Genomic DNA, 57671 nt, shown 5'->3' with positions numbered 1-57671 from the left:
AGCGCTTGGGGCTCGTCCTCCAACATGGCCGGCAGCAGGGCACGGATCACCGCGTCGGCGTCGAATTCGTTGAAGGCGGAATCGATTTCCAGCACCGGCACCGGCATCCCGACGGCGGCGAATTGTTCCAGCGCGCTGTTGGCGGTGTGTTGCTGGCGGCGCAGGTCACCCGACAGGCAGCGATCGAAGCTGACACCGAGTTCGGCCAGGTGCTGGCCGAGGAGTTCTGCCTGGCGAATTCCGGTCGGCGACAGGACGTCATAGTCGTCTGCACCAAAGGAGGCCTGGCCATGTCGAATCAAGTAGATGCTGCCCACGTCCGCGTCATCCCGGTACGTTGAAGGTTTGGCGAGGTTATGAGGATGGCGGTGAGCTGTCAATGAAAAAACATACGCTTGTTTGAAATGCCCGTTACAGGCCCGTTGCCAGAGGTTTCACGGCTGGCCGTCAGGCCGGCGGATGGGTATGCTGGAGGTATCCCGCGCGTGTTTACCCCGCGCATTGATTGAAGGAGTCCCTGTGGAGCTTTTGTTCGAGTACGCCATTTTTCTGGCCAAGGCCGTGACTCTGGTGATCGCCATTCTGGTGGTCCTGGCCAGTTTTGCGGCGTTGCGCAGCAAAGGTCGGCGCAAGTCGGCCGGGCAGTTGCAAGTCAACAAACTCAATGATTTCTACAAAGGGCTGCGCGAACGCCTGGAGCAAACCTTGCTCGACAAGGATCAGCTCAAGGCCCTGCGTAAGTCCCAAGCTAAAACCGAGAAAAAACAAAAGAAGACACCCGAGGCCAAACCGCGGGTGTTCGTGTTGGATTTCGACGGTGACATCAAGGCGTCGGCCACTGAGAGCCTGCGCCACGAAATTACCGCACTGCTGACCCTCGCCACGCCGAAGGATGAAGTGGTGCTGCGCCTTGAAAGCGGCGGCGGCATGGTTCACAGCTATGGCCTGGCGTCTTCGCAACTGGCGCGGATTCGTGAAGCCGGCGTGCCGTTGACCGTGTGCATCGACAAGGTCGCGGCCAGCGGCGGCTACATGATGGCGTGCATCGGCGAGAAAATTATCAGTGCGCCGTTCGCGATCCTCGGCTCGATCGGCGTGGTGGCGCAGTTGCCCAACGTCAATCGCCTGTTGAAAAAACACGACATCGACTTTGAAGTACTGACGGCCGGCGAGTACAAGCGCACCCTGACAGTGTTTGGCGAAAACACCGAGAAGGGCCGGGAGAAATTCCAGGAAGACCTGGACATCACCCATCAGCTGTTCAAGAACTTCGTTTCCCGCTATCGCCCGCAATTGGCCATCGACGAAGTGGCCACCGGAGAAATCTGGCTGGGCATTGCGGCGCTCGACAAGCAACTGGTAGATGAACTCAAGACCAGCGATGAATACCTTGCCGAACGCGCCAAGCAGTCCGAGCTCTACCATTTGCATTACGCCGAACGAAAAAGCCTGCAGGAGCGCATCGGCATCGCGGCCAGCGGTTCGATCGATCGTGTATTGCTGAGCTGGTGGAGCCGCTTGACCCAGCAACGCTTCTGGTAAGCACCGTCGCGTAATCGTTTATGCCGGACACAAAAAAGCCCTGAACCGGATTTCCGATTCAGGGCTTTTTGTTGTACGCGTACTTAGCGGCGACGGAACAGCGGCAGCGGTTCGTCGGTAGCAGCCTGATAGGTCACCGAGAAGTCCTTGAGACCTTCCAGGGCTTCATACGGGTCTTTATCGGCGCGGATCGCAAAGGCGTCGAAACCGCAGCGGTGCAGGTAGAACAGCTGGTCGCGCAGCACATCGCCAATCGCCCGCAGTTCGCCTTTGAACCCATAACGGTCACGCAGCAGGCGGGCGTTGGAGTAGTTGCGCCCATCGGTGAAGGCCGGGAAATTCAGGGCGATGACCTGGAAATTTTCCACGTCGTCACCGATTTCTTCCGCTTCTTCATCGGCGTCCAGCCACACACCCAGGCCACCATCGCGGGCCTTGAGCATGCGGCTGTGTTCGCGCCACAGCTGCAACGGGACGATCAGGTCGTCGCAATTGCTGATCTCGTCGATGTTGAAGTCCTTCGGCAACAGGTGCCAGGTTTCGTCGACGACTTCGTTGTTCTTAATTATTCGCTGCATAGACGCGCTCCTTGAAGAGGTCGATGCCGATACGCTGATAGGTGTCGATAAAGCGTTCGTCTTCGGTACGTTGTTCGATGTACACGTCGATCAGCTTCTCGATCACGTCAGGCATGGCTTCCTGTGCGAAAGACGGGCCGAGGATCTTGCCCAGGCTCGCATCGCGACTGGCGCTGCCACCCAGGGACACCTGGTAGAACTCTTCGCCTTTCTTGTCCACCCCGAGGATGCCGATGTGGCCGACGTGGTGGTGACCACAGGCGTTCATGCAGCCGGAGATATTCAGGTCCAGCTCGCCAATGTCGAACAGGTAGTCCAGGTCTTCGAAACGACGCTGGATCGATTCGGCGATCGGGATCGATTTGGCGTTGGCCAGGGAGCAGAAGTCGCCGCCCGGGCAGCAGATGATGTCGGTCAGCAAACCGATGTTCGGTGTGGCGAAACCTTGCTCGCGCAACTCGCCCCACAGGGCGAACAATTGGCTCTGCTCGACATCGGCCAGAATGATGTTCTGCTCGTGGGAGGTGCGCAGCTGGCCGAAGCTGTAGCGGTCGGCGAGGTCGGCAACGGCATCGAGCTGCTTGTCGGTGATGTCGCCTGGCGCAACGCCTGTCGGCTTCAGAGACAGCGTCACGGCTACGTAACCCGGTTTCTTGTGGGGCAGGGTGTTGCGGGTGCGCCAGCGGGCGAAGCCTGGGTGCTGTTTGTCGAGTTCGGTCAGTTCGGCAGTCTGGTTGTCCAGAGCCTGGTATTCCGGATCGACGAAGTGTTTGGCCACGCGATGCACTTCGGCCTCGGTCAGCGTGGTCTGGCCACCGCGAAGGTGTTCCATTTCCGCGTCGACTTTCTGCGCGAACACTTCAGGTGTCAGGGCCTTGACCAGAATCTTGATCCGCGCCTTGTACTTGTTGTCGCGACGGCCGTAGCGGTTGTAAACCCGCAGGATGGCGTCGAGGTAGCTCAACAGGTCCTGCCATGGCAGGAACTCGTTGATGAACGCGCCCACCACCGGCGTACGGCCCAGGCCGCCACCGACCAGCACACGGAAACCCAGTTCGCCCGCGGCGTTGTGCACCGGCTCAAGGCCGATGTCATGGACTTCGATGGCCGCACGGTCGGACGTCGAACCGTTGATGGCGATTTTGAACTTGCGCGGTAAATAAGCGAATTCCGGGTGGAAAGTAGTCCATTGGCGCACGATTTCGCACCACGGACGCGGGTCAATCAACTCGTCGGCCGCGACACCGGCGAACTGGTCGGTGGTGACGTTGCGCAGGCAGTTGCCGCTGGTCTGGATCGCATGCATCTGCACGGTCGCCAATTCAGCCAGGATGTCCGGGATGTCTTCCAGAGCCGGCCAGTTGAACTGCACGTTCTGCCGGGTACTGATGTGGGCGTAGCCCTTGTCATAGTCGCGGGCAATCTTGGCCATCATTCGCGTCTGGCGCGAAGTCAGTTGGCCATAAGGCACCGCCACCCGCAGCATCGGCGCGAAGCGCTGGATATAAAGGCCATTTTGCAGGCGCAGGGGGCGGAATTCTTCTTCGCTCAGCTCGCCTGCCAGATAGCGTCGGGTCTGATCTCGGAACTGCTTGACGCGGTCCTCGATGATCCGCTGATCGTACTCGTCGTATACGTACATATAAGTCCTGTTCTCAGGCTTGGGCCGGTCGGATCCAGTTGCGTTTTTCGCTTGCTGAAGTTTCCGATACTGCCTCGGCAATTCTGCGCGCACGGCCGCGCACTCCCAACGGAGCGGAGGCAAGATACCAGTTTGCAGTTATGCGCAAAAGTGATGTTTGAGTATATGTAAAGAACCAAAACGACTAATGAAACTCATAGGAGCAAAACCCACATTTGTGGTGCGGGCAATCATCGTCTTAACTGTGCTCGAGTCTTTATGCAATCACCGATAAAACCGACAAGAGGCGATGCAATGAGCAACCCAACCAAAGCAGGGAAAAGCGATAGCACGGTAGATGCTTGGGCGATTTTGTTCCTGATCATCCTGGTCGTGGGCACAGCGGTGTTCTGGGTCAGCCATCAATAAACGACCCCGTCCGGGCCCGGCGCCGACGATTGTCGGACAGACGCCGGAATAAGCGCCGTTCCAGGGACTTCGCTGGCTATAATGCGCAGCGGATTTTCGGGGGCTCGGACGTTTAATGTTGAAGTTCTTCTGTGGTGTAGTGCTGGCGCTTGGTACGGTCTTGGGGCCGTGTGCCCAGGCGGCGTCCGTATTGTTCCTCAATCCGGGAACCACCCAAGAGGTGTTCTGGGTCAGTTACTCGCAGTTCATGCAGGCCGCGGCCAAGAATCTGGGCATGGATTTGCGCATCCAGTATTCCGAGCGAAACGCTGAAACCACTCTCAAGCAGGCCCGCGAAGCCCTGCAAGGGCCGAATCGACCGGACTATCTGGTGTTCGTCAACGAACTGTACGTCGCGCCCGAAATCCTGCGCCTGGCTCAAGGCAGCGGTGTGAAGCTGTTTCTGGTCAACAACGGCCTGACCGCAGACCAGATGCGCCTGCTCGGTGCCCAGCCGGACAAGTATCCCGACTGGTTGGGCAGCCTGGTGCCCAACAATGAGGAGGGCGGCTACTTGATGCTCAAGGAGCTGATTCGCCTGCATCGTCCGGTCGCGCCCGGTCAGGTCATTGATCTCGTGGCCTTCTCTGGCCTGAAGATCACGCCAGCCGCGCAACAGCGTGAGAAGGGCATGATGCGGGCATTGGCCGAACACCCTGAAGTGCGGTTGCGTCAGTTGGTCTACGGCGGCTGGACCCGCGAGCGCGCCTATGAGCAGGCCAGGTTATTGTTCAAGCGTTATCCGCACACGTCGCTGGTCTGGTCGGCCAACGATGAAATGGCCTTTGGCGCCATGCAGGCCTTCGCCGAAACGGGCGGCCAACCCGGCAAGGACGCGCTGTTCAGCGCCGTCAACAATTCACCGACTGCGTTACAGGCGCTGTTGGAAGGGAGGTTGAGTGTGCTGTTGGGCGGGCACTTCACTCTGGGTGGTTGGGCCTTGGTGCAACTGCATGACTACGATATGGGGGTGGATGTCAGCCAGTACGGTGGGCGCGACCGGCAGATTCCGTTGTTGCAGCTGATCAATCACGCACAAGCCAAGCGGTTGCTGGCGTTGAGTGCTACTCAGGATTATGGCGTGGATTTTCAGAAACTCTCCGCCAAGGGGCGACCGACGTCGTATCGCTACCCGTTCAGCTTGCAAGCCCTGATGCACTGAGCCGGTTCAGATACCCGCCAGGTACACCACCAGTTTGACGATGCCAAACAGCGTCAACGCGAACACTGCCGTGAACAGAATCCCCAACATCACGAAATGACTCGGCTTGCCGTGGCTGAAATCCCGAGCCCGATTCTTCCCGCTCTGCACCCCGAAAGCCGCCGCCATGACGCTGTGCAGCATCTGCCAGAAGGTCGGCGGTTTGTTGTTGTCGACTGGATCGTCCATAAATCCCCCGTCATCAATGTATGAGAGGTAAGCATAGACAATACACCCGAAACCTGTGGGAGCGACCTGTGGCGAGGGGGCTTGCCCCCGTTTGAGTGCGTAGCACTCACAAGATCTTTGATACATCAGAGATTTTGGGGGTTGCTTCGCAGCCCAACGGGGGCAAGCCCCCTCGCCACAGGTCGCTCCCACAGGGGATGGGGATTAGTTGTCGTAACCCAGGTTAGGCGCCAGCCAGCGCTCGGTCACGCTCAACTCCTGACCTTTGCGCGAGGTGTAGCTCTGCACCTGATCCTTGTCGATCTTGCCCACGGCGAAATACTGCGCCTGCGGGTGAGCGAAGTACCAGCCGCTGACTGCTGCCGCCGGGAACATGGCGTAGTGCTCGGTGAGGAACACGCCGCTGCGGCCGGCCTTGAGTTCTTCCGCTTCCGGGTCAAGCAGCTTGAACAGCGTGGCTTTCTCGGTGTGATCCGGGCACGCCGGGTAGCCCGGAGCAGGGCGGATGCCGGTGTATTGCTCTTTGATCAACGCCTCGTTGTCCAGTGTCTCGTCCTTGGCATAGCCCCAGTAGTCTTTACGCACCTGTTGGTGCAGCCACTCGGCACAGGCCTCGGCCAAGCGGTCGGCCAGGGCCTTGACCATGATCGAGTTGTAGTCGTCGCCCGCATCCTGATAGGCCTTGGCCACTTCTTCGGCGCCGATCCCGGCGGTGGTGATAAAACCACCCACGTAGTCGGTCACGCCGCTGTCTTTGGGCGCGACGAAGTCGGCCAGGGAGAAGTTCGGTTTGCCGTCGGTCTTGATGATCTGCTGGCGCAAGTGGTGCAGCTTGGCCAATGGCTTGCCGTCATCGCCGTAGACTTCGATGTCATCGTCACGCACCTGATTGGCCGGCCAGAAGCCGAACACCGCACGGGCGCTGATGAGTTTTTCGTCGATCAGCTTGGCGAGCATTTCCTGGGCATCGGCGTACAGCGCGGTGGCGGCTTCACCGACCACTTCGTCCTTGAGGATGCGCGGAAACTTGCCGGCCAGGTCCCAGGAGATGAAGAACGGTGTCCAGTCGATGTATTCGGCCAGCACCTTCAGGTCGATGTTATCCAGCACCTTGGCGCCGGTGAACGTCGGTTTGACTGGTTCGTAGCTGCCCCAGTCGAACTGCGGCTTCTTGGCGATGGCCACCGGGTAGCTCAGGCGTTCGGTACGGGCGCTGCGGTTGGCGGTGCGCTCGCGAACGTCGATGTATTCCAGGCGAGTCTTCTCGACGAAACCGGCCTTCAGCTCCTTGGACAGCAACTGCGTCGCCACGCCTACAGCGCGGGAGGCGTCGGTGACGTAGATCACCGCGTCGTTGCTGTACTTGGGCTCGATCTTCACCGCTGTGTGCGCCTTGGAGGTGGTCGCGCCACCGATCATCAATGGCAGATGGAAGTCCTGACGCTGCATCTCGCGGGCCACGTGAACCATTTCGTCCAGCGAAGGAGTGATCAAACCGGACAGGCCGATGATGTCGCATTTCTGTTCTTTGGCGACTTGCAGGATCTTCTCCGCCGGCACCATCACGCCGAGGTCGACGATGTCATAGCCGTTGCAGCCCAGCACCACGCCAACAATGTTTTTGCCGATGTCGTGTACGTCACCCTTGACCGTGGCCATGAGGATCTTGCCCTTGGCTTCCGGCTTGTCGCCTTTTTCCAGTTCGATGAACGGGATCAAGTGGGCCACGGCCTGTTTCATCACGCGGGCGGATTTCACCACCTGCGGCAGGAACATTTTACCGGCGCCGAACAGGTCGCCGACGATGTTCATGCCGGACATCAGCGGGCCTTCGATCACTTCGATCGGGCGAGCAAAGGAGAGGCGCGACTCTTCGGTGTCTTCCACGATGTGGGTGGTGATGCCCTTGACCAGCGCATGTTCCAGACGCTTGTTGACGTCCCAGTTGCGCCACTCTTCGGTCTCGGCTTCCTTGACACTGCCGTCGCCCTTGTACTTGTCGGCAATGGCGAGGAGAGCGTCGGTGCCTTCCGGGGTGCGATTGAGGATCACGTCTTCGACGGCGTCGCGCAGTTCGGCCGGAATCTGGTCGTAGATCTCCAGCTGACCGGCGTTGACGATACCCATGGTCAGGCCATTACGAATCGCATACAGCAGGAACACCGAGTGAATCGCCTCTCGCACCGGGTTGTTGCCACGGAACGAGAACGACACGTTCGATACGCCGCCAGAGGTCAGGGCGTACGGCAGTTCATCGCGGATGTAGGCACAGGCGTTGATGAAGTCCACAGCGTAGTTGTTGTGTTCTTCGATACCGGTGGCCACGGCGAAGATGTTCGGGTCGAAGATGATGTCTTCCGGCGGGAAGCCGACGTCGTTGACCAGAATGTCGTAGGAGCGTTTGCAGATTTCTTTCTTGCGTGCTTCGGTGTCGGCCTGACCGGCTTCGTCGAAGGCCATCACCACCACGGCGGCGCCGTAGCGTTTGCACAGTTTGGCGTGATGAATGAACTGCTCGACGCCTTCTTTCATGCTGATCGAGTTGACGATGCCCTTGCCCTGGATGCATTTGAGGCCGGCTTCGATCACTTCCCACTTGGAGGAGTCGATCATGATCGGGACGCGGGAGATGTCCGGTTCACCGGCAATCAGATTGAGGAAGGTCACCATGGCCTTCTTCGAATCGAGCATCCCTTCGTCCATGTTGATGTCGATCACCTGGGCGCCGGCTTCGACCTGCTGCAGGGCGACTTCCAGGGCTTCGGTGTAGTTGTCTTCACGGATCAGACGGGCGAACTTGGCGGAACCGGTGATGTTGGTCCGCTCGCCGACGTTGACGAACAACGAGCTGCGATCGATGGTGAACGGCTCCAGGCCCGAAAGGCGGCAAGCCTTGGGAATGTCCGGAATCTCACGCGGCGCATAACCGGCCACTGCTTTGGCGATGGCTTCGATGTGGCCCGGTGTGGTGCCGCAGCAGCCGCCGACGATGTTCAGGAAGCCGCTTTGGGCGAATTCTTCGATGACCTTGGCGGTTTCCGATGGCAGTTCGTCGTACTCGCCGAATTCGTTCGGCAGGCCGGCGTTCGGGTGCGCCGACACGTAGGTGCTGGCCTTGTTCGACAGTTCTTCCAGGTACGGGCGCAGTTCACTGGCGCCCAGGGCGCAGTTCAGGCCGACGGAGATCGGCTTGGCGTGGGCCACGGAGTTCCAGAACGCTTCGGTGGTCTGGCCGGAGAGGGTGCGGCCAGAGGCGTCGGTGATGGTGCCGGAAATCATGATCGGCAACTCGACGCCCAACTCTTCGTAAACACCCTGCACAGCGAAGATCGCAGCCTTGGCGTTGAGGGTGTCGAAGATGGTTTCGATCAGGATCAGGTCGGCGCCGCCTTCGATCAGGCCTTTGGTGGCCTCGGTGTAGTTTTCCACCAGTTCATCGAAGGTCACGTTGCGGTAGCCGGGGTTGTTCACGTCAGGCGACAGCGAGCAGGTGCGGCTGGTAGGGCCAAGTACGCCGGCGACGAAACGCGGCTTGTCCGGGGTTTCCAGGGTCTTGGCGTCCGCCACCTTGCGCGCCAGGCGTGCGCCTTCTACGTTGAGTTCGTACGCCAGGCCCTGCATGCCGTAGTCGGCCTGGGACACTTGGGTGGCGTTGAAGGTGTTGGTTTCCAGAATGTCGGCGCCGGCATCCAGGTAGGCTTTTTCAATAGCGCCAATCACGTCCGGGCGCGTCAGCACCAACAGGTCGTTGTTGCCTTTTACATCGCTCGGCCAGTCGGCGAAGCGTTTGCCACGGTAATCCTGCTCCTCGAGCTTGTAGCTCTGGATCATCGTACCCATGCCGCCATCGAGAATCAGGATGCGCTCTTTGAGGGCGTGCTTGAGAGCTTGAAGGCGAACGCTGCGATCGGACATTTGGACTACTCGGTAAGGCCATGACGAAGGGGCGGGATAATAACAAACCTGTGCGCTTTTGGAGCATGTGCGGGTTTTGCATGAATATCGTTCATGTTGGTGCGCGGGCCACACCGGTAGAATCGCGGCGTTTTCTCATGATCAGGACCAGGGATATGTCGTATCGCGTCGTCACCAGCCTATTGATGCTGTTTTTAAGCGGGGGCGCCGCTGCACAAGGTCCGGATATTTCCTACGTTCGCGACATTCAACCGATCTTCACCGAAAAGTGCGTCGCCTGCCATGCCTGCTACGATTCCGCCTGTCAGCTCAATCTGGGCAGTGGCGAAGGGGTGGCCCGAGGCGCGACGAAGGCGCCGGTCTATGACGGTGAGCGCCGCCAGGCCGCAGCGCCGACCCGGCTGTTTTATGACGCCTTTGGCAAACGTGCCTGGCAGCAAAAAGGCTTTTATTCGGTGCTCGACGCCCAAGGCAGCCAAGCGGCGCTGATGGCGCGGATGCTCGAACTGGGCCACAAAACCCCGTTGCAACCTAACGCCAAATTGCCGGAAGACATCGTCCTGGGCCTGAACCGGGAAAACATGTGCGCCATGCCGGCGGAGTTCGACGGCTACGCCAGCGTCCACCCTAAAGAAGGCATGCCGTTGGCGGTCACCGGCCTGACCGATCAGCAATACCAGACGTTGCAACGCTGGCTAGCCTCCGGCGCGCCAATTGATGAGCAGGGCCTGGTGCCCAGCGCCAAGGAAGCCTTGCAGGTGGTGCAATGGGAAAACCTGCTCAACGCGCCGGGCGCCCGGGAGAGCCTGGTCGGGCGCTGGTTGTTCGAGCACTGGTTCCTGGCGCACATCTATTTCAAGGACGGCGAGCCGGGGCATTTCTTTCAGTGGGTACGTTCGCGCACGCCGACGGGGCAGCCGATCGATCTGATTAACACTCGCCGCCCGAATGACGATCCGGGCACTCAGGTCTACTACCGTTTGTGGCCGGTGCAAGGCGTGATCGTGCACAAGACCCACATCACCTATCCGCTGAGCGCGGCGAAGATGGCGCGGATCAAAAGCCTGTTTTACAGCGGCAATTGGCAGGTCAACGCACTACCGGGTTATGGGCCGGAGCGACGGGCCAATCCGTTCACGACCTTTGAGGGCATCCCGGCTCAGGCGCGTTACCAGTTCATGCTCGATAACGCCGAATACTTCGTGCGCACATTTATTCGTGGCCCTGTCTGCCGCGGCCAGATCGCCACCGACGTGATTCGCGACAACTTCTGGGCGCTGTTCCAGGCCCCGGAGCATGACCTTTACATCACCGACCCGAATTATCGCGGCCAGGCCACGCCGTTGCTGGCGATGCCGGGGCAGAACGATGACGTCGGCAGTGTCCTGAGCCTGTGGCATGACTACCGCGACAAACGCAACGAGTACGAAGCCTTGCGCCGCGACAGCTACGCCGACCTGCCGGCACCGAGTTGGTCGACCCTGTGGGCCGGCAATGACAACGCTTTGCTGAGTATTTTCCGGCATTTCGACAGCGCCTCGGTGAACAAAGGCCTGATCGGTGACGTCCCGCAAACCATTTGGCTGTTCGATTACCCGTTGCTGGAGCGCACGTATTACCAGTTGGCGGTCAACTTCGATGTGTTCGGCAACGTTTCCCATCAAGCCCAGACCCGGTTGTACTTCGACCTGATTCGCAACGGTGCCGAGCAGAATTTCCTGCGTCTGATGCCGGCCGACTCACGGGACGGCTACCTCGACGATTGGTATCAGAACGGCGGCAAGTTCAAGATGTGGCTGGATTATGAGTACATCGATAATGACAAACCAACGGCGCTGACGCTGGACGAAAAGGACCCGAAACGCGATTTCGCCCTGCAATTGCTGGCCCGGTACGGCGACCTCAATGCCAAGCCCGACCCGATCAACCGCTGCGACGGCGCTTATTGCTCGCGGCCGAACATCGACCTGGCGTTGCAGAACGCCGAGCAGGCCTTGAGCCGCCTGACTTCACGTCCGGCTGCGGGGCTGAAGGTCATCGATCAGTTGCCGGAAGCCACGATGTTGCGCATCGAGACCCAAAGCGGCAAGCGCGAGGTTTATAGCCTGCTGCGCAACCGCGCCCACAGCAACGTGGCGTTCCTGCTCGGTGAGTCGCTGCGCTATCAGCCGGGGCTCGATACGTTGACGATTTATCCGGGTGTGCTCAGCAGCTACCCGAACTTCATGTTCAACATCCCGGCCGGCCAAGTGCCCGCGTTCGTCGATGCGATGGAAAATGCCAAGGACGCTGCCAGTTTCGAGAAAATCGTCGAACGCTGGGGCATTCGCCGCAGCCATCCGCAGTTTTGGCAGTATTTCCATGATCTGAGCCGCTACATCCACGACACCGACCCGGTGGAAGAGGGCGTGCTGGACATGAATCGCTACGAGAATCTTTGATGCACGGAATTTAGAAGTGCCTGCGACCCAGTGTGGGAGCGACCTGTGGCGAGGGGGCTTGCCCCCGTTTGAGTGCGCAGCACTCACAAGATCTTCGGTATGTCAGAAATTTTGGGGCTGCTTCGCAACCCAACGGGGGCAAGCCCCCTCGCCACAGGTCGCTCCCACAGTGATCAGTGCATCTTTCCCGACAAAAATACTAGGACTTTGTCCGGCGCGATGATTGGCGTAAACTGCGTCCAAGCCTGCGAGGAGTTTCCATGACCGCTATTACCATTACCGACGCCGCCCACGATTACCTGGCTGATCTGCTCTCCAAGCAGAACACCCCGGGCATCGGCATCCGCGTCTTTATCACCCAGCCTGGCACCCAGTACGCCGAAACCTGCATTGCCTACTGCAAGCCGGGGGAAGAAAAACCTGAAGACACGGCGCTGGGGCTCAAAAGCTTCACCGCTTACATCGACTCGTTCAGCGAAGCATTCCTGGACGATGCGGTAGTCGACTACGCCACCGACCGTATGGGCGGCCAACTGACCATCAAGGCGCCAAACGCCAAAGTACCGATGGTCAACGCCGACAGCCCGGTCAACGAGCGCATCAACTACTACCTGCAAACCGAAATCAACCCGGGGCTGGCCAGCCACGGCGGTCAGGTCAGCCTGATCGATGTGGTCGAAGACGGCATCGCCGTGTTGAAATTCGGCGGCGGCTGCCAGGGCTGCGGCCAGGCAGACGTCACCCTGCGCGAAGGCATCGAGCGCACCTTGCTCGAGCGTATTCCTGAGCTCAAGGGCGTTCGTGACGTGACCGACCACACGCAGAAAGAAAACGCCTACTACTAAGGTGTTCGCTGCAAAAACGAAAAAACGGTGCCCGTGAGCGCCGTTTTTTTATGGGTGATCGATAACCTGTGGCGAGGGGGCTTGCCCCCGTTGGGTCGCGAAGCGGCCCTCTACATTTTTCCGATGCACCGAGTTGTCTGGTTTACGACTGCTGCGCAGCCGAACGGGGGCAAGCCCCCTCGCCACAGGGAGTGGTTGGCTCAAGGGGGGGGTGGCTCAAGGGCGATACAAATGCGCATGCCCCGCGCGATACAACGACGATTCACTGAAATGATCGCTGCCCAACACCCGGCCCACCAGAATCAGCGCCGTGCGGCGAAATCCCTTGGCTTCAACCTTCCCGGCAATATCCGCCAGCGTCCCCACCACCCAATCCTGATCCGGCCAGGTTGCCCGATGAATCACCGCTATCGGGCAATCGGCGCCGTAGTGCGGGAGCAATTCGACGAGGATCTTCTCCAGATGATTGACCCCCAAGTGGATCGCCATGGTCGCCCCATGCTGCGCCAGACTGCCCAGCTCTTCACCGGCCGGCATCGCGGTCTTGTCGGCGTAGCGGGTCAGAATCACGCTTTGTGACACGTCCGGCAAGGTCAGTTCAGCACCTAAAAGCGCTGCGCAGGCTGCGGTGGCGGTGACGCCGGGAATGATTTCGAAAGGGATCTCGAGTTCACGCAAGTAGCGAATCTGCTCGCCAATCGCGCCGTACAGGCTCGGATCGCCGGAATGCACCCGGGCCACGTCCTGGCCGTTGGCATGGGCGGTCTTGATCAGCTCGATGATCTGTTCCAGGTGCAATTCGGCGCTGTTGACCACCTGTTCGGCCCGGTGGCCCTCCAGCACGGCGGCGGGCACCAGGGAGCCTGCATAGATGATGACCGGGCAGCTACGAATTAGCCGCTGGCCTTTGACGGTGATCAGTTCCGGGTCGCCGGGGCCTGCGCCAATGAAGTAGACGGTCATCGTCGTTTCCTGTCAGAAAAAGGGTATGGGCACGCTTCAGATGAAGATTGCTCATGATCGAAGGCGGGGATTATCGGGGATTTTACGCGGCGCTGGCCAATGCAAGGGTGGCCTGGGCGTATTTTTGTCGTGGAATCAGCAACTTTGCCGGTGCCTGAGCCAACTGTTCGGCCAATGCCAGTGCGGCACTTTCCGCTACGCCGTAACAGCCGGTGCGTTCGAACGCGATGTCCGAGTGGTGGCTGAGTTGCGGTTCATAACCGGCCAATTGTTCGCTGCTGAAATACATCAACGGCAATGCCAGTTGTTCGGCCAGTTCGATCAGGGCGGGCTCTTCGCGCTTGAGATCGATACTGGCCAAGGCCTTGATCTCACGAAGCTCGATTTGATGGGCCTGTAACGCCTGATCAAGCAGCGCCCGCAGCGTGCTGACGGGGCAGCCGCGCTGGCAGCCCAGGCCGACCACCAGGGTCGGCGCTGCGCTGACGTCAGTCATGCGGAGTATTGGCCATCGCTTTTGCGGCGGAACAACCAGGCGCTGATCAGGCCCAGGGCCAGCCAGAACGCCATGTTGGTCAGCTGCGAAGCGATTTTGAACTGCGCTTCCAGGGCTTCCGGAGCCAGCATGGAATGCACTTCCGGTTGTGGCGCGCCAATGACGTGCGGAACGGCGAGAATCGCTACGCCGAGGATCTTCATCAGCCAGTGGCGGCTGAACACGATCAGCGCGATGCCTACAGCAGTGGATGCGGCAGTGCCAATCCACCAGATCTGCCGTTGCGCCAGATCCGCAGCAGCGGTGCCCGGCAGCTCAGGTGGCAGGCCGAGGGTGGGCGCCAGCACGAATGTCGCATAACCGGCCAGACCCCAGAGCAGGCCCTGAGAGGTACGGCGTGGGGCGCGCAAGGTGTAGAGGCCCGCGAGCATCAAAGCGAAACCGACCGCTACCACCAGATTGCCGCCGGTGGTCGACAGCACGCGCTGCCAGCCGTCTTCCGGCTCCCAGGCTTCGGCATCGTGAGTGTGAGCGGTGACAGCACCCGCGGCGTGCTCGTGAATTTCAACAGCGGCTGGCTCGGATTTTTCGTAGGTCTCGGCCTGCAAAATCAGCGGGGCCACCCAGAAACTTTGCAGCAGGGTCAACAGCAGGGCGGCCAGCAGCCCTGTGAAGCCTGCGGTTTGCGCAATACGCTTGATCATGTCAGCAGGTCTCAATGGCACGGAAAGGCAGAACTGTGACGGGTATCGTGCGCGGCGTTATGCACCGCTTCGATGTGCGAGAAACCGGCGAAATACACAAGGCACGCGCCAAGGATCGACGCACAAAAAGCGGCGGTCAGGCGTTGGCTCAGGGTAGTGGTGGTGCTGATCGTGATCTTTTTATCGGTGTTGCTGCCGGTGCTGCTGATGATCGACATGGCGCTTCCCTCTGGTCTGTCAGCGGGTGAATAGAGCGCATGAAAACCTCCGCACGCCGGGGCACGCAGAGATTTCGAACAGCGCCCGCCCACCGCGGGTTTGTTATTCAGTGAACGTAAAAGTCACTTTGTGTTGCGGGCCGGTCTCCGGGCTCGCGAGGGGCAGGGCTTGCGCCGAAACCTGCAAGCATCACCTTCCCATGCCGTATGACGGGCACAGTGGATCTGACGCTTCACTCGCTTACCGTTGCGGGGGCAGCACCGGACTGACATGGCTTTAGAGTAAAGCACATGATTCACCGGTTTCCCGTTTCACCCTGTGAAGGGCACCCGTAACAAGGCGTGTAGGAGAGCATGGGCGGGGGTTGGGCGTCAATTGGCATGGGTTCTCAACTCGGAACCCAGTCGCCTGCATCGCGGGCAAGCCACGCTCCCACAAGGGAATGCGATCAACTGTGGGAGCGGGCTTGCCCGCGATGGCGTCATCCCAGCCTCCACAGAACGCGGCATGAACATTGACCCGCCCCCACACGATGCGTAGCCTTGCGCTTTCGAGGTTCTTCGGCGTCTGCCGAAGCTAAGAAGGGAACGCGGTCGATGCCGCGGCTGCCCCCGCAACTGTGAACGGTGATGTTCGCTGCCACGCCACTGCAAACCCTGATCCATCAGGTTCGCGGGAAGGCGCAGCAAGCGCCAGTCGAACGATTGGCACACCGTCAGCCAGGAGACCTGCCTCGACACAGATTCTCACTACAACCGGGCGGGGTGATCCGGTGGCGGAACTCTTGCGCGCGTGCACCTGCCGCTGCGATTGTCGTCCCGTATGCCCGCCACCTTGCCAAAGGGCATCCGATGAAAACACTGGCCAAACTCCCCGTCACCATCGTTACCGGCTTCCTCGGCTCGGGCAAAACCACCTTGCTGCGCCACATGCTCGACAACGCCCAGGGCCGTCGCATCGCGGTGATCGTCAACGAGTTTGGCGAGCTGGGCATCGACGGCGAAATCCTCAAGCAGTGCTCGATCGGTTGCACCGAAGAAGAAGCCAACGGTCGCGTCTACGAACTGGCCAACGGCTGCCTGTGCTGCACGGTTCAGGAAGAATTCTTCCCGGTGATGCGCGAACTGGTCGCTCGTCGCGGCGACCTCGACCACATCCTCATCGAAACTTCGGGCCTGGCCCTGCCAAAACCTTTGGTTCAAGCCTTCCAGTGGCCAGAAATCCGCAGCGCCTGTACGGTTGACGCGGTGATCACCGTGGTCGACAGCCCGGCCGTGGCTGCTGGCACCTTCGCTGCCTTCCCGGATCAGGTCGATGCCCAGCGCAAACTCGACCCGAACCTGGACCACGAATCGCCGCTGCATGAGCTGTTCGCCGACCAACTGGCCAGCGCCGACCTGGTGATCCTCAACAAGGCCGACCTGATCAGCGCTGAAGACCTGGCCCGCGTGCGCCTGGAAGTCGCCGAAGAACTGCCGCCAGCGGTGAAAGTCATCGAAGCCAGCAGCGGTCGTCTGCCATTGGACGTGCTGATCGGCCTGGGCGCCGGTTCCGAAGAACACATCGACAGCCGTCACAGCCATCACGATCATCACCATGAAGGTGAAGACGACCACGACCATGACGCGTTTGATTCCATCTCGATCGAGCTGCCACAAGCCGACGAAAGCCTGCTGATGGATGCGCTGACTCAATTGGTGGTCCAGCACGGCATCCTTCGGGTCAAAGGTTTTGCAGCAGTGCCGAACAAGCCGATGCGTCTGCTGATCCAGGGCGTGGGCACGCGCTTCGACAAGCACTTCGACCGTCAGTGGGGCGCTGAAGAAGCGCGCACCACCCGTCTGGTGTTAATCGGTCAGGACCTGGACGCCGCTGCGCTCGAAGCGCAATTGCGCGCAGCGCTCAGCGTTTAAACCATGCACCTGCTCAGGACCCAGCCCGGCGGTTTCGTGTCGGATGACAACATTGCCGACCTTGGACAAACCCCCGCCGAGCTGGTGATCCTGTGCAGCGGCGATTCCAGCCTGGCGTTGCTCGCCGAAGCGGCGCAACAGTTGCCCGACGATTACCCGAGCGTGCGCCTGGCCAACCCGATGCAGGTGCAGAATCACGCCTCGGTCGATCTCTACGTCGACGAAGTGCTGCGCCACGCCAAGGTGATTCTGATCTCGCTGCACGGCGGCATCGCCTATTGGCGTTATGGCATCGAGCGTCTGGTGGAATTGTCCGAGCGCGGCGTGCAGCTGATTCTGGTGCCGGGGGATGATCGCCCGGACCCGGAACTCAGTGACCTGAGCACCGTCACCGCGCAAGACCGCGACCGGCTCTGGCACTTCCTGCGTCAGGGCGGCATGGCCAATGCGCTCGACCTGTTTCGCTGCCTCGCCAGTCGCTGGCTGGGCCGTGACTACCCATGGTCCGAGCCGCAAACCCTGCCACGCACCGCGATTTACCACCCGCAAAAAAGCCCCGCAGAACTGAAGGATTGGCAAGCCGACTGGCAAGCTGATCAGCCGGTGGCGGCGGTGCTGTTTTACCGCTCGCATTTGCAGGCGGCGAACACCGATTTCATCGATATTTTCTGCCAGCGTTTGCAAGCGGCGGGGTTGAATCCGTTGCCGATTGCGCTGGCCAGTCTGAAAGAGCCCGGCTGCCTGACGGTGGTTGAGGACTTGCTGGATGAAGTCGAGGCGGGGGTGATTCTCAACACCACCGGTTTCGCCCAGTCCAGTCCCGAAGCGCCGCACTTGCGACCGTTTCGCCGCAATATCCCGGTTATCCAGGCGATCTGCGCCCAGGACAATGAACCCGGTTGGCGCGCCAGCGAGCAGGGCCTTGGTCCTCGCGATCTGGCGATGCACATCGCGCTGCCGGAACTGGACGGCCGGATCATCAGCCGGCCGATCAGTTTCAAGGATCTGGCCTGGCGCAGTGAGCGCAGTCAATCCGACGTGGTCTGCTACCGGCCTGCACCTGAGCGCATGGATTTTGTCGCCGAACTGGCGCGGCGCTGGATCGATCTGGCGCGAGTGCCCAATGGCGAAAAACGCATCGCCCTGATCCTCGCCAACTACCCGACTCGCGATGGGCGTATCGGCAATGGTGTCGGCCTCGACACTCCCGCCGCGGCGCTGAATATTCTGCGTGCGCTTCATAAAGAAGGTTATCCGCTGCCGGCCGAGTTGCCGGACAGCGGTACCGCGCTGATCCAGCAATTGCTCGGCGGCGTCAGCAACGACCTCGACACCCTCGACCAGCGTCCCTGCCATCAAAGCCTCGGGCTGGACGACTACAACCTGATGTTCAACGCGCTGCCCGAGGCCAATCGCCAAGCCGTACTGGAACGTTGGGGCACACCCGAAAACGATCCAATGTTCCGTGGCGGACGAATGATGATTGCCGGTCTGCGCTTCGGCCTGACCTTCGTCGGCATTCAACCGGCCCGGGGTTATCAAGTCGATCCAAGTGCTGTCTATCACGACCCGGACCTGGTGCCGCCCCACGGCTATCTCGCTTTCTACTTCTGGTTGCGCAACACCTACGGCGCTCACGGCGTGATTCACGTCGGCAAACACGGCAACCTCGAATGGCTACCGGGCAAGGGCGTCGGGCTGTCGGAAAATTGCTGGCCGGACGCATTGCTCGGACCGCTGCCGAACATCTATCCATTTATCGTCAACGACCCGGGCGAGGGCGCCCAGGCCAAGCGCCGCACCCAGGCGGTGATCATCGATCACCTGATGCCGCCGCTGACCCGCGCTGAAACCTACGGTCCGCTGCGCAATCTCGAATTGTTGGCCGACGAATATTACGAAGCGCAATTGCTCGATCCACGCCGCGCCCGAGAGTTGCAGCGCGACATCCTGCAACTGGTGCGCGACACGCACATCGACCGCGAACTGCAACTGGACGAAAAGCTCGACAGTGACGCCGATGCGGCGATCTGGTTGCCGCGTCTGGACACGTATCTGTGCGATTTGAAGGAGTCGCAGATCCGCGATGGCCTGCACGTGTTTGGCGAGTCGCCGGTCGGTCGGTTGCGCATCGACACCTTGTTGGCCTTGCTGCGTATTCCTCGTGGCGATGGTCGTGGGGCGCAATCGAGCTTGTTGCGGGCGCTGGCCAAGGCGTTCGCGTTGGGGTTTGATCCATTGGATTGTGCGTTGGCTGAGCCTTGGGTCGGGCTGCGTCCGGATGCCCTGTTGTCGGTCAGCGATGAGCTATGGCGCACAGCGGGCGATACCCGCGAGCGACTGGAGCTATTTGCCGCTGAACTGATCTTGCTGACACTGAACCCATCTCAAGCCCACCGCGCCCCCTGTGGGAGCGGGCTTGCCCGCGAAGGCGGCGTGTCAGTCGACATTGATTTATCTGACCCACCGCTATCGCGGGCAAGCCCGCTCCCACAGGGTCTTGCGTGGGCTGACGTCAGCGCCATCCTTGAGAGCCTGCGCGAAGTGGTTGCCCCACGCCTGGACGCCTGCGGCCCAGCGGAAATCCGCGGTCTGCTCGACGCTCTCAGCGGCCGATTCGTCCCGGCCGGCCCGAGCGGTGCGCCGAGTCGCGGCCGGCTGGACGTGCTGCCCACCGGGCGCAATTTCTATTCGGTGGACGTGCGCAACCTGCCGACCACCACCGCGTGGCGCATCGGCTTCCAATCCGCGAACCTGATTCTTGAGCGGCACTTACAGGACCACGGCGATCACCTGCGGCAGCTCGGCCTGTCGGTCTGGGGCACCGCAACCATGCGCACCGGCGGCGACGACATCGCCCAGGCCATGGCGCTGATGGGCGTGCGACCGGTCTGGGCGACCGGAAGCCAGCGCGTCGATGACTTCGAAATTCTGCCGTTGAGTTTGCTGGACCGCCCGCGGGTGGATGTGACCTTGCGCGTCTCCGGATTTTTCCGCGATGCCTTTGCCAACCTGATCCGCCTGTTCGATGCCGCCGTGCAAGCGGTCGCCGCGCTGGATGAGCCAGACGATCTCAACCCGTTGGCGGCCAAGGTCCGCGCCGAGCGGCAAGCGCTGTTGGAATCCGGTCTGGATGAAGACGCGGCGCGGCGACAGGCCGGCTGGCGCATCTTCGGGGCCAAACCGGGTGCTTACGGAGCGGGCGTGCAGGGCGCCATCGACGGTCGCTTGTGGCAAAGCCGCGAAGACCTGGCCGAGGTTTACCTGAACTGGGGCGGCTACGCTTACGGCGGCTCCGATGAAGGCACCGCCGCCCGCGAACAGTTCGCTCAGCGTCTGAGCCAGGTGCAGGCAGTGCTGCAAAACCAGGACAACCGCGAACACGACTTGCTCGATTCCAACGACTATTACCAGTTCCAGGGTGGCATGCTGGCGGCTGTCGAAAGCCTCAGCGGTGAAGCGGCGGCCAGTTATCACGGCGACCACAGTCAGCCGGACTTGCCGAAGATCCGCACCTTGAAGGAAGAGCTTAACCGGGTGATCCGTTCCCGGGCGGCCAATCCGAAATGGATCGACGGGGTCAAGCGTCATGGCTATAAAGGCGCGTTCGAACTGGCGGCGACGGTCGATAACCTGTTTGCGTTCGACGCCACCACGCAGTTGATCGACGATCACCAATATGCGTTGCTGGCGGACGCCTATTTGCTCGATCCGGCGACCCGGGAGTTTGTCCGCGAACACAATCCCCATGCCCTGCGCGACATGACCGAGCGCATGCTGGAAGCGCAGCAGCGAGGGATGTGGAAAGAGCCGGGCGAGTACCGCGAGGCGCTGGAGAATTTGTTGCTGGATATAGAAGAAGACGGATAACTCTGTGACACCTTGTACCTGTGGGAGCGTGGCTTGCCCGCGAAGAGGTCCTAACAATCAACATTGATTTCGACTGAGCGGGCGCCTTCGCGGGCAAGCCACGCTCCCACAGGTACAAGGTGTGCCTGCCACCGACCATGACTGAGATTTGAAAATGACCGACACCCCCCATTTCCCGCTTTCCGCCGTGGTCGGCGCCGATGACTTGAAGCTCGCGCTGTGCCTGACCGCCATCGACCCGAAAATCGGTGGCGTGCTGATCGAGGGCCCGCGCGGCATGGCCAAATCCACCCTGGCCCGAGGCCTGGCGGACCTGTTGGCCAGCGGTCAATTCGTCACTTTGCCTCTGGGCGCCACCGAAGAACGGCTGGTGGGCACCCTCGACCTCGACGCGGCCTTGAGCGAAGGTCGCGCACAGTTTTCCCCCGGTGTACTGGCCAAGGCCGACGGCGGCGTGTTGTATGTCGATGAAGTCAATCTGCTGCCCGATCACCTCGTGGACTTACTGCTCGACGTGGCCGCCAGCGGCACCAACCTGATCGAGCGCGACGGGATTTCCCATCGGCATTCGGCGAAGTTTGTGCTGATCGGCACCATGAATCCGGAAGAGGGCGAATTGCGCCCGCAATTGCTCGACCGCTTTGGCCTGAACGTCGCCCTCAGTGGCCACACCGCACCGGCCGAGCGCGGTCAGATCATCCGTCGCCGACTGGATTTCGACAGCGACCCGCAAGGGTTCTGCGCCGAATGGGAAAGCCAGCAACACGCACTGCGCGAGCGTTGCCAAAAGGCGCGCTCGGCACTCGCGAGCATTCCCCTCGACGATGCCGCGCTGGCGCAGATCACCGAGCGTTGTTTTGCTGCCGGCGTCGATGGCCTGCGAGCCGATCTGGTCTGGTTGCGCGCGGCACGGGCCCACGCGGCATGGCGGGGCGCGACCGCGATCAGTGAGGACGATATCGACGCGGTCGCTGAATTTGCCTTGCGCCATCGTCGTCGCGAACACTCGCCACCGATGCCGCACCAATCACCCGCAGCACCGCCGCCTTCCAATCAGAACGCCAACCCGAGCGAAGGTCAGGGCCAGTGGGGCGAAATACCTGCCCAGGCGCTGCCGGTCGGCGCTCGACGTGAAGTGCCGAGCTGGCCAAAAAAGCCCTAGGCATTCGCCCTCGATCAGACGCGGGGGCGAATGCCAGACCCCGCGCAGGACGGCTGGATCACGGTAAACAGGGCAAGCGTCACGCAGCCCTGAGCGGATCGATCAATTGGCCCGGCACCTTGCTCAATGGCCGACCGCGTCAACGCGACGATGTGCTGTTTCATCTGCGCACCCGCAGTCCTCATGAATTATGGCTGGTGATCGTCGACGCCTCGGCCTCGACCCGTCGTCATCAAGCGTTGAGCGATGCCAAGGGCTTGCTGGCGCAACTGTTCGACGATGCCTATCGACAGCGTGCGCGCTTGGCTTTGCTGACCGCCAGCGGCCATGTACCGAAGTGGCAGGTGCAAGGTTTGAAAGCTTCCGCTGGCTTGCGCGACTGGCTCGAAGGGCTTGGTGCCGGTGGCGGAACGCCGATGCTGGCGGCGCTGAGTGAAGCAGGGCACTGGCTAGCGGCACGGCAAAAGCGTTTTCCGGCAGAACAGCAACGGCTGTTGCTGGTGACGGATGGACGGGTGAAGGAATGGTCAACGTTGCCGGCGCTGGAGTGTCCGGGGTTGCTGATCGACATTGAGCGCGGACCGATTCGCCTCGGACGGGCTAAAGTGTTGGCGGATCAACTGCAAACGCATTACCAGCATATCGATGATTTGTAGCCGAAAAGATCGCAGCCTTCGGCAACTCCTACAGGACGCGGGTACATCGGCAAATGATTGGTGAATAGCGGGTGCATCCGCGAATGATGGGTGTGCAACAATCAATGTAGGAGCTGCCGAAGGCTGCGATCTTTTGATCTTCACAGGAGTGACCCATGCGCGTTCTAGCCCGCAACGATCAGGACGATTTCCGTGTCAAAGCCTACGCTGGCACCAACGGCGTGTTGCTGGCGATCGATCTGGCGGAGCACCGCCGCAAAGGCCTGCTGGGTTTCGCCATCGAAAAACAGCAAGGCAACAAACCCTGGTTGTTTCTGTTCAATAGCCTGACCTTCCCCGGCAAGGCTCATACGTTCCCCCAGTTTCGCGCCACCCCCAGCGATGCCGCGCCATTGCAGAAATTTCGCTGGGCCGATTACGCGGTCAATCCGGGCGTGACGATCCATTATCGGATTCACCTGGCCTACGGCACTGCCGATGCGCCGCAGCTGGGTGAGTTTCTGGAAGTGACGCTCACCACCGACAATGGCCTTCCAGCGGGCCAGAACGTCATCTTCAACCGGGCGGTGGCCGCGAGTCAGGCCTTCCAGCGCAAATTCGCCGACCTTGATGCGCTGCTCAGCGCCAACAAGAAACTGCCCATCGAAGCCTGGCCCGATGCTCCGCGGCAATGGCTGGAAAATGGCCTGCTCGCACGCTTGCTGGGGTTCATCGAACGGGCCGAGGATGGCCAGTGGGCGCTGGACATCGCGATCTACGAATATCAGTTGAAGGTGATCGTCGATGCGGTGAACGCCGCGTTTGAGCGTGGCGTAAAGGTTCGGGTTCTGTACCACGCCCAACCAGACGAAGACACCACGGCGCTGAACGAAGCCAGCCTGGAAAAAATCCCGGCGGCGAACAAGCGCGGGCGGGTCACGCACAACATCTTTCACAACAAGTTCATGGTCCTGAGCCGACTCGACGCGGCGGGGCAGCATCAGCCCGAAGCGGTACTCTGTGGCAGCACCAATTTCACCGCCAACGGCGTTTATCGTCAGGCCAACGTTGTGCATGTGCTGGACGATGCTCGGATCGGCGCCAGTTACCTGCAAACCTTTGAACAAGTCTGGGCCACGCCGGCAGACGTCGGTGCCACCCGGGAATGGCTCACGGAAAACAATCCGATGCAGCCGGACCAGGCGCTGTTCGCCGGCTTCTCACCGCGCTCGGGCCAGGGCGATTTGCGTGAGTTCGTCGACATCATCGAGTCGGCCAAAAAAGACCTGTTGTTTGTCACTGCGTTCACCTTGCCGGAGGAAATACTCAACGCCTTGCTCGGCCAGCCCCACGACGACATCTTGCGTTACGGCCTGCAAAACACCGTCAGCAGCATCACCGGTTTCCATGCCGACCGCACCGCTCAATTTGCCGCCACCGCGCTGCTCAATACGGGTCTGGAAGGCTGGCTCAAGGAAAACATGAAAGGCCAGAAGGGCAACCTGCTGGTGCACACAAAAGCCATCGTCGTCGACTTCACCACCGACACACCGACCATCATCAGCGGCAGCCACAACCTCAGCGCCGCAGCCAGCAACGGCAATGACGAGAACTACCTGATCATCCGTGGCGACACCGACTTGGCCGATCGCTACGGCCTGGAACTGCTGCGGTTTTATGAGCATTACCGGTTCCGCTACTTTGCAAAGAAACTGCAACTCAAGCAGGTCCGGCCGTTGGCGGCGGATGACAGCTGGACCGATGACTATTACCTCGAGGGCGATTTGCGCATGTTGTCGCGGTTGCGCTTTGCCGGACGATAAACAGCCTGGTGATTCCCTGTGGGAGCGAGCCTGCTCGCGAAGGCGATCGCCCAGACGACTCAAACATTACTCATGAAACGTACATTCAACAGCCCCTGTGCCCGAGGCGCGGTGCATAAAGTGCTGAAGGTTTTCTGCAACCACGGCAAGTCATGGCGGGGTTTGTGGGCAATCTGTTTAGGCCTGAGCTTGCCGATGTGCTTTTTGAAATTTTCTTCCAGGGTTTCCCGGGTTCCAATCCCCTTGAGCTTTTTCAGCAACTTTCCCTCCTTGTAGAACAGCACAGTGGGTGTGCCGGTGACATCTGGATGCCGAGGAGATTCGTTCGTACTCAGTACATAGATGTGCGCGTGATCTTTGTACTTCTCGGCAATAGCACGGAAAACCGGTTCGGCCATTTCGCAGGCGGGACAATGTTGGTTGCCGAAATACAGGATCACCGGGCGCCAGGTTTTCAGCGCCTTGCGATAGACCGCAGCCATGGTCGGGTGAGTGGTCATCGAGCTCATTGAAATCTCCTTTTCAAAGACTATCGAAGGGCCTGTTGACGTTAAAGGAGGTGAACAGGTGGGTCTACTGTCAGAAATTACAGGTGGGGCTCTGCTTCATTTTGAATCGCTACGGCTTCAGATGTGGTGCAAGTACTCGAGCGTTGTGTCCCACGGTAGCGTTCTTTTATTTGTGCGTTTCGTAACGCCTGCTTCGCGCTAACGCGCATCCATCTGATTCAAAACACTTTTCAATTCCCCCGAGATTCCACTCATAACCTGTGGCACACTTTCTGCTGTCTATTCCGTTGTTACATACCTACTTCCGGTATAGCGGAATAAACATGACCCTGGAGTGCTTGCCATGCATCGCCGACCTTCGTTGTTTAAAGCGTGTGTTTTCGTTCTCGCGGCTTCGGCCGCTGTCATGGGTGTCGCTCAAGCGGCAGACAGCAAGCTCGACAGCGTGCTGGCCCGTGGGAAGTTGATCGTGGGCACGGGCAGTACCAATGCGCCGTGGCACTTCCAGGGAGCGGATGGCAAGTTGCAGGGTTTTGATATTGATATCGCGCGGATGGTGGCCAAAGGGTTGTTCAATGACCCGAGCAAGGTCGAGTTCGTGGTGCAGTCGTCCGATGCGCGAATTCCGAATCTGCTGACCGACAAGGTCGACATGAGTTGCCAGTTCATCACCGTGACCGCCAGCCGCGCCCAGCAAGTGGCGTTCACCCTGCCGTACTACCGCGAAGGCGTGGGCCTGTTGTTGCCGGCCAACAGCAAGTACAAGGAAATCGACGACCTGAAGGCCGCCGGTGACGGTGTGATCGTGGCGGTGTTGCAGAACGTGTACGCCGAAGAACTGGTGCATCAGGCGCTGCCCAAGGCCAAGGTCGATCAGTACGACAGCGTGGATTTGATGTATCAGGCGGTGAACTCCGGTCGTGCCGATGCGGCGGCCACCGATCAGTCGTCGGTGAAATACCTGATGGTGCAGAACGCTGGTCGCTATCGCAGCCCGGCCTATGCCTGGAGCCCGCAAACCTATTCGTGCGCCGTCAAACGCGGCGATCAGGACTGGCTGAACTTCGTCAACACTGTCCTGCATGAAGCCATGACCGGCGTTGAGTTCCCGACTTACGCGGCATCGTTCAAGCAGTGGTTCGGTGTAGACCTTCCGACACCTACGATTGGTTTCCCCGTCGAATACAAATGATCCCGTGAGAGCGGGGCGGTTTTAAATCGCCCCGCTCAAGGTGCTGCTGACCATGAACTATCAGTTGAATTTTGCCGCCGTCTGGCGCGACTTCGACACCTTGCTGGCGGGGCTCGGTCTGGGCCTTGAACTGGCGCTGGTGTCGATCGCCATCGGCTGCGTGATCGGCCTGCTGATGGCGTTTGCTTTGCTGTCAAAGCATCGCGCATTGCGGGGGCTGGCGTCGGTGTATGTGACGGTAATCCGTAATACGCCGATTCTGGTGTTGATTCTGTTGATCTACTTCGCGTTGCCGAGCCTTGGCATTCGTCTGGACAAGATCCCGTCGTTCATCATCACCCTGTCGCTGTATGCCGGGGCGTACCTGACCGAAGTGTTCCGCGGCGGGTTGTTGAGCATTCCCAAAGGGCTACGTGAAGCCGGCCTGGCCATCGGGCTCGGTGAGTGGCAAGTCAAGGCGTACATCACCGTGCCGGTGATGCTGCGCAACGTGCTGCCGGCCCTGTCGAACAACTTCATTTCGCTGTTCAAGGACACCTCGCTGGCGGCGGCGATTGCCGTGCCGGAGCTGACTTATTACGCGCGCAAGATCAATGTCGAGAGCTACCGGGTGATTGAAACCTGGCTGGTGACCACAGCGCTCTATGTTGCGGCCTGTTACCTCATTGCCATGATGCTGCGTTACCTCGAGCAGCGTCTGGCGATTCGCCGATAGGAGGCCCCCCCCATGTACGAATCTCCCAGCTGGTTGCATGAGTTATGGGTGGCGCGGGACGTCCTGTGGCAGGGCTTTCTGACCAGTGTGCAGTGCTCGGCGCTGGCGATTTTGCTGGGCACGCTGGTCGGCGTCGTTGCAGGTCTGGTGCTCACCTATGGCACGTTCTGGATGCGCGCGCCGTTCCGGTTTTACGTCGACATCATTCGCGGCACGCCAGTGTTTGTATTGGTGTTGGCCTGCTTCTACATGGCGCCGGCATTGGGCTGGCAAATCAGCGCATTCGGCGCCGGCACCCTGGGGCTGACGCTGTTTTGCGGCTCCCACGTCGCCGAGATTGTGCGCGGTGCATTGCAAGCGCTGCCGAGTGGCCAGATGGAAGCGAGCAAGGCCATCGGCCTGACGTTTTACCAGGCACTGGGCTACGTGTTGTTGCCCCAGGCGTTGCGGCAGATCTTGCCGACCTGGGTCAACTCGTCCACCGAGATCGTCAAGGCTTCGACGCTGTTGTCGGTGATCGGCGTGGCCGAATTGCTGCTCAGCACCCAGCAGATCATCGCCCGGACGTTCATGACCCTGGAGTTTTACCTGTTCGCCGGTTTGCTCTTTTTCATCATCAATTACGCCATCGAATTACTCGGCCGGCACATTGAAAAGCGGGTGGCCTTGCCATGACACAAGCTCAAGTTTCGACACAGAATCAAGCGCTGCTGGACATCCGCGGCCTGCACAAACAATACGGCCAGCTCGAAGTGCTCAAGGGCGTCGACTTGACCATGCAGCGCGGCAATGTGGTCACGCTGATCGGCTCCAGCGGCTCGGGCAAGACCACGCTGCTGCGCTGCGTGAACATGCTCGAAGAGTTCCAGGGCGGGCAGATTCTGCTCGACGGTGAATCCATCGGCTATGACGAGGTCAACGGCAAGCGCGTGCGTCACGCGGAAAAAGTCATCGCCCGCCATCGAGCCATGACCGGCATGGCGTTCCAGCAATTCAATCTGTTCCCCCACCTCACCGCGTTGCAGAACGTCACCCTCGGATTGCTCAAGGTCAAAAAGCTGCACAAGGATGAAGCCGTGGCGCTGGCGGAAAAATGGCTGGAGCGGGTTGGCCTGCTGGAACGTCGCGACCATTACCCCGGTCAGTTGTCTGGCGGTCAGCAACAGCGCGTGGCGATTGCCCGAGCGATTGCGATGAACCCGAGCCTGATGCTGTTCGATGAAGTCACCTCGGCCCTCGACCCGGAACTGGTCGGCGAAGTGCTGAACGTGATCAAGGGCCTGGCCGAAGACGGCATGACCATGTTGTTGGTGACCCACGAAATGCGCTTTGCCTTTGAGGTCTCAGACAAGATCGTGTTCATGAATCAGGGGCGGATCGAAGAGCAGGGGCCACCCAAGGAACTGTTCGAACGCCCGCAGTCGCCACGTCTGGCGGAATTTCTCAAGAACACCCGTTTTTAAGCATTCACTTTGCAATTAGGAGAAACACCCATGAGCATTACTCGTTACGGCACCGGCAGCACCGCCGGTGGCGGCCAGCCCCGTCCTTTCGCCCGCGCCGTCGAAGCCGATGGCTGGCTGCACGTGTCCGGCCAGGTGCCGGCGCTGGATGGTGAAATTATCGTGGGCGGCATTGTCGAGCAGACTCACCAGACCATGAAAAATCTGATCGCGATTCTGGAAGAGGCCGGTTACGGTCTGGAAGACGTAGTCCGTACTGGCGTGTGGCTGGAAGACCCGCGGGATTTCTGGAGTTTCAATAAAGTGTTTTCCGAGTACTTCAAAAGCGAACACGCGCCGGCGAGGGCCTGCGTACAGGCGAGCATGATGGTCGATTGCAAGGTTGAGATTGACTGCATCGCGTACAAGAAAAAGGCCTGAACCGAGGCGCGCCCATCGCGGGCAAGCCCGCTCCCACAGGGATGGAAGGTGTGTCTGCAATCTGTGGCGGCACATAGAACCCTGTGGGAGCGTGGCTTGCCCGCGAAGGCGGCCTAACAGTCGCCGCAGCACTCTGGTTAAACTCCCGGCACATTAATGGGAACACTGAAATGACCGAAGACACCATCAAGCGCCGGGCTCGCGGTCTGGACCGGGCGTTCGACATTCTCGAATTCCTCAAGGAAATCGGCCAGCCCCTGCGCCCGAATGAAATCGCCAGCGGCATCGGCAGCCCGAAATCCACGGTCTATGAACTGGTCGCCTCCTTGTTGGAACGGCGCATTCTTGAACCTGTGGGCAAGGACGGTCACGTTTACCTCGGTCGTCAGCTGTACTTCCTCGGTCAGGCGCATTTGCGCCATTTCGACCTGACCCGCGAGGCCGATCTTGCCTTGCAAGAGATCGTCAGCCAGACCCGTGAAACCGCGCAGATGTGCCTGCTCAACGGGCGAAAGTACACCGTGGCGTTGATGAAAGAGGGCGAGCGGCATTTTCGCATTTCCTCGGACATCGGCGAGAACGCGCCGATTCCCTGGACCGCTTCCGGGCGCCTGTTGCTGGCGCATCTGAGCGATCAGCAGATCGTCGATTTGATCGACCCCGACGACTTCATCCTGCCCGGCGGTGAACGCCTGCCGCTGGAGCGGTTTCTCGAGGAAATCCGCCAGGCCGGTATCGATGGGTTCTTTTCCTTCGATAGCGTCGCCGACACCTTTACCCATTGCTTCGCCGCCCCGGTCAAAGACCCGAACGGCGTGGCCATTGCGACCCTGTGCATCGTCGCCCCACGGGCCGATGCGAAGAACAATTACAACGACTATCGTCGGGTGCTGATCGACAGCGCCAACAGCCTCGCCCGGCGTATCAACGAATAACAGCGGCTGCCTGCGGCCGCGAATGTGAGGAGTTCGACCATGTCTTCTGCCAAAAATACTGCCGCCGTGGAAAAGGGCTTTGCCCACACAGGCGCCAATCTTGTGCGCGACGTCAGCCTGCCTGCGCTGGTGCTGCACCGCGAAGCGCTGGAACACAACATTCGCTGGATGCAGGACTTTGTCAGCAACAGCGGCGCAGAACTGGCGCCGCACGGTAAAACCAGCATGACCCCGGCGCTGTTTCGTCGCCAACTGGACGCCGGTGCCTGGGGCATCACCCTGGCCAGTGCCACGCAAACCCGCGCGGCCTACGCCCATGGCGTGCATCGGGTGCTGATGGCCAACCAATTGGTCGGTACGCCGAACATGGCGCTGATCGCTGATCTGTTGGCAGACCCGACCTTCGATTTCTATTGCATGGTCGATCATCCGGATAACGTCGCGGACCTCGGCGCGTATTTCGCTTCGCGCGGTGTGCGGCTGAACGTGATGATCGAGTACGGCGTGGTCGGCGGTCGTTGCGGTTGCCGCACCGAAGCCGAAGTCCTGGCGCTGGCCGAGGCGATCGCGGCTCAACCGGCGCTGGCGTTGACCGGCATCGAGGGCTACGAAGGGGTGATTCACGGCGATCACGCGGTGAGCGGCATCCGTGAGTTCGCCGATTCCCTGGTGCGTCTGGCGGTGCAGTTGCAGGACAGCGGTGCGTTCGCCATTGCCAAACCGATCATCACGGCGTCGGGTTCGGCCTGGTACGACCTGATCGCCGAATCGTTCGAAGCGCAGAATGCCGGCGGGCGTTTCCTCAGCGTGCTGCGCCCCGGCAGTTACGTGGCCCACGACCATGGCATCTACAAAGAGGCGCAATGCTGCGTGCTCGACCGTCGCAGCGACCTGCACGAAGGTTTGCGCCCGGCGCTGGAAGTCTGGGCGCATGTGCAGTCGTTGCCGGAACCGGGTTTTGCGGTGATCGCCTTGGGCAAACGCGACGTCGCCTATGACGCCGGTTTACCGGTGCCGTTGCTGCGTTACAAGGCCGGTGTGGTGCCGGCGACCGGCGATGATGTGAGTGCCTGCAAGGTGACGGCAGTGATGGACCAGCACGCGTTCATGACCGTGGCGCCGGGGGTTGAGTTACGGGTGGGCGATATCATCTCGTTTGGTACTTCGCACCCGTGCCTGACGTTCGACAAGTGGCGCATTGGGTGTTTGGTGGATGAGCAACTGAATGTCATCGAAACCATGGAAACCTGTTTTTAAGGTTTCCAGACCGAGGTGCGGCCATCGCGGGCAAGCCCGCTCCCACAGGTTTTTTGGTGTGGTTGCAATTTGTGGCAATTCACAAATCCCTGTGGGAGCGGGCTTGCCCGCGATGACGGCCTACCAAACAACATCGCAATACCAGAGCCCCCACAACCATGAACAATATCAGCCCCCTAGGCCCCAACATCCCGCGCATCGCCCTGATTGGCGAGTGCATGATCGAATTGCAGCAGCGCGCCGACGGCACTCTGCAACAAAGCTTCGGCGGCGATACCCTGAACACTGCGGTCTACCTGGCCCGTGAGCTGGGCGATGGCGGCACGGTGGATTACGTCACCGCCCTGGGCGACGACAGTTTCAGCGACGCGATGTGCCAGAGCTGGGCCAGCGAAAACATTGGCCTGGACATGGTCCAGCGTTTGCCCGGTCGCTTGCCCGGCCTGTATTGCATCCAGACCGATGCGGCGGGCGAGCGGCGTTTTCTCTACTGGCGCAACGAAGCGGCGGTGCGCGATTGCTTCACCACCCCGGCCGCCGAGCCGATTCTGGCGGCGCTGCCGGATTACGACGTGTTGTATTTCAGTGGCATCACCCTGGCGGTGCTCGGTGTGCAGGGGCGGGAAAAACTTCTGGAAACCCTGATCGAAGCCCGGCAGCGGGATGCGCGGATTGTGTTCGACAACAACTACCGGCCACGCTTGTGGGCGTCGATTGAAGAGGCACGGGCGGCTTATCGCAGCGTTCTGCCCTATATCGACCTGGCGTTGCTGACGGTTGACGACGAGCAGGCGCTGTTCCACTTTTCCAATTGCGCGGCGGTGTTTGCCGCTTACGAGCAGATGGGCACGCCTGAAGTGGTGCTCAAGCGCGGCGCGGAGGCGTGTCTGATTCGCTGTGACGGTGAGTCGTTCGAAGTGCCGGCGCAGGTGGTCGAGCGGGTGGTGGACACCACGGCGGCGGGGGATTCGTTCAGTGCGGCGTATTTGGCGTGTCGACTTAAGGGCGGTAGCCCGGTTGAGGCTGCCGAGGCCGGGCATCGGTTGGCGAGTCGGGTGATTCAGGTGCCTGGGGCTCTGATCCCGAGATAAGCGGTGGATGGCCGCTTGCTGCGCAACCGGATCGCGGGCAAGCCCGCTCCCACAGGGATTTGTGAGTTACCCACGATTGCAGTCACATTACCGCACCCTGTGGGAGCGGGCTTGCCCGCGATGAGGCACTGAAGCCAATCGATCAATCCCGGTAAAACACCTGCACCAGGTGATAACCAAACTTGCTCTTGATCGGCCCATGCACCACCCGCAGCGGTTTTTTGAAGATCACCGCATCGATCGCGCCGACCATCTGCCCGGGCCGTACTTCGCCCAGGTCGCCGCCGCGTTTGCCGGACGGGCACGTGGAGTATTTCTTGGCCAGCACATCGAAGGCTTCGCCCTTGGCGATGCGTTGTTTGAGCTGCTCGGCTTCTTCCGAGGTTTTCACCAGGATATGGCGGGCTTGGGCTTTCATTGGCAGTACCTTGCAACGGTGGTGGCTATGTTGGTGCCAGCGTGGGGCGCGCGATTATGCCTTAACTCAGTCCGTTTGGCCGATCATCGTGCGAATCTTGTTGGCCAGCAGGTCAATGGAAAAGGGTTTGGCCACCATGTCCATGCCTTCCTCCAGGAAACCCTGGCGTTCGGCGGCTTTCTCCGCATAACCGGTCATGAACAGCACCTTCAGGTCCGGGCGATGCTGACGCGCGATTTCCGCCAGTTGCCGACCGTTCATGCCCGGCAGCCCGACATCGGTCACCAACAGATCGACCCGCAGGTCGGACTCCAGCAAGGGCAGGGCGGCCTTCGCGTCTTCGGCTTCATGGGCGTGATAACCCAACTCATTGAGGAGATCGAGCACCAGCATGCGCACCGCCGGATCGTCTTCTACCAACACCACGGTTTCACCGGCAACCGCTGCCGGTGTTTCGCCGTTGAGCGGTTCCAGAGTGTGCTCCGGCACCGCGACGTGCAGCCGTGGCAAATACAGGCGAACGCAGGTGCCCTGGCCCGGCAGGCTGTGAAGGCTGACGTGCCCGCCCGACTGCTGGGCGAAGCCATAGATCATTGACAGTCCAAGGCCGGTGCCCTGGCCGATGGGTTTGGTGGTGAAGAACGGGTCGAAGGCCTTGGCCAACACTGACGGGGTCATGCCGGCGCCGTTGTCGCTGACGGCAATCATCAGGTAATCCCCGGCCCTGACCGGTTCCAGGGGAGTGATGTCGCTACCGTCGAGGTGAACGTTGGCGGTTTCGATCAGCAGCTCGCCACCTTCGGGCATCGCATCCCGGGCATTGATGACGAGGTTGAGCAGGGCGTTTTCCAGTTGGCTGACATCAGTACTGACCGGCCAGACTTCATTGGCCAGCTGCATTTTGAGCTCGATATGGTCGCCCTTGGTCCGGCGGAACAAATCTTCCAGGGAATGCACCAGCTGGTTGGCATTGAGCGGCTTGCGATCCAGCGACTGACGCCGTGAGAACGCCAGCAACCGATGGGTCAGGGCGGCGGCGCGGTGAGCCGAGGATACCGCGGCTTCGGTAAAACGACCGATCTCGGCGGCACGCCCGTCGGCGATGTAGCGCTGCATCAAATCGAGGCTGCCGATGATCCCGGTGAGCATGTTGTTGAAGTCATGGGCGATGCCGCCGGTGAGTTGTCCCACCGCTTCCATTTTCTGCGCATGCCGCAGAGCGTCTTCGGCGCGCTCGCGCTCGAACATCTCGTTTTGCAGCCGCTGGTTGGCTTCGGCCAGTTGTTGAGTGCGGGCGCTGACGCGTTCTTCAAGGGTTTCGTTGAGGTTGCGCAGGGCTTCTTCGGTCTGTTTGCGCTCGGTTTCGTCGATCACGAAGATGTAAAAACCATTGACCGCGCCGTCCGCGCCATGACGGGGCAGGTAGTTCATCAAGGCCTGACGGGTGCTGCCGTCGCGGTGCGCGGCGCTGATGCTGAAACTGCAAGCCTTGCCTTTCAGCGCCTCGGCGATGTATTCGGCACGCAGGGCATAGGCTTCGTCGCCCAACACTTCATGGATGGTGCGACCATAAAGCTCTTGGGGCGTCAGGCCGTACCATTCCAGATAGGCGGCATTGTTGAGGCGAAAGCGCTCCTCGCTGTCGACGTAACTGATCAGGATCGGCATGGCGTTAATGATCAGTTGCAGCTCGGTCTGGCTCTGGCGAAGGGCTTGTTCGATGTGCTTGCGTTCAGTGAGGTCCAGCGCGGCGCCGAGGAAACGGATCGGCCGACCATGATGATCCTTGTAGCAGCGGCCTCGGGCAAACACCCAGCGCAATTGGCCGTCGGCTTGCAGCAAGCGATATTCCTCGGCGTACTCGCTGCCATGGGTGATGCAGTGCTTGATGCTGCGGGCAATCATCGCGCGATCTTCCGGATGCACGCCGTGGAGGTATTCGCTGATGGGCAACTGGCTGGCCATGGTCGGGTCGACGCCATGCAATTGAGCGAAATGGGCGTCGGCGATGAAGCGGTCTTCGCCGATGTCCCAGTCCCAGGTGCCGACGGCATCGGTGGCGGCCAGCGCCAGTTGCAGACGCTGCTCGGTTTCGTGCTGGGCCTTGAGACTGGCGGCGGAGCGTTGCTCGAGTTCCAGGGCGATGCGCCGGCGTTCGTTGGTTTCGATGGCCGTGACCAGAATCCCGGCGACCTCGGCGCTTTCATTGCGAATGGGGCTGTAGGTCAAATCCAGCCAGAAGTCGGAATCTCGCCCGTCGCGCTGCAAGGTAAAGCGCTGTTCGCTGTAGGTCCGCACCTGGCCCTGTAGGACGGCGCTGTAAATCGGGTCGGTGAAGTCTTTCAGTTCTGGCCAGATCTGGTGCGTCGGTTGTCCGAAAGCGTGTGGGTGCTTGCTGCCGGCGAGGAAGGCGAAGCCGTCGTTGTAGATCTGCGTAAGCTGCGGGCCCCACAGCAACAGCATCGGCATGGGCGAGTGAATCACAATGTCCACGGCGGTGCGCAGGCTCTGCGGCCAGTGATCGGCGGCGCCCAGCGGGTTGTTTGTCCAGTCCAGTCGAGCAATCAAGGCCTGGGCGTCGCTGGCGGTCGGTGGTGCGTTCATTACAATGTCCTGCGCGTCAGTCGGTGTGGCGGCGTCTACTATCCTTGCATGGCGGTAGACGCTGGATGACCCGTTTCGGGTCATTTTTTCAATTGAATGCTTCGCGGGTGCTTTTTGCCATGGAAATCGATGCACTGTTGCAAATTCTGGCCAGCCGCAATGGCTCCGATCTTTACCTGTCCACGGGCGCGCCACCCAGCGCACGATTTGACGGTGTGCTCAAACCCTTGGCCGAGCAACCATTCAAGCCCGGAGAAATCGCGGCCATCGCGGCGTCCATCATGGACGCTGAACAGCGCCTGGAGTTCGATCGCGAACTGGAGATGAACCTGGCGCTTTCCCTGGTCGGCGTCGGGCGCTTTCGGCTCAATATCTTCAAGCAACGCAACGATGTGTCTATCGTGGCGCGCAACATCAAACTCGACATTCCACGCTTCGAAGACCTCAAGTTGCCACCGGTGCTGCTCGAAACCGTGATGCTCAAACAAGGGCTGATATTGTTCGTCGGTTCGACTGGCTCGGGCAAGTCGACCTCGCTGGCGGCACTGATCGATTACCGCAATCGCCACAGCAGCGGCCATATCATCACCATCGAAGACCCGGTCGAGTTTATCCATCGGCACAAGAAGTCGATCATCAACCAGCGTGAGGTCGGCGTAGACACTCGCAGTTTTCATGCAGCGTTGAAAAACACCCTGCGCCAGGCGCCGGATGTGGTGCTGATCGGCGAAATTCGCGACCGCGAGACTATGGAGCATGCACTGGCGTTTGCCGATACCGGTCATCTGGTAATTTCCACTTTGCATGCGCACAACGCCAATCAGGCGCTAGACCGCGTGATCAACTTCTTTCCCGAAGAGCGCCGGACGCAACTGCTCCATGACCTGGGCAATAACCTCAAGGCCTTTGTTTCCCAGCGGTTGGTGCGCACCCGCGATGGGCAGCGCCGGGCGGCGGTGGAGATCATGCTGGGAACGCCGACCATCGGCGACCTGATCCGGCGCAATGAGCTTTCCGAGCTCAAGGGGATTATGGAGAAGTCGTCAGAGGCGGGGATGCAGACGTTTGATGGGGCGCTGTTCGAGCTGTTTGCCGAGGGCGCAATTGATGAGGCAGAGGCGCTGAAACATGCGGACTCGGTGAACAACTTGCGCCTGCGCCTGAAAATGCACGCTGAGGCTACGCCCGGGCCTCATACGCCGCCGGGTGAGTGGGGATTAGTGGACTGACGCATTCCCCCTGTAGGAGCTGCCGAAGGCTGCGATCTTTTGATCTTTAGCGATTCATCTGACGCCAAAATCAAAAGATCGCAGCCTTCGGCAGCTCCTACAACAAGTTGGTTGTCGCAGGTGTTGTCGGTGAGAAACATTAAAGCATTCTGATGTTTGATTAATAACCTGAAGTTGCATCTGAAACTTCCGGGGAGGGAATTTTTGTAGATCGCTTGGTTTTCGGAGCGCGAGACTTGATTGGACGATTTGTGGTTGGTTAGTTTGGTCTGTCGGAAATGTTACTTAATAGATTGGTGCTGGTTTGCTCGGCTTGGGTAAGTAAGATCTGCCTGGACTGAATAAGTCAGTCAGTTGATTTATTAAGGGTTGATCTATGAGTTTTGAATTAAGGGATAAATCCCTGGATGATATCGACAGGGAGGAGCAGCTGCGTCAAGACGCGGATGCAGCTGAGCGGCAATTGATTTTGGTCAAGCTAAAATCTTGTCTGGAAGATTACAGTGGCGACGAAACAATCGACTGGTTTGAATACGAGGTAGAGCTGCAGAAGGCCTCCTCTTTGTATGAGGTATATGTGCCGGGAAGCGTTCTGTTGAACGAATTGCTCAGTACGGTTGCAATAAGAAGCGCACTGACCCAGGAAAACATGAGTGACGCCACACTTATTCGTGTTACCCATTCTGGCAAGCTGGAAGTGTATAGGCGCCAAGCCTGGAGAGACCTCGTCGAGCTGGGATATTTTGCCCACTTTAACGCTGGCCGAGCTTCAATGGAGATCTTGACGGATATTGCCAAAGAGGCCGGAGGTTGCCTGTGGACGGACAATATGGTGATGGTCGATAAATGGCTTGAGTTTTATGGCTTCGATGTGCCGAGGACCGTTGCGCAGGTCAGAAACCTGATTGGCTACTTCGAGTTTGACTTTCCTGAAGTCGATCATTTTGGCAATTATTGGGGGCAGATCATCACCGATGATCAATCGTTGATCGTATTGTCTGCCGAACAGCGCCTGGCCATTCGAAGAATAACCAGCAGTTTGATTCCGAATAACAGACTGCTCGATGTCCTGTTCCGAAAAATACCTTCCGCGGTTGCACTGCATGACAATGCCGCCGTGTTGATAAAACAATTGGTCAGCCACTCGATCTCCCAGGAATATGCAAAAAAATACCTGGAACTGCTGGGGTGGTTCGGAGCACAGTCGGGCCAGGTGGCGAACGCGCAACAACTTGGGCAAGTGCTCATTACAGCCATTCTTCTGGATCTCAATCCTTTTGTAGGCAAGGAAAAGGGAAGGAAAACTGTCGGCAGTTTTGAGTTGTATTCGCCAAGCTACATTGGCAGGCCGTCAGCCATCGTCCTTGAAGAATTGCGCAGCCACATCGTAGCCAATCAATGGGCAACGCACGATACGGCCCCATTGGCGATTCATTTTTGGTTGGCGCAGAGGGCGCCCGAGTTTCTGGTCAGACAGGTGCCGAGTTCCATCCAGATCGGTTCGCTTGAGTGGGTATCCTTTTGCCGTGGGGTGGCATTGGTCGAAGCCATCGCCTGGGGCGCTTCGCGGGTGATGACGTATGCGCAAATCATGACATACGCCGAACAGGAACCGGTCAGCCGTCCGCTCGAGAATCTGCACACCCTGGCGATGATCGACCCGATCATCGACTGGGCGCTGGTTAATGGCGTCGTGACGAATGAGGAACTGGGGCGAACCGAACAAGACACGACGCAACATGCAATCGTCGCGTACCAGCGATACGTAGAAAATTTCTCACAGGTTGGCCGCGCCTATTCCAGTCCATTGCCCGACAGGAAAGCCATTGCGCGAGCGGCGCTGGAGCGTGCTGCCCCGACCTGTAGTTTCCTTGAGCAGCCGATACTTTTCCAGCAGCCGGGGCTATACGCTTCGCCGACCGCCATGTCCATGCTCGACTTGCATATGTCGGGAGACGTGGTGACGGGGCAGTGGGACTTCCGTGCAGTTTTCCCGGACGACAAATCCCCGGATCTGTTGGGCCAGATCACCAACAACAAGAGGCCAAGCCATTACGACCCCACCGTTGCGAGTATTTACACCCGTTACCCGCAACTGTTGAGGATGAAAGAAAATAACGCTGAGTTTCATCGTCAGTTACATCTTCACCTGGGCGAGTTGAATAAGGCGCTCGCTACGGGTGTCAAGTTGGCGCTCGCGCGGCTTTCCTCCTATGAACTGCAGCACGTCCTGAACGGTGAAGTTACTTTCTTCACTCTCCGTGACTCGGCGGTAATCACGCGTACCACGCCGATATCAGGCCCGTTTGTCCGTGAGGAACGGGTGGAGAGTCAAGAGGGTAAGGATGCCGCTACAGGGCGTTTCGGCATCGTGATGTGTGTCTCTTATCGTGACCGCGTATCGTGTTATGAGATTTTTACTTTGCGTGGCGAAATACATAAAAACGATGAGCTCGGAAATCTGATCGTCAGCACCGGAAAGCTCCAGGGGGCTGCAAGAGTGGATTTCAGCGGCGATCTGAAAACACATGTGCCGCCGACCCCCAAAGAACGTCTGCCAGTAAATCTCAAATGCTATATCGAGGGTGTAGCGAACGATTTCCAGATCACCAGCAGCATGGCGATTATCAACAAGTTAGCCGTATTGCCTGCGCCAGCCACGCCATCCAGTCCGAAGAACAGTGAATATCAGAATTTCGCGGAGCCGCAGCTTGCCCGAATCGCGCAACTCATCGTATCCCATCACCCATTAATGTCCTTCGAACAACTTGAAGCAACGGCTACTCAACCTACGGTGCTTGAGCTGGAGCGTGAGAATGGCGAAAGAATCGCTACCTACATCGTCGACCTCGCCGTGCCGTTCAAAAAGTGCATAGAGGATCTGTCAAGCGGGGAGCACAATCGGGTGGTCGATGGAATCTATGGGTGCGCCATGGATGCCATTGCTCTGGCGGGCGCCATTGCAGGCGCAGGCGCCAAGGCCGCGAATATCGTGACCAAGGCTTCCAATATGTCCTCCCGGCTTGCTGGTCTGGCCAAGCTGGTTATCGGCACAGGCATTTCTATCTTCAACCCGCTGGATGACGTGCCGTCGATACTCAATGGCACGGGGAAGCTGGTTTACAAGGGAGGGGTGCGGTTGAGCCGACAGGCTCAAGAGATTATCGCGCTGGCGAAGTCGCAACTGAGCCACATAAAAGGAGCCCATGGAACCAAAGAGCTGCTTGGCGCGGCCAATGGTGCAAAAGTCGGACAGGGCACCTGGCGGCCCCACGCAGGAAGTGTCGACACACTGACTGTTGTGGCGGCGCGCGAAGATTTTCACTGGTATGCCCTTGACCGAACCGGTGAACCCTGGGGACCGAAGCTGACCAGTTTCACCCTTCATGCTCCTTTCAGGCTTCCCCAGTTCCTTAAAACATTGCCGGTCAGTTATGCCAGTCATTTCATCAAGCAAAGCTTACCGCGAGCAAGATCAAAAATTGAGAATGCGATCAATGCCTTGAGCAGCCGTGACTTCACAACGGAACGTGATTTCGTCATCAAAATGCTTTTGGGCAGTGATACGGCTGAAGCCAGTGATCGACTGCTGAAATACCTGAAACTGATCAGGACAGATTTTGCGGGTTTATCCCTGAGCAACTTTATCCTCGACCCATTCAAGGATAACGGCAACATTGCTGCGTTCAACAGGGACATCTACATGCAATGGAAGGCCTTGAGTGCCGTCGACCAGCCCGGCGTATCGTTCATTGAAATTTACACGCGAAATCTGAGTAAACACTTCATCCGGCATGGCTACAACCATGATGTAGTGGCGGATGATTTGATTCATGAAATGCTCCACGGGTCTGCGCAGACGGAGGATGTGAGCTATGCCGTCGATGTGGCTGGCGAAGGTGCCACCGCTCAGGTGCTGGACGTTGCGCCGTTGCTGAACCTGGCCAGCGGGAAACTTTCGGTGGCGCAGGCCGGCTCTGTGGTGCAATACCACGCCGCCTCAAAGGTTTTTGAAAATGCCGACTCTCTGGCGGTGGCCACGTCGCTGCTAGGTCAGCTGTACACCGATAAATCGAGCTTTGACAGCAACATGTCCACTCTTGAGGCAGCGGCTGCGACCAGCCGCGATGGCACGATTACCGAGCCGGTGCTGGTAATTCTGAACAAGGCTTGAAAACTGCCCTCTGTAGGAGCTGCCGAAGGCTGCGATCTTTTGATCTTTAGCGATTCATCTGACGCCAACGTCAAAAGATCGCAGCCTGCGGCAGCTCCTACGAGGGGCGTGTTTCAGTCGTTCAATTCGGGGCGGTCGCGAAACTGTTCCAGTGCCTCGGGATTGGCCAGTGCATCGGTGTTCTTCACCTTCTGGCCATGCACCACATTCCTTACCGCCAACTCGACCACCTTGCCGCTGATGGTCCGCGGAATGTCCGTCACCGCGACAATCTTCGTCGGCACATGCCGTGGTGTGGTGTTGGCGCGGATGACCTGGCGAATCTGTTGTTGCAGCGCTTCGTCCAGCTCGACACCGTCGCGCAACTTCACGAACAGCACCACTCGCACGTCATCCTGCCATTGCTGGCCGATGGCGACGCTGTCCAGCACCTGCGGGACTTTCTCCACCTGACGATAGATTTCCGCCGTGCCGATGCGGACGCCGCCGGGGTTGAGCACCGCGTCGGAGCGGCCGTGGATCAGCATGCCGCCGTGAGGCAGTTGCTCGGCGTAGTCGCCTTGGGCCCAGACGCCGGGGAACAGGCTGAAATAGGATTTTCGCAGCTTCTCCCCGTCTGGGTCATGCCACAAACCGATGGGCATCGCCGGAAAATGTCGGGTGCACACCAGTTCGCCTTTTTCCCCAATCACCGGCTGCCCGGCGTCGTTCCAGACTTCCACCGCCATGCCCAGGCTCTTGCACTGCATTTCGCCACGGCGTACCGGCAGCACCGGATTGCCGATCACGAAGCACGAAACGATGTCGGTGCCGCCGGACATCGAGGACAGGCACAGGTCGGACTTGAACGCGCGATAGACGTAATCGAAGCTTTGCGGGGACAGCGCGGAACCGGTGGACAGCACGGTTTTCAGGCTGCTCAGATCATGACTTTCGCACGGCTTCACGCCGTTGCTTTCCAGCGCGGTGAGGAACTTGGGGCTGGTGCCGAAGACGTTGATGCGTTCGTCGTCGATCAGATCGATCAAGCGCTCCGGGCCTGGATGAAACGGCGAGCCGTCGTAAAGCACCACGGCGCTGTCGACTGCCAGGGCCGAGACCAGCCAGTTCCACATCATCCAGCCGCACGTTGTGTAATAGAACAAGCGGTCGCCGGGGCCGAGATCGGTGTGCAGGCCATGTTCTTTGACATGTTGCAGCAGCACGCCGCCGGTGCTGTGAACAATGCACTTCGGCACGCCGGTAGTGCCGCTGGAATAGAGGATGTACAGCGGATGAGCGAAAGGCACGGGAACGAATTGCGGCTCGCCGCCCGGGTCGTAGAAATCGTCCCAGAGCGTCACGTTGGCCTGGCTGTGGAAGTCTTCGATGCGTGCCTGGGGTCGTGCGTAAGGCACAACGATCAACTGCTGCAAGGACGGCAGTTGCCCGAGGATTTCGTTGACCTTGGCGGTCTGGCCGATCTCTTTGCCGGCGTAGCGGTAACCAGCGCAGGTGATCAGCATTTTCGGCTCGATCTGGCCGAAACGATCGATCACCCCATGAGTCCCGAAGTCTGGCGAGGAGCAAGACCAGATCGCGCCCAGACTGGTGGTGGCGAGCATCGCTACCAGAGTTTGCCAGGTGTTCGGCATGCACGCGGCCACGCGGTCGCCAAGACCGACACCGGCGGCTCTCAGGCCGTTTTGAAAACCCGCGACATGGCTCGCCAGTTCGGCCCAGGTCAGTTGTTCCCGTTGGCCGTTTTCACCGATGGCTACCACCGCCACGGCATCGTCGCGACGGCGTAGCAGGTGCTCGGCGAAGTTCAGCGTGGCGCCGGGGAACCACTGGGCGCTGGGCATTTGCGTGCCCTCTATCAGCACAGCGTCTGGCTGATCGTGAAAACGAATGTCGAAGAAATCGACGATGGCCTGCCAGAAGGCTTCCCGCTGATCGATGCTCCATTGGTGCAGGGCAGGGTAGTCGGCGATCTCAAGGATGTGTCGCTGATTGACGAAGCGCCGGAAGGCCTCCATGCGGGTCTTGCCGATGCGCTCGGTGCCGGGTTGCCAGAGGATGTCGGACATGGCTTGGCCTCTTTTTCTTATGTGTACACAGTCTACTGTGGCGAGGGAGCTCTGTGATGAGAAGGCTTGCCTGTGGCGAGGGGGCTTGCCCCGTTGGGTCGCGAAGCGACCCCGCTTTTTGCCTTTAGTTACACCACATTGCCCGGTTTTACGACTGCTCCGCAGCCGAACGGGGGCAAGCCCCCTCGCCACAGACAAGCCTTCCTCTCCACAGGGTCTGGCGGCGGGTTACTGCGCCAACCACCCACCATCAATATTCCACGCGGCGCCACGCACCTGGCTACCGGCCTCGCTGCATAAAAACAGCACCAACTCACCCAGCTGCGGCGGCGTCACGAATTCCAGCGACGGCTGCTTCTCGGCCAGCAAATCATGTTGCGCCTGCTGCGGGTCGATCCCGGTCGCGGCGCGATCATCGATCTGCTTCTGCACCAGCGGCGTCAGCACCCAACCCGGACAAATGGCATTGCAGGTGACGTTCGTCGTAGCGGTTTCCAGACCGACCACTTTGGTCAGGCCGATCACACCATGCTTGGCCGCGACGTACGCCGCCTTGCCCACCGAACCCACCTGGCCATGCACCGAAGCGATGTTGATGATCCGTCCCCAGCCCTTGATGCGCATCCCCGGCAAACTCAAGCGGGTGCTGTGAAACACCGACGACAGGTTGATCGCAATGATCGAGTCCCAGCGCTCCACCGGAAAATCTTCCACCGACGCCACGTGCTGGATGCCCGCGTTGTTGACCAGGATATCCACGCCACCGAACTCACGCTCGGCGTACTCGATCATGTCGGCGATCTGCGCCGGGTTGCTGACGTCGGCGGGGTGATGGCCGACTTTGCCGCCGAATTGTTCGACTTCTGCAATCACCCTGGACGCATCGCCGAAACCGTTGAGGATCAGGTTGGCGCCAGCCTTGGCCAGGCTCAGGGCGATTCCCAGACCGATGCCGCTGGTGGAACCGGTGACCAGTGCGGTCTTGCCCGAAAGAGTCGTCATGAATACCTCACACAATGCCAGTGGCGTAGAAAGTACCGATCACCACAAAAACAGCGAGTGTCTTGATCAGCGTAATACAGAAAATGTCTTTGTAGGCCTCGCGGTGGGTCAAACCGGTGACCGCCAACAAAGTAATCACCGCGCCGTTGTGCGGCAGGGTGTCCATGCCGCCACTGGCCATCGCGGCGACCCGGTGCAGCACTTCCAGCGGAATATTGGCGGCGTGGGCGGCACTGATGAACGTCTCGGACATCGCCGCCAGGGCGATGCTCATGCCGCCCGACGCCGAACCGGTGATGCCGGCCAGCAGGGTCACGGTAATCGCTTCGTTGACCAGCGGGTTGGGAATGCTTTTGAGCCAGCCGGACAGCACCAGAAAACCCGGTAGCGAGGCGATCACTGCACCGAAACCGTATTCCGACGCGGTGTTCATCGCCGCCAGCAGCGCGCCGCTGACCGCACTTTTACTTCCTTCGGCCAACTTGCCGCGAATCGTCTGAAAGGCGAACACCAGCACCATGACGATGCCTACCAGCAAGGCTGCCTGGACCGCCCAGATCGCCGTCAGTTTGGCGATGTCGGTGGTCACCGGTGCTGCCATGCCTGGCAACGAGAGGCTGTGAGTCTTGCCGTACCACAGCGGAATCCAGCGGGTGAACAGCAGGTTCATCAGGCCCACCATCAACAGCGGCGAGAGCGCGATCCACGGGTTGGGCAGCTTGATGTCCGGCGCGGTTTCCGGTTCATTGCGCAGCTCTGAACCATAACCTTCACCCGTGCGCTGGGCCTTGTTGCGCTGGCGCTGAAGGAACAGCATGCCGGCGCAGAACACGAAAATCGTGCCGATCACACCCAGCCACGGTGCCGCCCAAGCGGTGGTGTTGAAGAAGGTGCTAGGGATGATGTTCTGGATCTGAGGAGTGCCGGGCAGGGCGTCCATGGTGAACGAGAACGCGCCGAGGGCGATGGTCGCCGGGATCAGGCGTTTGGGAATATTGCTCTGGCGGAACATCTCGGCGGCAAACGGGTAGACCGCAAACACCACCACAAACAGCGACACGCCGCCGTAAGTGAGCAGGGCGCAGACCAGCACGATCACCAGCATCGCCTGGCGAGTGCCAAGCAAGCGAATTGCCGCTGCGACAATGGAGCGGGAGAAGCCCGACAACTCGATCAGCTTGCCGAATACGGCACCGAGCAGGAACACCGGGAAATACAGTTTGACGAAGCCGACCATTTTTTCCATGAACACCCCGGTGAAGACTGGGGCAACGGCGGAAGGGTCGGTGAGCAGGACGGCGCCGAGGGCGGCGATCGGGGCAAAGAGGATAACGCTGTAGCCACGGTAAGCAGCCACCATCAGCAGCGTAAGAGCTGCCAAGGCAATGATCACACTCATGGTGTGTCTCCTGGATTGTTATTTTTGTAGGGTGAGGCTTTTGTAGGAGAGGGCTTTAGCGAGTTTCGTGCCATCTATATAAGTTAGTAAGAGATATAGAGGTTATGTTATGTGTCAGTGTTGTGGGAAATGGTTGTCTCCATATAGGGGCGGAGGGCCTTAAAAGATCGCAGCCTTCGGCAGCTCCTACAGGGAAATGCGGAAATCCTATGTAGGAGCTGCCGAAGGCTGCGATCTTTTGATCCTGAAAATCCATCTACCAATGGAGATCAATGTCTCTTTATGGAGACTCGGCAATCCCCAACGCCACCATCTTCTTGTACAACGTCGACCGCCCCAGCCCCAACCGAGCCGCCGCTTCGATAACCTTCCCGCCGCATTGCGCGAGGGCGGATTCAATCAATTGCCGATCAAACCGTTCGCGAGCTTCACTGAAGGTTTCATGGGCAATCGGTTGAAGGGGCAGAGGCGCCACACGCTCCACCGGTATAAAACTGCCAATCGCCGCGCGGATATCCGCTACGTTCAGCATCAAATCATCACTGAGCAACGCCGCGCGCTCCAGCACGTTGCGCAGTTCGCGGATGTTCCCCGGCCAGGCGTGTTGACCCAACAAATCCAAAGCTTCGGGGTTCAGTTCGTGCTGACTGCGCAGCTCCTCGAGGATCGCTTCGCTGAGGGCCGGCAGGTCGTCGAGGCGATCACGCAGGGGCGGAACCTGAATCGGCAGCACGTTGAGGCGGTAATACAAGTCGGCACGAAACTCGCCGCGTTTGATCGCCGCTTCCAGATCGGTGGAGGTGGCCGCGATCACTCGCACATCGCTCTGGATCACTTCGTTGGAGCCCACCGGCTCGAATTCCTTTTCCTGCAACACTCGCAGCAACTTGCTTTGCAGGGGCAGCGGCATGTCGCCGATCTCATCGAGAAACAGCGTGCCGCCCTGAGCGATTTGCAACTTGCCGGTGCGGCCCTTGCGATCAGCACCGGTGAACGCGCCGGGGGCGGTGCCAAAGAACTCGGCTTCCAGCAGCGATTCGGGAATCGCCGCGCTGTTGATGCTGACGAACGCTTTGTGTGCCCGAGGAGAAGCGCCGTGGATCGCCTGGGCCAGCAGTTCCTTGCCGGTGCCGGTTTCGCCGAGCAACAACACCGGTGACTCGGCACTGGCGCTGCGCCGGGCGCGGCGTTTGACCTCCAGGCTGGCGGCGCTGGTGCCGATGAAATGGGCGAAGTTGTACTTGGTCTGCCGCGCCCGCAGCAGCGAGCGAGTGGAGGCCAGTTCTTCCTGCATGCTCAGGTAGCGCTTGAGCATCGGCGACAGGCTGCGCAATTCATCGAACAGGGCAAAACCGATGGCGCCGATCACTGCGCCGGCATCGTCGTGAATCGGCAGGCGCATCACCACCAACGGTTCCTTGGGGGTGTCCTGCATGTCCAGCAGGATGGGTCGTCCGGTGCGCACCACCTCGCGTAACAGGCTGCCGGGGATCACGCTTTCGCAGGCCCTGCCGATCGCACCTGCGGCCGATTCGAGACCGAAACGCCGGGCATAACGCTCATTCATCCAGACGATGTTCGCATCGCGGTCGACAATCACCGTGCCCTCGCTCGATTGCTCGATGATTTCGAACAGCGAACGGATCGCCAGAGTGCGAACGCGCTGGTAGTCCTTGAGGCTTTCGGTGGTGTTCATGGGGCTGATCCTGATTAAGTATTGCCTGTGCTGGTCCAATCGCGGGCAAGCCCGCTCCCACAGGATTTGGGGTTGCCGCTGAATGTGGACACGACATAAAACCTGTGGGAGCCGGGCTTGCCCGCGATGGCCGCGACGCGGTTCATCGGCGTACGGGATTATGCCAACCCCGGATGCGCCGCCGCCAACAGCTCTTTGGTATACGGATGCTGCGGCGACTCGAACACATCATGGCTCGCGCCGCTTTCCACTACTTTGCCGTCCTTGATCACGATCATGTCGTGGGCCAGGGCGCGCACCACCGCCAGGTCGTGGCTGATGAACAGGTAGGTCAGGCCATGTTTCTCCTGAAGCTGGCGGAGCAGGGCGACCACTTGTTTTTGCACCGTGCGATCCAGCGCCGAGGTCGGTTCGTCGAGCAGGATCAGCGCCGGTTTCAGCACCAGTGCGCGGGCAATGGCGATGCGCTGGCGTTGGCCGCCAGAGAATTCGTGCGGGTAGCGATGACGGCTTTGCGGGTCGAGGCCGACTTCTTCCAGCACCCGGATCACCTGGGCTTCGCATTCGTCCGGGGTGGACTGGCTGTGAACCTCAAGGCCTTCACTGATGATCTGCGCCACGGACATTCGCGGGCTGAGGCTGCCGAAGGGATCCTGGAACACCACCTGCATCTTCTTGCGCCATGGCCGCAGCTGCTTTTGCGTCAGGCCATCCAGCGCCTGCCCCTGAAAGCGAATGCTGCCTTCGGAATCAAGCAAGCGCAGGATCGCCTGACCAAGCGTGGACTTGCCTGAACCGGACTCACCGACGATGCCCAGGGTCTTGCCGCGCTGAACGTTCAGGCTGATGCCGTCCACCGCGCGCAGGTAAGTCTTACGCTGGAACAGCCCGCCACTGAGGGTGAACTGCACTTGCAGATTCTCCACTTCCAGCACGTTTTCACGCTCGTCCCGGGGCAGGGCTTCACCTTCCGGCTCGGCGTTCAGCAGCACGCAGCTGTAAGGGTGTTTCGGCTCGGTGAACAGCGTTTCGCAAGGTGCCTGCTCGACGATTTCCCCGGCGTGCATCACGCACACCCGCTGGGCCATGCTGCGCACCAGATTGAGGTCGTGGCTGATCAGCAGCAGCGACATGCCGAGTTGCTCTTGCAGGGATTTGAGCAGCCGCAGGATCTTGCGCTGCACCGTCACATCCAGCGCGGTGGTTGGCTCGTCGGCGATCAGCAATTCCGGTTCGCAGGCCAGGGCCATGGCGATCATCACCCGTTGCCGCTGGCCGCCGGACAGTTGGTGCGGGTAGGCCTTGAGGCGCACTTCGGGTTTTTGGATGCCAACCAGTTGCAGCAACTCAATAATCCGCGCTTGCGCCGCTTTGCCACCCAGCCCTCTGTGCAGCAACAGGGTTTCGCCGATCTGCTTTTCGATGCTGTGCAGCGGATTGAGGGAGGTCATCGGCTCCTGGAAGATTATCGCGATCCGGTTGCCGCGCAGTTCGCGCAAGACGTTGGCGTCGGCGCCGATCAATTCCTGGCCGCGATAGCGAATGCTGCCGGTGGTTTCAGTGCCGGTCTCGGGCAGCAGTTGCAGAATCGAGTGGGCGGTCACCGACTTGCCGCAACCCGACTCACCGACCAGCGCCAGGCATTCGCCGGGGCGGATGTCCAGGCACAGGTTGCGCACCACGGTCTGGCCGCTGAAGGCCACGTTGAGGTCACGGATTTCGATCAGGTTTTCACTCATATCAACAGTCCGTCTCATGATCGGGGATCAGGATCGTGGATCAAAGGCATCACGCAACGCCTCGCCAATGAACACCAGTAAAGAAAGAATCAGCGCCAGGGTAAAAAACGCCGTCAGCCCCAGCCAAGGGGCTTGCAGGTTCTGCTTGCCTTGACCGATCAATTCGCCCAGAGACGCACTGCCGGCCGGCATGCCGAAACCGAGGAAGTCCAGCGCCGTGAGGGTGGAAATCGCCCCGGTCAAAATGAACGGCAGATAACTCAGGGTGGCGTTCATCGCGTTGGGCAGAATGTGCCGCACGATCACCTTGCGATCGGTCAGGCCCAGCGCACGGGCGGCCTTGACGTATTCGAGGTTGCGCCCGCGCAGGAACTCGGCACGCACTACGTCCACCAGGGCCAGCCAGGAAAACAGCGCCATGATTCCCAGCAGCCACCAGAAATTCGGCTCGACGAACCCCGACAGAATGATCAACAGGTACAGCACCGGCAGCCCCGACCAGACTTCCAGCAAGCGCTGACCGAGCAGGTCGACCCAGCCGCCGTAATAGCCTTGCAGCGCACCAGCGGCGATGCCGATCAACGCGCTGATGAAGGTCAGCGCCAGCGCGAACAGGATCGACACCCGCGCGCCGAAAATCACCCGGGCCAACACGTCCCGGGCCTGATCGTCGGTGCCCAGCCAGTTGACCTTCGACGGCGGGCTCGGTGCGGGTTGGTTGAGGTCGTAATTGGGCGTGTCGTCGCTGAACGGGATCGGCGGAAACAGCATCCAGCCGCCGTCCTTGTGAATCAGCTTCTGCACGTAATCGCTGCGGTAGTCAGCCTGGAATGGCAATTGCCCACCGAACTCCTGCTCGGTGTGGCGTTTGAGCGCCGGGAAATACAGCGAGCCCTGATAACTGACCATCAGCGGTTTGTCGTTGGCGATCAGCTCGCCGCCCAGGGTCAGCAGGAACAGGCCGATAAACAACCACAGCGACCACCATCCCCGGCGGTTTTTCTTGAAACGTTCGAAACGGCGACGGCCCAGCGGCGAGAGCTTGAACATCAGGCGTTCCTCGCGGCGAAGTCGATACGTGGGTCGACCAGGGTGTAGCAAAGGTCACCGATGATTTTTATCAGCAAACCGAACAGGGTGAAGATGAACAGCGAACCGAATACCACTGGATAGTCTCGTGATACCGCGGCTTCGTAACTCATGCGCCCCAGGCCATCGAGGGAAAAAATCACTTCGATCAGCAGCGAACCGGCGAAAAAGACGCTGATGAAGGCCTGCGGAATCCCCGACACCACCAGCAGCATGGCGTTGCGAAACACATGGCCGTAAAGCACCCGGCGTTCGCTCAAGCCCTTGGCCCGGGCGGTGACTACGTACTGGCGAGTGATTTCATTGAGGAAGGAGTTCTTGGTGAGGATGGTCAGGGTCGCGAAACCGCCGACCACCAGCGCCGTCACCGGTAGCACCAGGTGCCAGAAATAATCGGTGATTTTACCCAGGGTCGACAGTGACTCGAAATTGTCCGAGACCAGGCCGCGTACCGGGAACCAGTTCAACGACGTGCCGCCGGCGAAGACCACGATCAGGAACATCGCGAACAGGAACGCCGGCATGGCGTAACCGATGATGATCGCGGTGCTGCTCCAGATATCGAAATGGCTGCCATGGTGCACGGCCTTGCGGATGCCCAGAGGGATCGACACCAGGTAGGTGATCAACGTGGCCCAGAGTCCGAGGGAAATGGTCACCGGCATTTTTTCCAGAATCAGGTCGGTGACGGTGGCGCCGCGGAAAAAGCTCTTGCCGAAGTCGAGGTGGGCGTAGCTCTTGAGCATCAGCCACAGGCGTTCCGGTGCCGGCTTATCGAAGCCGTATTGCTTTTCGATCTCCTTGATCAACTGCGGATCGAGCCCGCGACTGGCGCGCGAACTGCCCTGCAGGGCTTCGCTGGAACCGCCGCCGACATTCGCTCCGCCGATGCCTTGCAGGTGCGCGATGGCTTGTTCCACCGGGCCACCCGGTGCAGCCTGGACGATAATGAAATTGACCAGAAGAATGATCACCAGCGTCGGAATGATCAGCAGCAAGCGCCGCAGTACGTAAGCCCACATCAGTGCGGTCCTCCGGGTTTGCCGCGTTTGATGAGCTCGGCAGTCATCTGTTGGTTGGTCAAGGGAGTGGAGCTCACTTCCCACCAACTCTCGATGGCTTCCTCATTGCTCGCCTGTACAGAGGGAATGCCGAAGCGGTTCCACCACACGGTCGAGCTGCCTGGCGGGTAATAATTGGGAATCCAATAGAAGTTCCATTGCAGGACACGGTCCAGGGCATGGGCGTAGCGCAGCATGTCAGCCTTGGTGGTGGCGCGAACCAGGCCGTTGACCAGCGTATCGACCGCGGGGTTCTTCAGCACCATGTAGTTGTTGGAGCCGGGATCGTTGGCCGCTACCGAGCCAAAATAGTTGTACAACTCGTTGCCCGGCGAAGTGGTGACCGGGTAGCCGGTGACGATCATGTCGTAGTCCCGGGACATCAGGCGGTTTACGTACTGGGAGGCGTCGATGCGGCGAATATTCAGGTCGATGCCGATTTGTTTCAGGGTGCGCTTATAAGGCAGCAGCAATCGATCCATGCCGTTCTGGCTGATCAGGAAGGTGAAGCTCAGCGGTTGACCTTGGGCATTGACCAGTTGATCGCCATCGGGTTCCCAGCCCGCCTGTTCGAGTAAGTCCAGGGCTTGCAACTGTTTGTCGCGAATCACGCCGCTGCCATCGGTTTTCGGTGCTTCGAAGACCTGGGTGAAGACTTCGTCGGGGATTTGCCCGCGCAGCGGTTCGAGAATCGCCCGCTCACCGGCGTCGGGCAGTTGCCGGGCTGCAAGGTCGGTATTGGAAAAGTAGCTCTGCTGGCGGATGTACAGGTCGCGCATCATCTGCCGGTTGCTCCACTCGAAATCCCAGAGCATGGCCAGGGCCTGGCGCACGCGGCGGTCCTGGAACATCGGGTTTTGCAGGTTGAACACAAAGCCTTGGGCCGATTGCGGTGCCTCTTTGGCCAGGTGAGCCTTTTGCAGGCGACCGTCGCTCAGCGCCGGGCTGACGTAGCCGATGGAGTAGGCGGTGGCGGAGAATTCGCGGTTGTAATCGTAGGCGCCGCCACGCAGAACCTGACGGGCAACGTCGGTATCGCCGAAGTACTCGATGCTGAAATGATCGAAGTTGTAGAGGCCGCGGCTGACCGGTAAATCCTTGCCCCACCAGTCGGCGTTACGCTCGAAGGTGATGCTGCGCCCGGAGTCGACCTTGCTTACGCGGTACGGTCCGCTGCCCAGCGGCGGCTCGTAACCGCCGCCGTTAGCGAAGTCGCGGGTTTTCCACCAGTGCTCGGGAAATACCGGCAAGGTCGCGAGGTCCAGGGGCAGGGTACGGTTTTCGTTGCTCTTGAAGTCGAACCGAACGGTGAGTGGTGACTCCACTTCGACGCCTTTGACGTCGGCGAATTGCGTGCGATAGCGCAGGCTGCCCTGGGTCATCAGCAGGTCGAATGTGTAGCGCACGTCTTCGGCGGTGATCGGCTTGCCGTCGGCGAAACGGGCCTTCGGATTCAGATAGAAACGCAGCGACAGTCCGTCGTCGGAACGCTCCATCTGTTGGGCCACCAGGCCATAAACGGTATAGGGCTCGTCCAGCGAGCGCTGGGCCAGGGGTGAGTAAATCAAGCCGTCGATCTGCGTGACACCCGTGCCTTTGTCGATGTACGGCAGGATATGGTCGAAATGGCCGATTTCCATCGCCGAGCGACGCATCGTGCCGCCCTTGGGCGCTTGCGGGTTGGTGTAGGCGAAATGACTGAAGCCAGCGGGATACTTCGCCGGTTCACCGTACACGGTCAACGCATGTTGCGGTGCAGCGTTCACACCGGCGGCGCCCAATAACAGGGCCACGGCAGTGAACAACAAAGTGGGGAAAACCAGTCGCATTGTCAGCCTTAGAGCCGGGTGGTCGATAACCACAATTTGTACGCTAGCGGCGCGTCCCTCGCCAGCCGTATCACGTAACGAAAACACAACGGCCCACCAAAAGGCGGGCCGTTATGTAGCAAACTCTAGGGTTGATCAGTCCTGACGGCTGGTCACTTCCAGCAGGTGATAACCGAACTGGGTCTTGACCGGGCCTTGGACCACGTTGATCGGTGCGCTGAAAACCACGGTGTCGAATTCCTTGACCATCTGGCCTGGACCGAACGAACCCAGGTCACCGCCCTGGCGGCTGGACGGGCAGCTGGAGTTGGCTTTAGCGACTTCGGCGAAGTCGGCACCGGCTTCGATCTGGGCTTTGAGTTCGTTGCACTTTTCTTCGCTGGAAACCAGGATGTGACGGGCAGTGGCTTTGGCCATGGGAAAATACTCCATTCAATGTTCAATAAAGTGCGGAGCCTACCGGATTCAGTGGGCTATTTCTCTCTCAAAGTTCCGTGAATATCAATTCAGTGGATATCAGTTCCGTCTATCGCATGGCATCAAGACATTGCTTAAAGGCCGGCATTTCTCAAGCGTTCGGCATGCTGTACGTACAGGGCGATCGGGTCGATGCCCTTGCGGACCTGACCGGTTGTCTGGCCGAGGCTATCTAGATGATCCAGCGGATAGTCCGAACGGATCACTTTCCCCAAATGGGCGCTGAATCGACCGACCATGCCGTCATTCTGTTCGGCTTCGGTGGTGAAATAGTGGGAGAAGGCCCGCAGGAATCCGTGCAGCGGATTGAGTGCATGGAGCCCCTCATCGAGAATGTTTCCCTGCAGGATGCCGCTCCAGGAATAGTAGCGCACGCCGTTTACCATTTCACGACCCTTGCCACCCCAGGTTTTCGGTAACCCTTGAGGGTACTTGTCGTTGAATGCGCCAACGCCTTCGGTGGTCAGTGCATTGAGCGCGGCGATGGCGTTCTGCGGCAGGTGCCGGTTGCCACTGAGCAATGAGAGGAAGTCGGCGAACAGGGTGGCCACCGCTCCGGCGACCAGTTCCGGCAGGCGCCCGGGCGTCAGCGCCTTGCGCAGGAAGTCGGCCAGTTCCGAGCCATGGTTCGGCCCGCTGACCGATGTCACCGAAGCGACAGCCTCCGGCGCCAGCGCCCCCGCATACCGTGCAGCCAGTGCACCCTGACTGTGACCGATCAGGTTGACTTTGCTTGCACCGGTTCCTTGCAATACCCGGTCGATCTGCGCCAACAGTTGTTCGCCGCGGGTTTCATTACTGTGGGTGGCTGACAGGTGTGGGATGAAAACCCTCGCACCGGCACTTCTCAGGGCCAGTTTGACGTCATGGAACAGTTCAAGGTTGCCGATGCGATCGAAGCCGAAGAGCCCATGGACCAGCAGGATCGGATACTGAGTGGTTGCATTCCGTAGCATGTACATTCCTTTTTTCACGGTAGGTCAGGTGTGTGCTCAAGGGCGCACTCTAAAGCACACCACCTGCTCGGCGATGTATGAAAAAGCCGCTGTAACCTGATGAAAACGGAATAGAAATTGTACGAAAGCTCGAATGAGCATGAGGTCTTGGTCGGAATATCCGGACATCTTTTTAACGATGACTGCGAGCTTCCTCGCAATGACCTACTGCTGAAACGTCCTTTTACCGTGCAAGACGACGCAATTGTCCGGCAGCGCGAATCAGCACCGCGGGTTTCAATAGGCTTCGTTCGATGTCGACCTCAAGGCGACATTGATTCCAAGGACTGGAGCGTATAAATGACTTCTTATGAAGCAGATAACTTGAATGTTGTAGAGCAATGCCTGGTGGCACCACAGCTGGATCAGGCGGATAACGCCACACTCGATCCGTCCGACAATAAGGCGATTATCACCGTCGCGCCTTACCCGGACATGGCCTGCGGAGACAAACTGGTCATGTTCTGGTCAGGTATTGATTCAGAGGGTGTTGCGTATCGGCATGAGGTATCGCGGTTTGTCAGCGAAGCTCAGGTGGGCAGGGCGATTGTCTTTTGCGTATCGGCCGTGCACATCACCGCATTGGACGGCGGGTCACTCGAGGTTTATTACGCCCTCTACACTGCGCGCTTTTGTGAACCTGTGGAGTCCGGGCGTTTATACCTGAGCGTCGGTGATGCCCGGCCAGATTTGCTGCCTGTGATTGTGAACGATGCGGTGGGCGGCACGCTCGATCCGGACCGAGTCGTGGAGGGGGCGCGCGTGACGATCAGACCGTATGCCCGGATGGCGCCTGGAGATCGGGTCTTGCTGTCCTGGGCAGGTGCTACGCCACAAGCGAGTTTCAATGACACATTGAAAGTCGAATCCTTTGCAGTGGGTGGTGAACTGTCGTTCTGGGTAAGTCCTGACTGTATTGCATCCAATCTCGGGGCTGCCGTTACGATCGGCTACTGCGTCGAGCAGAAGGGGCAGGCGTCACGCTTCTCGGAGCTTGCACCACTGTTGATCGGCGCGCTGGAACGAGAACCGCTTTTGCCACCTACCGTGCTGGAAGCCGATGAGGGTTGGCTGGATGTGCAAGATGCGATCGATGGTGTCACCGTCGTGATCGATAATGCTCAGGCTGAAGAGGGGGAACTGGTCTATCTGAAATGTGACGGAGAGCATTTCAATCATCGCGATGATCGTGAAGTCTCCAGGGAAATGGCCGGTCAACCGCTGGTATTTATCGTCCCCTACAGGTTTTGGCGCGAGCATCAGGACTTGACGGTCCGAGTAGCCTATTCGGTCGAGCGTCTCGACGATGTGAGCCAGCAGTCCGAAGCCACGTTGGTGCAAGTGCACTCGTAAACAGGTTTTAACGTCGACCGCCCTCCGGTTTTCGATTGAAAACCGGAAGGCGGGCATTGGTCACTTTGGCTGTTGAGTATGGCGCTGCGTACGAAGCCGCTCGGCTGCCTGCAGCAACAGTTGTTCCGTCCCGGTCCAGCCAAGGCAGCCGTCCGTTACCGACACCCCGTAACGCAGCGACGGGCTCAATGGCTGGCAGCCTTCGAACAGATGGCTCTCAATCATCATGCCGACCAGCGAACGATCACCTTGCAGGCGTTGTTCAAGCACGTCGTTGAACACGGCTGGCTGACGCATTGGATCTTTACCGCTGTTCGCGTGGCTGCAGTCGACCATGATCCGCGCCGGGATCTTGAGTCTGGTCAAATCGCTGTGCACTTGGGCGATGCTGTCGCGGTCGTAGTTCGGCCCGCGATGGCCTCCACGCAGTACCAGGTGGGTGTCGGGGTTGCCCGGTGTCTGAATAATTGCAGGGTGCCCTTGGCTATCGACGCCGAAATGGCGATGCGGATGGGCGGCCGAGCGCATGGCGTCGCTGGCGATAGCCACACCGCCATCGGTACCGTTCTTGAACCCTACTGGCATGCTCAGGCCGCTGGCCATTTCCCTGTGGATCTGTGATTCGGTGGTACGGGCGCCAATCGCGACCCAGCTCAACAGGTCGTCGAAGTAGCCGGCGGCCATCGGTTGTAGCAGTTCGGTGGCAACGGGCAAGCCCAGCTGGAGCATTTCGCGCATCAATTCGCGGGACAGCGTCAAGCCACCCGCCATGTCGTCGCTGCCATCCAGATGCGGGTCGTAGGCCAGGCCTTTCCAGCCGATCGTGGTGCGGGGTTTTTCGACGTAGGCGCGCATCACCAGCAGCATTTCATCGCTGACTTGCGCAGACAGACGGGCCAGGTTGGCGGCGTATTCGAGGGCTGAACGGGGATCGTGAATCGAGCAGGGACCGACGATGACCAGCAGACGGGAGTCTTCACCGTTGAGGATCGCGCGAACCGCCTCACGGTGGTCGGCGACTTGCCGGGTCAGGGCATTGCTGAGGGGTAATTGCTGTTTGAGTTGCAATGAACTGGGCAGACGCAAGGTCAGCGCTTCATTGGCAGGGCTCAGGGTGGACAGCGGCAGAGCAGAGACGGACGAGTTCATATTCGGGCTTCCTGGGCTGGCGGCGGGTTCGTTCCCGCGCGCTCGGCCCTACTGGGGTGTTCGACAATTGGCCGGATTGGCTGCGTGTGTGTGCTTGCCACCTGTGGGTGACCGATCGGAGGCGGCAGGCTGTCCCGAGCGGAGGCTGGTAAATCGCCAGGCGGTAAAACTGTCGTAACGGTAATAAGTGGCGTAGTTCATGTCGTGAATCCTCAAATTGTCTGGTTGACGCTAAAAATGTTCAGGGCTGAAAAAACAAAACCCCCGGTCGGGGAGCCGACCGGGGGTTGAGAATTCTCTGGTGGCGACCCGTTTAAAGTGGGCGCCGTGTGGGTATCAGGCGCGCCAGTGGCTAAACCAATACCCAAAATAAAAGCTGACCGAAGCACAAACGTCATTCGCCCGGGCAGCCGCAACCGAGCGCGGGGCGCTGGCGGTACGAAGCTGTGAGAGGGCGTTGAGCATGGTCTGTCTCCGATGAATGCGCCGAGCTTACTAGAGGCCGGTACGCGGATTCAATAAGAAAATGCTATCGATGATCATGGGCTTTTCTATCGCTTGAGTACGTCGGGGGTTGTGACACACTTTGCGCTGCGCCCAATCACCACAACGACAAGGACGAACCATGACGACACTGACCATTGCCGCCGCTCAATCAATCTCCATCGCCGGTGATCTTGCCGCCAATATGGCCTGGCATCGGCGCTTCATGCAGGTTGCTGCAGAGCAAGGCGTGCAATTGCTGGTGTTTCCGGAACTGTCGCTGACCGGGTACGAACGCGGCCTGGCGGCGGAGCTGGCCATAGCGCCAGACGCCAGGGTGCTGCAACCGCTGCGCGACTTCGCGCGGGAAGTCGGTGTGACCAGTGTCGTTGGGATGCCGATTCGTCTGTCGAACGATTCGCCGGTATTGATCGGCGCACTGGTATTGGGTGCCGATGGTTCGCTTGGGGTTTACAGCAAGCAACATCTGCACCCAGGCGAGGAAGTGGCATTTGCCCCGGGAACGGGCGGTTCGACATTAAAGATCGGTAGCGACACCGTCGCGCTAGCGGTATGCGCCGATTTTTCTCACGCCAGCCACGCGGCAACCGCGGCACGGCAGGGCGCTGATCTTTACGCTGCGGGCGTGTTGGTCACAGAAAACGGCTACGCTCCGGATACCGCACTATTGCAGGGCTATGCTTGTACCCACTCGATGGCGGTTCTGATGGCCAACCA

The 57671-nt window shown here is 59.7% G+C and carries 44 protein-coding genes and 2 riboswitches (2 of these 46 only partly in view); of the genes, 21 read left to right on the top strand and 23 right to left on the bottom strand.

Going from position 1 to position 57671, the window contains the following annotated elements; genetic code table 11:
- Window positions 1–317 carry the beginning of a histidine phosphatase family protein gene (locus tag JFU11_RS24985; RefSeq protein ID WP_123722368.1) on the bottom strand. Its footprint begins 394 nt before the window's first position, so 317 of the gene's 711 nt are visible here — the first part of the coding sequence; the start codon lies at window positions 315–317; its stop codon lies off the left edge, out of view.
- Window positions 318–519: 202 nt separating this feature from the next.
- Between JFU11_RS24985 and sohB the strand changes: the two genes are divergently transcribed.
- Window positions 520–1542: a protease SohB gene (gene sohB / locus JFU11_RS24980; RefSeq protein ID WP_201062422.1), complete on the top strand. Its 1023-nt coding sequence runs from the start codon at window positions 520–522 to the stop codon at window positions 1540–1542.
- Window positions 1543–1625: 83 nt separating this feature from the next.
- Here sohB and JFU11_RS24975 read toward each other — a convergent pair whose 3' ends face one another.
- Both JFU11_RS24975 and JFU11_RS24970 read right to left on the bottom strand, forming a co-directional pair.
- Complete coding sequence (locus JFU11_RS24975; protein WP_038982933.1) at window positions 1626–2120, bottom strand: DUF934 domain-containing protein; 495 nt, start codon at window positions 2118–2120, stop codon at window positions 1626–1628.
- Entirely contained in the window at window positions 2104–3762 is a 1659-nt protein-coding gene (locus JFU11_RS24970; RefSeq protein ID WP_123722370.1) for a nitrite/sulfite reductase, read from the bottom strand. The genes JFU11_RS24975 and JFU11_RS24970 overlap by 17 nt, the downstream gene beginning before the upstream one ends.
- Before the next feature lie 523 nt (window positions 3763–4285).
- On the opposite strand from JFU11_RS24970, the gene JFU11_RS24965 reads away from it, so the two are divergent.
- Window positions 4286–5371 carry an ABC transporter substrate-binding protein gene (locus JFU11_RS24965; RefSeq protein ID WP_201062421.1) on the top strand — a complete coding sequence of 362 codons (1086 nt, stop codon included), beginning with the start codon at window positions 4286–4288 and terminating at the stop codon, window positions 5369–5371.
- A 6-nt stretch (window positions 5372–5377) separates the two neighbouring features.
- Here JFU11_RS24965 and JFU11_RS24960 read toward each other — a convergent pair whose 3' ends face one another.
- Both JFU11_RS24960 and metH read right to left on the bottom strand, forming a co-directional pair.
- Window positions 5378–5599: a DUF2970 domain-containing protein gene (locus JFU11_RS24960; protein WP_123722372.1), complete on the bottom strand. Its 222-nt coding sequence runs from the start codon at window positions 5597–5599 to the stop codon at window positions 5378–5380.
- Between the two features lie 204 nt (window positions 5600–5803).
- Window positions 5804–9514, bottom strand: a complete 3711-nt coding sequence (metH, locus tag JFU11_RS24955; RefSeq protein WP_201062420.1) for a methionine synthase — start codon at window positions 9512–9514, stop codon at window positions 5804–5806.
- 155 nt (window positions 9515–9669) lie between these two features.
- Between metH and JFU11_RS24950 the strand changes: the two genes are divergently transcribed.
- Window positions 9670–11955 carry a fatty acid cis/trans isomerase gene (locus JFU11_RS24950; protein ID WP_123722374.1) on the top strand — a complete coding sequence of 762 codons (2286 nt, stop codon included), beginning with the start codon at window positions 9670–9672 and terminating at the stop codon, window positions 11953–11955.
- A gap of 260 nt (window positions 11956–12215) precedes the next feature.
- Window positions 12216–12800, top strand: coding sequence for a Fe-S biogenesis protein NfuA (nfuA, locus tag JFU11_RS24945; RefSeq protein ID WP_007898222.1), 585 nt, complete (start codon window positions 12216–12218; stop codon window positions 12798–12800).
- Between the two features lie 216 nt (window positions 12801–13016).
- Here the strand turns inward: nfuA and cobM are convergent, their stop codons facing one another.
- From cobM to JFU11_RS24925, 4 genes are all read right to left on the bottom strand, one after another.
- Window positions 13017–13763: a precorrin-4 C(11)-methyltransferase gene (cobM, locus tag JFU11_RS24940; protein ID WP_123722375.1), complete on the bottom strand. Its 747-nt coding sequence runs from the start codon at window positions 13761–13763 to the stop codon at window positions 13017–13019.
- Between the two features lie 82 nt (window positions 13764–13845).
- Window positions 13846–14259: a cobalamin biosynthesis protein gene (locus JFU11_RS24935; protein WP_007898224.1), complete on the bottom strand. Its 414-nt coding sequence runs from the start codon at window positions 14257–14259 to the stop codon at window positions 13846–13848.
- Entirely contained in the window at window positions 14256–14963 is a 708-nt protein-coding gene (locus JFU11_RS24930) for a CbtA family protein (protein WP_008011023.1), read from the bottom strand. The genes JFU11_RS24935 and JFU11_RS24930 overlap by 4 nt, the downstream gene beginning before the upstream one ends.
- 11 nt (window positions 14964–14974) lie before the next feature.
- Window positions 14975–15181 carry a CbtB-domain containing protein gene (locus JFU11_RS24925; RefSeq protein WP_123722376.1) on the bottom strand — a complete coding sequence of 69 codons (207 nt, stop codon included), beginning with the start codon at window positions 15179–15181 and terminating at the stop codon, window positions 14975–14977.
- Between the two features lie 120 nt (window positions 15182–15301).
- Window positions 15302–15530: riboswitch (cobalamin riboswitch) on the bottom strand.
- 188 nt (window positions 15531–15718) lie between these two features.
- Window positions 15719–15933, top strand: a riboswitch (cobalamin riboswitch).
- A gap of 100 nt (window positions 15934–16033) precedes the next feature.
- Here JFU11_RS24925 and cobW point away from each other — a divergent pair.
- From cobW to JFU11_RS24900, 5 genes are all read left to right on the top strand, one after another.
- Complete coding sequence (cobW, locus tag JFU11_RS24920) at window positions 16034–17095, top strand: cobalamin biosynthesis protein CobW (RefSeq protein WP_007898232.1); 1062 nt, start codon at window positions 16034–16036, stop codon at window positions 17093–17095.
- Between the two features lie 3 nt (window positions 17096–17098).
- Entirely contained in the window at window positions 17099–20965 is a 3867-nt protein-coding gene (gene cobN, locus JFU11_RS24915) for a cobaltochelatase subunit CobN (protein ID WP_201062419.1), read from the top strand.
- A 154-nt stretch (window positions 20966–21119) separates the two neighbouring features.
- Window positions 21120–22127 (top strand): AAA family ATPase, encoded by a 1008-nt coding sequence (locus JFU11_RS24910; protein ID WP_201062418.1) that lies wholly within the window; start codon window positions 21120–21122, stop codon window positions 22125–22127.
- 119 nt (window positions 22128–22246) lie between these two features.
- The gene (locus JFU11_RS24905; RefSeq protein WP_201062417.1) at window positions 22247–22783 is read left to right on the top strand and encodes a VWA domain-containing protein; all 537 of its coding nucleotides are present in this window, start codon (window positions 22247–22249) and stop codon (window positions 22781–22783) included.
- A 155-nt stretch (window positions 22784–22938) separates the two neighbouring features.
- Window positions 22939–24585 (top strand): phospholipase D-like domain-containing protein, encoded by a 1647-nt coding sequence (locus JFU11_RS24900; protein WP_123722379.1) that lies wholly within the window; start codon window positions 22939–22941, stop codon window positions 24583–24585.
- A gap of 59 nt (window positions 24586–24644) precedes the next feature.
- Here the strand turns inward: JFU11_RS24900 and JFU11_RS24895 are convergent, their stop codons facing one another.
- Window positions 24645–25094 (bottom strand): thioredoxin family protein, encoded by a 450-nt coding sequence (locus JFU11_RS24895; RefSeq protein ID WP_201062416.1) that lies wholly within the window; start codon window positions 25092–25094, stop codon window positions 24645–24647.
- A gap of 343 nt (window positions 25095–25437) precedes the next feature.
- Here JFU11_RS24895 and JFU11_RS24890 point away from each other — a divergent pair, with 343 nt between their 5' ends.
- From JFU11_RS24890 to JFU11_RS24855, 8 genes are all read left to right on the top strand, one after another.
- Window positions 25438–26286 carry a transporter substrate-binding domain-containing protein gene (locus JFU11_RS24890; RefSeq protein WP_201062415.1) on the top strand — a complete coding sequence of 283 codons (849 nt, stop codon included), beginning with the start codon at window positions 25438–25440 and terminating at the stop codon, window positions 26284–26286.
- 52 nt (window positions 26287–26338) lie between these two features.
- Window positions 26339–27001 (top strand): amino acid ABC transporter permease, encoded by a 663-nt coding sequence (locus tag JFU11_RS24885; protein WP_018927655.1) that lies wholly within the window; start codon window positions 26339–26341, stop codon window positions 26999–27001.
- 12 nt (window positions 27002–27013) lie between these two features.
- Window positions 27014–27676: an amino acid ABC transporter permease gene (locus tag JFU11_RS24880; protein WP_123722382.1), complete on the top strand. Its 663-nt coding sequence runs from the start codon at window positions 27014–27016 to the stop codon at window positions 27674–27676.
- Window positions 27673–28464: an amino acid ABC transporter ATP-binding protein gene (locus tag JFU11_RS24875; protein WP_201121394.1), complete on the top strand. Its 792-nt coding sequence runs from the start codon at window positions 27673–27675 to the stop codon at window positions 28462–28464. Before JFU11_RS24880 ends, JFU11_RS24875 begins: the two co-directional genes overlap by 4 nt.
- A 30-nt stretch (window positions 28465–28494) precedes the next feature.
- Window positions 28495–28884: a RidA family protein gene (locus tag JFU11_RS24870; protein ID WP_050681226.1), complete on the top strand. Its 390-nt coding sequence runs from the start codon at window positions 28495–28497 to the stop codon at window positions 28882–28884.
- Between the two features lie 170 nt (window positions 28885–29054).
- Complete coding sequence (locus JFU11_RS24865; protein ID WP_201062414.1) at window positions 29055–29819, top strand: IclR family transcriptional regulator; 765 nt, start codon at window positions 29055–29057, stop codon at window positions 29817–29819.
- Window positions 29820–29858: 39 nt separating this feature from the next.
- Entirely contained in the window at window positions 29859–31076 is a 1218-nt protein-coding gene (locus JFU11_RS24860) for an amino acid deaminase (protein ID WP_201062413.1), read from the top strand.
- A gap of 158 nt (window positions 31077–31234) precedes the next feature.
- Entirely contained in the window at window positions 31235–32167 is a 933-nt protein-coding gene (locus JFU11_RS24855; protein ID WP_201062412.1) for a sugar kinase, read from the top strand.
- Between the two features lie 142 nt (window positions 32168–32309).
- Here the strand turns inward: JFU11_RS24855 and JFU11_RS24850 are convergent, their stop codons facing one another.
- Both JFU11_RS24850 and JFU11_RS24845 read right to left on the bottom strand, forming a co-directional pair.
- Window positions 32310–32585 carry a peptidylprolyl isomerase gene (locus JFU11_RS24850; protein WP_007933743.1) on the bottom strand — a complete coding sequence of 92 codons (276 nt, stop codon included), beginning with the start codon at window positions 32583–32585 and terminating at the stop codon, window positions 32310–32312.
- 66 nt (window positions 32586–32651) lie between these two features.
- The gene (locus tag JFU11_RS24845; protein ID WP_201062411.1) at window positions 32652–35189 is read right to left on the bottom strand and encodes a PAS domain-containing protein; all 2538 of its coding nucleotides are present in this window, start codon (window positions 35187–35189) and stop codon (window positions 32652–32654) included.
- Window positions 35190–35308: 119 nt separating this feature from the next.
- Here JFU11_RS24845 and JFU11_RS24840 point away from each other — a divergent pair, with 119 nt between their 5' ends.
- Both JFU11_RS24840 and JFU11_RS24835 read left to right on the top strand, forming a co-directional pair.
- Window positions 35309–36418, top strand: a complete 1110-nt coding sequence (locus JFU11_RS24840) for a PilT/PilU family type 4a pilus ATPase (RefSeq protein WP_201062410.1) — start codon at window positions 35309–35311, stop codon at window positions 36416–36418.
- Window positions 36419–36794: 376 nt separating this feature from the next.
- Complete coding sequence (locus JFU11_RS24835) at window positions 36795–40592, top strand: hypothetical protein (RefSeq protein ID WP_201062409.1); 3798 nt, start codon at window positions 36795–36797, stop codon at window positions 40590–40592.
- Between the two features lie 113 nt (window positions 40593–40705).
- Here JFU11_RS24835 and JFU11_RS24830 read toward each other — a convergent pair whose 3' ends face one another.
- The 10 genes from JFU11_RS24830 to JFU11_RS24785 form a co-directional block, all read right to left on the bottom strand.
- Window positions 40706–42661, bottom strand: coding sequence for an acetoacetate--CoA ligase (locus tag JFU11_RS24830; RefSeq protein WP_201062408.1), 1956 nt, complete (start codon window positions 42659–42661; stop codon window positions 40706–40708).
- A 228-nt stretch (window positions 42662–42889) separates the two neighbouring features.
- A complete protein-coding gene (gene hbdH, locus JFU11_RS24825; RefSeq protein ID WP_201062407.1) occupies window positions 42890–43663 on the bottom strand; it encodes a 3-hydroxybutyrate dehydrogenase in 774 nt (257 codons plus the stop codon).
- A 7-nt stretch (window positions 43664–43670) separates the two neighbouring features.
- Window positions 43671–45062: a GntP family permease gene (locus tag JFU11_RS24820; protein WP_123722389.1), complete on the bottom strand. Its 1392-nt coding sequence runs from the start codon at window positions 45060–45062 to the stop codon at window positions 43671–43673.
- 280 nt (window positions 45063–45342) lie between these two features.
- Window positions 45343–46758: a sigma 54-interacting transcriptional regulator gene (locus tag JFU11_RS24815; RefSeq protein ID WP_123722390.1), complete on the bottom strand. Its 1416-nt coding sequence runs from the start codon at window positions 46756–46758 to the stop codon at window positions 45343–45345.
- Window positions 46759–46916: 158 nt separating this feature from the next.
- Window positions 46917–48497, bottom strand: coding sequence for an ABC transporter ATP-binding protein (locus tag JFU11_RS24810; RefSeq protein ID WP_201062406.1), 1581 nt, complete (start codon window positions 48495–48497; stop codon window positions 46917–46919).
- 27 nt (window positions 48498–48524) lie between these two features.
- Window positions 48525–49547: an ABC transporter permease gene (locus JFU11_RS24805; RefSeq protein WP_123722392.1), complete on the bottom strand. Its 1023-nt coding sequence runs from the start codon at window positions 49545–49547 to the stop codon at window positions 48525–48527.
- Complete coding sequence (locus tag JFU11_RS24800) at window positions 49547–50608, bottom strand: microcin C ABC transporter permease YejB (protein ID WP_201062405.1); 1062 nt, start codon at window positions 50606–50608, stop codon at window positions 49547–49549. The genes JFU11_RS24805 and JFU11_RS24800 overlap by 1 nt, the downstream gene beginning before the upstream one ends.
- Window positions 50608–52476 (bottom strand): extracellular solute-binding protein, encoded by a 1869-nt coding sequence (locus JFU11_RS24795; protein ID WP_201062404.1) that lies wholly within the window; start codon window positions 52474–52476, stop codon window positions 50608–50610. Before JFU11_RS24795 ends, JFU11_RS24800 begins: the two co-directional genes overlap by 1 nt.
- Window positions 52477–52611: 135 nt before the next feature.
- Entirely contained in the window at window positions 52612–52893 is a 282-nt protein-coding gene (locus JFU11_RS24790; RefSeq protein WP_007898306.1) for a peptidylprolyl isomerase, read from the bottom strand.
- A gap of 134 nt (window positions 52894–53027) precedes the next feature.
- On the bottom strand, window positions 53028–53909 hold the full coding sequence (locus JFU11_RS24785; RefSeq protein WP_123722395.1) for a triacylglycerol lipase: 882 nt from the start codon (window positions 53907–53909) through the stop codon (window positions 53028–53030).
- A gap of 339 nt (window positions 53910–54248) precedes the next feature.
- Between JFU11_RS24785 and JFU11_RS24780 the strand changes: the two genes are divergently transcribed.
- Complete coding sequence (locus JFU11_RS24780) at window positions 54249–55301, top strand: hypothetical protein (protein WP_201062403.1); 1053 nt, start codon at window positions 54249–54251, stop codon at window positions 55299–55301.
- A 60-nt stretch (window positions 55302–55361) separates the two neighbouring features.
- On the opposite strand, the gene JFU11_RS24775 is transcribed toward JFU11_RS24780, so the two are convergent.
- The gene (locus JFU11_RS24775; protein ID WP_123722397.1) at window positions 55362–56450 is read right to left on the bottom strand and encodes a 3-deoxy-7-phosphoheptulonate synthase; all 1089 of its coding nucleotides are present in this window, start codon (window positions 56448–56450) and stop codon (window positions 55362–55364) included.
- A gap of 625 nt (window positions 56451–57075) precedes the next feature.
- Between JFU11_RS24775 and JFU11_RS24770 the strand changes: the two genes are divergently transcribed.
- Window positions 57076–57671, top strand: the 5' portion of a protein-coding gene (locus JFU11_RS24770) for a carbon-nitrogen hydrolase family protein (RefSeq protein ID WP_201062402.1). The gene runs 163 nt beyond the window's last position; only the first 596 of its 759 coding nucleotides appear in the window; the start codon lies at window positions 57076–57078; the stop codon falls past the right edge of the window.

This window comes from Pseudomonas sp. TH37 (assembly GCF_016650735.1).
In the GTDB taxonomy this organism is placed as follows: Bacteria; Pseudomonadota; Gammaproteobacteria; order Pseudomonadales; family Pseudomonadaceae; genus Aquipseudomonas; species Aquipseudomonas farris.
Note: the sequence above shows the minus strand (reverse complement) of the source record. Positions and strands in the feature narration are given on the sequence as shown.

What these genes read in the sequence shown, in the direction of transcription:
- JFU11_RS24975 (WP_038982933.1), bottom strand. Translation starts at nt 2,120, where the DNA reads ATGCAGCGAATAATTAAGAACAACGAAGTCGTCGACGAAACCTGGCAC.
- JFU11_RS24970 (WP_123722370.1), bottom strand. Translation starts at nt 3,762, where the DNA reads ATGTACGTATACGACGAGTACGATCAGCGGATCATCGAGGACCGCGTC.
- JFU11_RS24965 (WP_201062421.1), top strand. Translation starts at nt 4,286, where the DNA reads ATGTTGAAGTTCTTCTGTGGTGTAGTGCTGGCGCTTGGTACGGTCTTG.
- JFU11_RS24960 (WP_123722372.1), bottom strand. Translation starts at nt 5,599, where the DNA reads ATGGACGATCCAGTCGACAACAACAAACCGCCGACCTTCTGGCAGATG.
- metH (WP_201062420.1), bottom strand. Translation starts at nt 9,514, where the DNA reads ATGTCCGATCGCAGCGTTCGCCTTCAAGCTCTCAAGCACGCCCTCAAA.
- JFU11_RS24950 (WP_123722374.1), top strand. Translation starts at nt 9,670, where the DNA reads ATGTCGTATCGCGTCGTCACCAGCCTATTGATGCTGTTTTTAAGCGGG.
- nfuA (WP_007898222.1), top strand. Translation starts at nt 12,216, where the DNA reads ATGACCGCTATTACCATTACCGACGCCGCCCACGATTACCTGGCTGAT.
- cobM (WP_123722375.1), bottom strand. Translation starts at nt 13,763, where the DNA reads ATGACCGTCTACTTCATTGGCGCAGGCCCCGGCGACCCGGAACTGATC.
- JFU11_RS24935 (WP_007898224.1), bottom strand. Translation starts at nt 14,259, where the DNA reads ATGACTGACGTCAGCGCAGCGCCGACCCTGGTGGTCGGCCTGGGCTGC.
- JFU11_RS24930 (WP_008011023.1), bottom strand. Translation starts at nt 14,963, where the DNA reads ATGATCAAGCGTATTGCGCAAACCGCAGGCTTCACAGGGCTGCTGGCC.
- JFU11_RS24925 (WP_123722376.1), bottom strand. Translation starts at nt 15,181, where the DNA reads ATGTCGATCATCAGCAGCACCGGCAGCAACACCGATAAAAAGATCACG.
- cobW (WP_007898232.1), top strand. Translation starts at nt 16,034, where the DNA reads ATGAAAACACTGGCCAAACTCCCCGTCACCATCGTTACCGGCTTCCTC.
- cobN (WP_201062419.1), top strand. Translation starts at nt 17,099, where the DNA reads ATGCACCTGCTCAGGACCCAGCCCGGCGGTTTCGTGTCGGATGACAAC.
- JFU11_RS24910 (WP_201062418.1), top strand. Translation starts at nt 21,120, where the DNA reads ATGACCGACACCCCCCATTTCCCGCTTTCCGCCGTGGTCGGCGCCGAT.
- JFU11_RS24900 (WP_123722379.1), top strand. Translation starts at nt 22,939, where the DNA reads ATGCGCGTTCTAGCCCGCAACGATCAGGACGATTTCCGTGTCAAAGCC.
- JFU11_RS24895 (WP_201062416.1), bottom strand. Translation starts at nt 25,094, where the DNA reads ATGAGCTCGATGACCACTCACCCGACCATGGCTGCGGTCTATCGCAAG.
- JFU11_RS24890 (WP_201062415.1), top strand. Translation starts at nt 25,438, where the DNA reads ATGCATCGCCGACCTTCGTTGTTTAAAGCGTGTGTTTTCGTTCTCGCG.
- JFU11_RS24885 (WP_018927655.1), top strand. Translation starts at nt 26,339, where the DNA reads ATGAACTATCAGTTGAATTTTGCCGCCGTCTGGCGCGACTTCGACACC.
- JFU11_RS24880 (WP_123722382.1), top strand. Translation starts at nt 27,014, where the DNA reads ATGTACGAATCTCCCAGCTGGTTGCATGAGTTATGGGTGGCGCGGGAC.
- JFU11_RS24875 (WP_201121394.1), top strand. Translation starts at nt 27,673, where the DNA reads ATGACACAAGCTCAAGTTTCGACACAGAATCAAGCGCTGCTGGACATC.
- JFU11_RS24870 (WP_050681226.1), top strand. Translation starts at nt 28,495, where the DNA reads ATGAGCATTACTCGTTACGGCACCGGCAGCACCGCCGGTGGCGGCCAG.
- JFU11_RS24865 (WP_201062414.1), top strand. Translation starts at nt 29,055, where the DNA reads ATGACCGAAGACACCATCAAGCGCCGGGCTCGCGGTCTGGACCGGGCG.
- JFU11_RS24860 (WP_201062413.1), top strand. Translation starts at nt 29,859, where the DNA reads ATGTCTTCTGCCAAAAATACTGCCGCCGTGGAAAAGGGCTTTGCCCAC.
- JFU11_RS24855 (WP_201062412.1), top strand. Translation starts at nt 31,235, where the DNA reads ATGAACAATATCAGCCCCCTAGGCCCCAACATCCCGCGCATCGCCCTG.
- JFU11_RS24850 (WP_007933743.1), bottom strand. Translation starts at nt 32,585, where the DNA reads ATGAAAGCCCAAGCCCGCCATATCCTGGTGAAAACCTCGGAAGAAGCC.
- JFU11_RS24845 (WP_201062411.1), bottom strand. Translation starts at nt 35,189, where the DNA reads ATGAACGCACCACCGACCGCCAGCGACGCCCAGGCCTTGATTGCTCGA.
- JFU11_RS24840 (WP_201062410.1), top strand. Translation starts at nt 35,309, where the DNA reads ATGGAAATCGATGCACTGTTGCAAATTCTGGCCAGCCGCAATGGCTCC.
- JFU11_RS24835 (WP_201062409.1), top strand. Translation starts at nt 36,795, where the DNA reads ATGAGTTTTGAATTAAGGGATAAATCCCTGGATGATATCGACAGGGAG.
- JFU11_RS24830 (WP_201062408.1), bottom strand. Translation starts at nt 42,661, where the DNA reads ATGTCCGACATCCTCTGGCAACCCGGCACCGAGCGCATCGGCAAGACC.
- hbdH (WP_201062407.1), bottom strand. Translation starts at nt 43,663, where the DNA reads ATGACGACTCTTTCGGGCAAGACCGCACTGGTCACCGGTTCCACCAGC.
- JFU11_RS24820 (WP_123722389.1), bottom strand. Translation starts at nt 45,062, where the DNA reads ATGAGTGTGATCATTGCCTTGGCAGCTCTTACGCTGCTGATGGTGGCT.
- JFU11_RS24815 (WP_123722390.1), bottom strand. Translation starts at nt 46,758, where the DNA reads ATGAACACCACCGAAAGCCTCAAGGACTACCAGCGCGTTCGCACTCTG.
- JFU11_RS24810 (WP_201062406.1), bottom strand. Translation starts at nt 48,497, where the DNA reads ATGAGTGAAAACCTGATCGAAATCCGTGACCTCAACGTGGCCTTCAGC.
- JFU11_RS24805 (WP_123722392.1), bottom strand. Translation starts at nt 49,547, where the DNA reads ATGTTCAAGCTCTCGCCGCTGGGCCGTCGCCGTTTCGAACGTTTCAAG.
- JFU11_RS24800 (WP_201062405.1), bottom strand. Translation starts at nt 50,608, where the DNA reads ATGTGGGCTTACGTACTGCGGCGCTTGCTGCTGATCATTCCGACGCTG.
- JFU11_RS24795 (WP_201062404.1), bottom strand. Translation starts at nt 52,476, where the DNA reads ATGCGACTGGTTTTCCCCACTTTGTTGTTCACTGCCGTGGCCCTGTTA.
- JFU11_RS24790 (WP_007898306.1), bottom strand. Translation starts at nt 52,893, where the DNA reads ATGGCCAAAGCCACTGCCCGTCACATCCTGGTTTCCAGCGAAGAAAAG.
- JFU11_RS24785 (WP_123722395.1), bottom strand. Translation starts at nt 53,909, where the DNA reads ATGCTACGGAATGCAACCACTCAGTATCCGATCCTGCTGGTCCATGGG.
- JFU11_RS24780 (WP_201062403.1), top strand. Translation starts at nt 54,249, where the DNA reads ATGACTTCTTATGAAGCAGATAACTTGAATGTTGTAGAGCAATGCCTG.
- JFU11_RS24775 (WP_123722397.1), bottom strand. Translation starts at nt 56,450, where the DNA reads ATGAACTCGTCCGTCTCTGCTCTGCCGCTGTCCACCCTGAGCCCTGCC.